The sequence below is a fragment of the Photobacterium aquae genome (assembly GCF_001029445.1).
Classification (GTDB): domain Bacteria; phylum Pseudomonadota; class Gammaproteobacteria; order Enterobacterales; family Vibrionaceae; genus Photobacterium; species Photobacterium aquae.
This window is the reverse complement of sequence record NZ_LDOT01000066.1, coordinates 1-44,177: the sequence shown is the minus strand read 5'-3', so window position 1 is coordinate 44,177 and position 44,177 is coordinate 1. Positions and strand designations below refer to the sequence as shown.

The following is a 44,177-nucleotide window of genomic DNA, read 5'->3' as shown; positions in this document are numbered from 1 at the left end:
AACGCCAACGCCAACGCCAATTCGCCAAGGTGCGATCGACGGGGCCAGCGGTTGTGGGCTGGGCAAGGCCTTGAGCTTGGTGGAGCAGCGTTATTTGCTGCTAGGACGAGATGACGGTCTGAGCCTGTTGGCATTGCTGCCTGCCCAGCGTCTGCGAGCCAAAGGGCAGCTAAGGCTAGCCAAGAGCGAAGGGCTGAAACCTCAGCCATTGCTGATTCCGCATTCCATTCCTGTTGAAGCAAGTATGATAGACTGTGCCGAACAGCATGCATTGTTGTTGAAGCAGCTAGGCATACAGCTTAAAGCGAAAGGGCGTAGCCATTTGGTGATCCTCTCTGTATGTATGCCATTGCGTCAGCAAAACTTGCAGCAGTTGATCCCGGCCTTGCTGGAATACTTGGCGAGTGTTGCCGAGGATGCCGAGGCGCAGGGATGGGATCGTTTGCTAGAGTGGCTTGCCGGCCAAATTACGGTTGAGCTTCCCGCTTACAGCCTTTCCCAAGCGATCCAGTTGGTGACAGAACTGGAGCAGCTATGGGGCCATGAACTTGAACATTACAATACACAACTGCTGCGCCCAGTCGATGTGCGTGCGGCAATAGAAGCATTTGACTATGACTAAGCCTTTACCGACGGCCATTTTTCTTATGGGCCCGACAGCCTCGGGCAAAACCGATTTGGCAATCCGCTTGCGCCAACAATTGCCTGTGGAGTTGATAAGTGTCGATTCCGCCCTTATCTACAAAGGTATGGACATTGGAACGGCAAAGCCAGACGCCGACGAACTGGCTCAGGCTCCCCATCGTCTTATCGATATTCGTGATCCAGCGCAAAGTTATTCAGCTGCGGACTTTCGTGCTGATGCACTGAAAGAAATGGCTGATATAGTGGCAGCAGGGCGTATTCCTTTGCTAGTCGGTGGTACGATGTTGTACTACAAGGCATTGTTGGAAGGTTTGTCGCCATTGCCTCCGGCGGATCCGGCGATCCGCGCCCAGATAGAGCAAGAGGCAGCGGAGAAGGGCTGGCAGGTGCTGCATGAGGAATTGGTAAGGGTTGACCCTGTTTCCGGGGCTCGAATCCATCCTAATGACCCTCAGCGATTGTCACGGGCATTGGAAGTTTTTCGTATTTCGGGTAAAACTTTAACTGAGCTTACGAAAACTCAGGGTGAATCGTTGCCTTATAAGGTTCATCAGTTTGCAATAACTCCCAAGGATAGGGCTGTCTTGCATCAGCGGATCGAGCAGCGTTTTGACAAGATGATCAAAGCTGGTTTTGAACAGGAAGTTCGCGCTTTGTATGAACGAGGGGATCTGTACCCAGATTTACCGTCAATACGTTGTGTAGGGTACCGCCAGATGTGGGAATATTTGGACGGGCAGTGTAGCTTGGATGATGCGGTTTTCCGTGGTATCTGTGCCACCCGTCAATTGGCTAAGCGTCAGATCACATGGCTCAGAAGCTGGAAGGATCTGACGTGGTTAGACAGTAGTGATGTCGATGCATCGTTACAAACCATCACAAACTCAGTTAGATGTGATATTTGATTAGCGTGTATACTCACTACTGTTTTGCGTATTTAATTTTGATTCGTTGCTAACTACAACTACAAACAAATAAGGAAAAGAAAAAATGGCTAAGGGGCAATCTCTGCAAGACCCGTTTTTGAACGCTTTGCGTCGCGAAAGAATCCCTGTTTCAATCTACCTTGTTAACGGTATCAAGCTGCAAGGCCAGATTGAATCTTTTGATCAGTTTGTGATCCTGCTGAAAAATACTGTAAACCAAATGGTTTATAAGCACGCGATTTCTACCGTAGTACCCGCGCGTCCTGTAAATCACCACCATGCCGGTGATCGCCCAGCCTCTGCTGATCGTTCTCAGGAAAAAACCGAAGAATAATATTCTTCGTTAAGGAGTTGATTGCTTGTTTGACCGTTATGAATCCGGTGAGCAGGCAATTCTTGTTCATATCAACTTCACGCAAGAAGGGGAATGGGAAGATCTCAGCGAGTTTGAAATGCTGGTCTCCTCGGCGGGAGTCAATACGCTACGTGTTGTGACAGGTAGTCGTAAAACTCCCCACCCTAAGTATTACGTGGGAGAAGGTAAAGCACAGGAAATTGCCGAAGCAGTTCGGGCATTAGATGCCGAAATTGTCATATTCAACCACTCTCTTTCTCCAGCGCAAGAGCGCAACTTGGAGCAAATCTGTAAGTGCAGGGTGTTAGACCGTACAGGCCTGATCCTTGATATCTTTGCCCAGCGAGCACGAACCCATGAAGGTAAGTTGCAAGTTGAGTTGGCACAGCTACGTCATATCTCGACCCGCCTGATCCGAGGCTGGACCCACCTTGAACGCCAGAAAGGCGGGATAGGCTTGCGTGGTCCGGGTGAGACCCAGTTGGAAACCGACCGTCGTTTGCTGCGCGAGCGGATTAAAACCATTTTGCGTCGATTGGAAAAAGTAGCCAAGCAGCGGGAGCAAGGTCGCCGGGCGCGCAACCGAGCAGAAATCCCGACCATTTCCTTGGTGGGCTACACCAATGCCGGTAAGTCTACTTTGTTCAACCGGGTGACAGAGGCCGGGGTGTATGCGGCCGACCAGCTGTTTGCGACCTTGGATCCGACGCTTCGTAAAATCGACGTGGCGGATGTAGGTACAGCGATTCTTGCTGACACCGTTGGTTTTATTCGCCATTTGCCTCATGATTTGGTGGCGGCGTTTAAGGCAACATTGAAAGAGACTCAAGAAGCCACCTTGTTGTTGCATGTGGTTGATGCTAGCGATGAGCGTTTTCGCGAAAACATCGAAGCGGTAGATGCTGTCCTCGAAGAAATCGAGGCCAACGAAGTACCGTCCTTGCTTGTCATGAATAAGATTGACAACTTGGAAGGGGCTGAGCCTCGTATCGAGCGTGATGGTGATGGTATCCCGCGTCGGGTATGGGTTTCAGCAATGGAAGGGCAGGGTATTGACCTGCTGTTCGAAGCACTGACGGAGCGGTTATCCGGAACGATGGTTAGGCATACTCTGTGTCTGCCGCCTCAGTTCATCGGCCGCTATCGCAGTAAGTTCTATCAGTTGGGCTGTATTTTGCATGAAGAATATGACCCTGACGGCAGCCTCAAAATTGATATCCGATTACCGCTGACAGAGTGGGCTCGGTTACAAAAAAGAGAAAGTACATCGCTTGATGACTTTATCGTTGCTTAATGGACTGCTAGAGTAATAAAAAAAACTGTCGTCATATCATATTGATGGAGTTCTATAATGGCGTGGAATGAGCCTGGTAACAACGGCGGCCGTGATAATGACCCTTGGGGGAATAATAATCGCGGTGGTCGTGATCAAGGTCCGCCGGATCTCGATGAGGTTTTCTCTAAACTGAGTCGCAAATTCGGTGGCGTTTTTGGGAATAAAAAAGGACCTTCAACGGGTGGCAGTGCCGCCGGTGTGGGGGTAGTGGTAGTATTGGCTGCCGCGGTATGGGGGTTTTCGGGCTTCTATACTATCGGTGAAGCTGAGAAGGGTGTCGTGCTGCGTTTTGGTGAGGCGCTGAAGGAGGAGGTTGGTCCGGGTCTTAACTGGAAGCCTACTTTTATTGACGAAGTGATCCCTGTCAACGTGCAGGCAATTCGTTCGCTGCGTAGTTCAGGTTTGATGCTGACCAAAGACGAGAACGTGCTGCAGGTTGAGATGGATGTGCAGTATCGCGTTGCTCAGCCGCAGAAGTATCTGTTCAGCGTGACCAATGCTGATGACAGCCTGCGTCAGGCCACAGACTCGGCGTTACGTGCGGTGATTGGCGACTCCACCATGGATCAGGCTCTGACAACGGGCCGTCAGGTGATCCGTGCCAATACCCAAAAAGCAATTGACGATATCATCCAGAAATACGATATGGGTCTGCAGGTTGTTGACGTCAACTTCCAGTCTGCCCGTCCGCCGGAAGCGGTGAAGGATGCATTCGATGACGCTATCGCCGCGCGAGAGGATGAAGAACGTTTCGTCCGTGAGGCAGAGGCATACAGCAATGATGTTCTACCGAAGGCAACCGGTCGTGCAGAGCGTATCAAGCGTGAGGCAGAAGGTTACTCTGAGCGCGTAGTCAACGGTGCGCTGGGTGAGGTCGCCCAGTTCGAAAAGCTATTGCCTGAGTATTTGGCCGCGAAGGAAGTGACGCGCGATCGTCTCTACCTTGAAACGATGGAACGCGTCTATTCCAATACCAGCAAGGTAATGGTGGACTCCAACTCAAGCGGTAATTTGTTGTACCTTCCTTTGGATAAGCTGGTTAAGCCGACAGAGCAAGGTAAACCACAAAGTGGCACAACTACCGACTACGGCATCGAGCTGGAAAAAGTAGAGACGGCGCCAGTAACAACGGCACCGCGTGCTAATACCGGTCGTCAGGGGAGATATTAATTATGCGTAAGTTAATTATCCCGGTCATTGTGATTGTGATCGCGACATTGCTGATGTCGATGTTCGTGGTGCAAGAAGGCGAGCGTGGGATTGTGGTGCGTTTCGGACGTATTCTGAAAGATGATCCGAAGGTTGATTCAAATACTGTGCAGAACTCGACGGCTGAGATGGAGAATGCGCGGATCTACGAGCCGGGCCTGCATTTCAAAATGCCGGTATTTGACCGTGTACGCATGTTGGATGCACGTATCCAGACTATGGATGATCAGGCCGACCGTTTTGTAACGTCAGAGAAAAAAGACGTAATCATCGATACTTACGTAAAGTGGCGTATCGAAGACTTTGGTCGTTACTACCTGACCACGGGCGGCGGCGATGTGTCGACGGCACAGGCTTTGCTTAAGCGTAAGGTTGTTGACAGCTTGCGTTCTGAAATCGGTTCGCGTGAAATCAAGCAGATTGTTTCTGGGCCGGAACGCGGCACACCGGCGGCAACTGTCGTGAGTGATGACGATGTGGCACCTGCGACAGATATCGTGGCTGAAGTGGCACCGAGCAAGGAAGTGGAAGGCCAGCGTGATCAGATCATGGAAAACGTGCTGAAGGATATTCAGGTCAGTGCGATGAAGGATCTGGGCGTGCGTGTGGTTGACTTCCGTATGAAGAAAATCAACCTGCCAGATGAGATCAGTGAATCGATCTACCGCCGTATGCGTGCAGAGCGTGAGTCGGTAGCTCGTAAGCACCGTTCACAAGGGCGCGAGAAGGCCGAAGTGATTCGCGCCAAGTCCGACTTGGAAGTTGCGAAGATCCTAGCTGATGCTGACCGTGAAGCTCGAGTTTTACGTGGTACGGCGGATGCGAAGACGGCTGAGATTTACTCGTCAGCTTTTGGTAAGGATCCTGAGTTTTATAACTTCTTGCGTTCACTCAAGGCTTACGAAAATAGCTTCAACTCGAAGAACGATATTCTGGTTGTTGACCCGAATACCGAATTCTTCAAGTACATGAAAGAGTCGAATGCTATAGGTACCGCTAACTAAGCAGTATCGGCAAAGCATCAAAGGCAAGACGAGAGTCTTGCCTTTTTTTTGCCTGTTGCTCTCGACTGCATAGGGCGTGGAAGCGGAGTATCGCGAACGGTTTTGGGTATAATGGCGGTACAACAACGGAGGCTCGGAATGAGTAATACAATTTGGCTGGCCTTGGGGCTGGTGTTGGTATTTGAAGGGCTCGGACCATTGCTGGCACCGCGAGGATGGCGTGAGATGGTGAGCCAATTGAGTCAGCAGGATGACAACACCTTACGCCGTATTGGAGGCTGCTTGGTGGTGGCCGGCAGTGTTATCGCCTATATGATGTACACTAGTATGTAAATGCCTCTAGCACAGTTGCGTGACATCGGTGTTGATGGCGTATTGGCTATGGTCAAAAAATGACTGCAACGTGACGTTTAAGGTGCTAGAATCCTTTTTTAACTACAGATAGACGAAGAAAGATGGCAAATAATGTAGTCGTTCTTGGCACCCAATGGGGTGACGAAGGTAAGGGAAAGATCGTTGATCTTTTGACTGAAGATGCAAAGTATGTAGTACGCTACCAAGGTGGCCATAACGCTGGACACACTCTTGTAATTGACGGTGAAAAGACAGTCCTTCACCTGATCCCATCAGGTATCTTGCGTGACAACGTTAAATGCATCATCGGTAACGGTGTTGTACTTTCTCCTGACGCACTGATGAAGGAAATGGGCCCGCTAGAAGAACGTGGTATTCCTGTTCGCGAGCGTCTATTCCTGTCAGAAGCATGTCCGCTAATTCTTCCATACCACGTTGCGCTTGATCAGGCTCGTGAAATTGCTCGCGGTAAGAAAGCGATCGGTACAACAGGTCGTGGTATCGGTCCTGCGTACGAAGACAAAGTTGCTCGTCGCGGTCTGCGCGTTGGCGATCTATTCGATAAAGCTGCATTTGCTGAAAAGCTAAAAGAAGTGATGGCTTACCATAACTTCCAGCTAGAGCATTACTACAATGCAGAGCCTGTAAGCTACGAAGAAGTACTTGAAAACATCATGGCTCAGGCTGATATCCTGACCGCGATGGTTATTGATGTGACCAAAGAGCTTGATGATGCGCGTCTGCGTGGCGACAAGATCATGTTCGAAGGCGCGCAGGGTACACTGCTTGATATCGACCACGGTACTTACCCTTACGTAACGTCTTCTAACACGACTGCTGGTGGTGTTGCTGCCGGTTCTGGTTTTGGTCCTCGTCACCTAGGTTACATTCTGGGTATTGCGAAGGCTTACTGTACTCGCGTTGGTGCAGGTCCTTTCCCAACAGAGCTATACGACGGTCTAGACAAGCAAGATCCTGTCGGTAAGCACCTAGGTACAGTTGGCCACGAGTTTGGTGCGACAACGGGTCGTCTACGTCGTACAGGTTGGTTTGATGCTGTAGCTATGCGCCGTGCCGTACAAATCAACTCTATCTCAGGTTTCTGCCTGACTAAACTTGATGTACTTGATGGCTTGAAAGAGCTGAAAATCTGTACTGGCTACAAAACGCAATCTGGCGAGCTTCTAGAAGTATCACCAATGGCGGCAGATGCTTACGAGAACCTAGAGCTGATTTACGAAACAATGCCTGGTTGGTCTGAGAACACCGTTGGTGTGAAATCTCTAGACGAGCTTCCACAAGCGGCGTTGAACTACATCGCACGTATTGAAGAGCTAACGGGTGTGCCAATTGATATTATCTCTACTGGCCCAGACCGTAACGAGACAATCATCAAAGTTCACCCATACGGTAACTAATCCACTCGCGTCTAACGCCAGTGTTGATGAATAGAAACCAGCCTTCGGGCTGGTTTTTTTGTTTTTATTTCAAAATATTACAAGTGTCATAATCATAATGAATTTTCACTAAAGTCTATTTAGAATCGGCCGATACCCTGTTAATCCTTGACGTTGGAGCCCCATCATGAGCCTTCGAGCCTTGCTGATCACGACATTGCTGGTAGTGACCCCCGCTATGGCCTCTGAGGCTATCGGCGATGCGGTGCCTGTGTATACTGAAAACCAGCTGATCCGAATGTTTGACACCAATAGCCATCTTGAGCGTGTTAGAGCCGATGACTGCCAGTTGGTGCAGGACATTGAAGCGCGGGCGGTTAGGGTCGAGTCACCGGCCTACCAATACCTCTATGGCGATATGCTGGCATGGGGGGTATGCGTCAAGCGTGATGCCGAGCTTGGGATTCACTACATGCAAGAGGCGGCACAGCAAGGGTTACCGGCTGCGCTGGAGCAGCTGGGGCGTTACTATGCCCGAGGGATCCTTGTGCAGCAGGATAGCGAACGAGCGATTCCTTATTTGCGCGAAGCGGCATCGATGGGCAATGTTAATGCCCGGATTTTGTTAGCCGAGTTGTTGTTGAGAGATTACGGCAGCCCGTTGGATTTCGAGGATGCCTATCGCTGGCTATACCATACCGTGTCGGCGAGCAAGGTGACCCACAATAAAATTACCCAGTTGCGGCTGGGGCTAGAAAACCGGATGCCGGCCAATGTGATCGCCCGGGCCAAACGGCGTGATTCTTATTGGTGATAGAAAAAGACATAAAAAAAGAGAAGCCAAAGGCTTCTCTTTTTTGTTATGGCGAATGCGACAAATAATCACAGCACTTTATGGGGGCCAAAACACTCATAGTGTAGCCTGTCTTCGGCTATTCCCAGTGCCAGCAGTTGTTTGGCGATCGACTGCATGAAGCCGACCGGGCCGCAGAAATAATAGTGCATGTCTGGCTCGCTGAGCATCTCGGCGACCGCGTTCAAATCCATCATCCCTTCGAACTGGAAGTCACGGTCAGGTTGGTCGCAGTCTCTTGGCTGGCGATACCAAGTATGGGACGAAATGTGAGGGTGGTGCTCAGCAAGATCGGCAACATACTCGCGGAAAGCATGGTGGCTACCGTTTTCGGCTGCATGTAGCCAGCGGACAGGGGCTTGGTGTTCTGTCAGGCTTTCAAGCATTGACAGGGTTGGAGTCAGGCCGACCCCGGCGGAGATCAGGGCGACGGGAGCTGACGGGGCGAGGTCGAGGAAAAAGTCGCCGGCAGGCGGCACAACATTGATGGTATCGCCGATCTGTACCTGCTGGTGGAGGTAGCCGGAGACAAGCCCACCCTCTTCGCGCTTGACGGAAATCCGGTACTGATCGGCTTGCGGCGCTGAAGATAAGCTGTATTGGCGAATTTCCTGGTTGTCGAATTCCTCCGGATGAAGGTAAACCCCCAGATACTGGCCGGGCCGGAATGGGGCGACGCTGCCACCGTCAACAGGCTTGAGGGTGAAGCTGGTGATGACTTCGCTTTCGGCTTTCTTGTCGGTGATAACAAATTCGCGAAGCCCCTGCCAGCCGCCCTGCTTGGCAGCGTTGTCGCTGTAAATCTCGGCTTCGCGTTTGATGAAGATATTTGCCAGCAGGCCGTAGGCTTCGCCCCATGCGTCGAGGACTTCTTGTCCTGGCGCGAGCAGTTCATCGATAGTGGCGAGCAGGTGCCCGCCGACAATCGCATACTGCTCGGCGGTGATCATAAAGCTGGTGTGTTTGTGGGCGATTTTCTCGACGGCTGGCAGCAGGGCGGCGAGGTTGTCGATGTGGGTGGCATAGGCGCAAATGGCGTTGAACAGGGCTTCGCGCTGGTCGCCGTTGCGCTGGTTGCTCATGTTGAAAATATCTTTGAGCTCGGGATTGTGGTGGAACATTCGTTCGTAAAAATGCGCAGTCAGGGCTGGACCTGTCTGGGCGACAGCGGGTGTGGTGGCTTTGATTATCTCGATTGTTTGTGGGCTGAGCATGACTTTACCTATTATTAGTTGTATTTGTAATGCATGTTATAACTTGTATCTTATCTGTATCTTTTAGTCAATATCCAGATTAAAATGCCAGCAGGAGGAGTTATTGTGCAGCTGACAAGTTTTACCGATTACGGCCTGCGTGCCCTGATTTACCTTGCGACCCTACCACAAGGGGAGCTGGCGAGTATCACCAAGGTGACTGAAGTGTACGGGGTGTCCCGCAACCATATGGTGAAGATTATCAATAAGCTAGGCCAGCTGGGGTATGTCGAGACGGTACGAGGCAAAAATGGCGGGATCCGTTTGGGTAAGCCTGCCGACCAGATAGTGATCGGAGATGTTGTTCGGGCAATAGAGCCGTTGCAAATTGTGAATTGCAGCGAAGAGTTTTGCCACATTACCCCTGCTTGCCGCTTGAAAGGGGTCCTGTTTAGTGCTCGGCAGGCGTTTCTTGCCGAGCTGGATGACCATACCCTTGCGGATATGATAGACAACAACCCGCCGCTGCGAGTGCTGTTGGAGCAGCCAGTGGCCGACTAACCCGCCGATAACTTCAAACCTCCCAGGGGAGCCGAAAATTTCGATCTGGCTCCCGTCTGTTCACCTAGGGCGCGGATATACTTGAAGCATATCCTCGCCAACTTGGATCTAATTATGTCAAAAGGTACTACCGAAATACCGGTCGATCCTTTTCGCGATCGCGAAGCATCAAACTACGAAAACCCGGTTCCTAGCCGAGAAATGCTGCTGGAAGTGATCCGCGGGTTTGATACACCGGTTAGCCGGGATCAGCTATTTGAAATGCTGAACCTGGAAGGGGACGACCAATATGAAGGCCTGCGCCGCCGCCTGAGGGCGATGGAACGCGATGGCCAGCTAATTTTTACCCGTCGTCAGTGCTATGCGTTGCCAGAGCGGTTGGATTTGATCAAGGGCCATGTGATTGGCCACCGTGACGGTTTTGGTTTCTTGCGTCCTGAGGGCAGCCACGCCAAGGAAGATGACCTGCTGTTGCCGCACCACCAGATGCGCGGTGTAATCCACGGTGATTATATTCTTGCTCAGGTTGCTGGTACGGATAAACGTGGCCGCCGCGAAGGCCGCGTGGTTCGCGTATTGAAACATTACGAAGGCCAGATTGTCGGTCGCTATTTCATCGAAGATGGCATGGGCTATGTGGTGCCGGATGATTCCCGTATCGCGCAGGATATTGTGATCCCGCAGGACCAGCGTCAGGGTGCTCGGATGGGGAACGTGGTGGTAGTGGAAATTACCCAGCGTGCGACCCGCCAGTACAACGCGATCGGCAAGATTGTCGAGGTTCTGGGCGAGAACATGGCGCCGGGGATGGAAATCGAGATCGCCCTGCGAACCCACGATATTCCTCACGAGTGGCCTACTGAGGTCGACAAGCAAATTCAAGGTCTTGGCGAAGAGGTTCCGGAAGAAGCCAAGCAAGGCCGGGTTGATCTGCGCAATCTGCCGTTGGTGACTATCGATGGCGAGGATGCCCGTGACTTTGATGACGCCGTTTACTGTGAGCGCAAGAAGTCGGGTGGCTGGCGTTTGTGGGTCGCGATTGCCGACGTCAGTTACTACGTGCGTCCGGGGACGGCGTTAGATAACGAAGCGGTGAAGCGCGGTAACTCCGTGTACTTCCCGTCTCAGGTTATCCCGATGCTGCCGGAAGTGCTGTCCAACGGTTTGTGTTCTCTGAACCCGCAGGTAGATCGTCTGTGTATGGTGTGTGAGATGACCATTTCAGATGCGGGTAAGCTGTCGGGTTACAAGCACTATGAAGCGGTGATGAATTCCCATGCCCGCCTGACCTACACCAAAGTTAGCAAGATGCTTGAAGGTGACGAGGAACTGCGCGAGCGCTATGCGCCGCTGGTGCCGCACCTTGAAGAGCTGTACAGCATGTACAAGGTACTCAAGCAGTCTCGTGAAGAGCGTGGTGCGATTGAGTTTGAAACGGTGGAAACCCAGTTCATTTTCAATGCCGATCGTAAGATTGACCGTATTGTGCCGGCTGAGCGTAACGATGCGCACAAGATTATCGAAGAATGTATGATCTTGGCCAATATCGCCTCTGCGCGTTTTGTGGAAAAAGCCAAAGAGCCGGCTCTGTACCGTGTTCACGATACTCCGGGTGAAGAGCGTCTAACCGGTTTCCGTGATTTCTTGGGTGAGTTGAGCCTGCAGTTGTCGGGAGGCCTTGAGCCGTCACCGAAAGACTATGCCGCATTGGCCAACTTGATCCAGAATCGTCCGGACAAAGAGCTGATCCAGACCATGTTGCTGCGCTCGATGAAGCAGGCCGTGTACCAGGCGGATAATATTGGCCACTTTGGTTTGGCGCTAAGCCAGTACGCGCACTTTACGTCACCGATCCGCCGTTACCCGGATTTGACCCTACACCGAGCAATCAAATATCTGGTTGCCAAGGAAAACGGGACAAACAAGGATCGCTGGACACCGACCGGTGGCTACCATTACTCGTTTGACGACATGGATACGCTGGGCGAGCAGTGCTCGATGACCGAGCGCCGTGCCGATGATGCGACCCGTGATGTGGCCGATTGGCTCAAGTGTGAGTACATGCAGGATCACGTCGGCGACGTGTTTGACGGTGTGATTGCCAATGTGACGGGCTTTGGTTTCTTCGTTCGCCTAAACGAGCTGAATATCGATGGGCTTGTCCATATCTCGAACCTGGCCAATGATTACTATCAGTATGATCCGATCGGCCAGCGCTTGATTGGCGACGCATCGGGTCAGGTTTACCGTCTTGGTGATACGGTGACGGTAAAGGTTGCCTCTATCAACCTGAATGACCGCCAGATTGACTTCGATATCGTTGGCAGCAACCGCAAGCCGAGCCGTGCTGGCAAGACTGGCCGCGACCGCGAGAAGCGTGAGAAGAAGCAGCGGATGCGCAAGGCCGAGGGTCTGCAGCGTCAGAGCCTGAAGGTTTACCGTGTCGAAGGCGGTGAAGCACAGGATGAAGACAACGCCAAGAGCAAGAAAACCCGTCGTTCGGTACGCCAGAAACTCAAGACCGGGGCTATCCCTGCGATAGAGGGCGACAAGGCTCCACACGGTAAGGGCCGCAAAGGCAAGCCGGATGTCGCTGGCGCCGATCCGGCGAAAAAGAAAAAATCGACCAAGTCACGTAAGAAAAAAGCGCGTCCTGGCAAGAAAGAACGTGCAGCAAAGAAGAACTAATCCATGAGTAATGACATGATTTTCGGTATTCATGCCGTACAGGCCGTATTGGCATCAGATCCATCGCGTTTCATTGAGGTGTTTGTCCTCAAGGGGCGTGAGGATGACCGCTTGCTACCTGTGCTCAATGAGCTTCAGGCGCTGGGTATTACGATTCAGCAAGCTGGCCGTAAGGCACTTGATGACAAGGCGAAAGGGGCCTCGCACCAAGGGATTATTGCCCGCGTTCGTCCTGGTAAACAGTACAACGAGAATGATCTTGACGACATTCTTGCCGGCAAGGACAGCCCATTGCTGTTGGTGCTGGACGGTGTGACCGATCCGCACAACCTTGGCGCATGTCTGCGAAATGCCGATGCGGCGGGTGCTGTGGCAGTGATTGTACCTAAAGATCGTTCGGCGCAGCTCAATGCGACAGCGAGCAAGGTGGCATGTGGTGCCGCAGAAGTGGTGCCGTTGGTGCGTGTGACTAACCTGGCCCGTACCTTGCGCCATTTGCAGGAGCAAGGCGTGTGGGTTGTCGGTACGGCAGGCGAGGCGACTCATGATATCTACCAGAGCAAGCTAACCGGCCCGCTGGCGATTGTAATGGGGGCTGAGGGTGAGGGCATGCGCCGCCTGACGCGTGAAACCTGTGACGATCTGATTAAGATCCCGATGTCTGGTTCTGTATCGAGCCTGAACGTTTCCGTTGCGACGGGGATCTGCCTGTTCGAGGCTGTTCGCCAGCGTCAGTAATCAACCTCTCGGCCAGAGTGCTGGTCGAGAATATGAGCGACAACAACCGGTGCGGCACGTAGGTGCGGCACCGGTTTTTTTGTATCTGTCGGTCATGTGTTGCGTGCGGGGCTGTACGGAGGGCGAGGGTGAGTTCAACGCTCTGCAGACGTCTATCTGTCTGAATAGCCGTTGTGTTTTATTTGCTGAGATATCTTCTGCCAGCGAAGAAAATTCGCTTGCTTAAATTGTCCATTCTCTATACTATTCTGCCTCCAAATTCTCGGTTATTTATCTTAGTTCCTTGCTTCTCCTGGATGACCGAGCCAAATAGAGAAGCTGAATAATCCGTAAGGAGCAACCCATGCGTCATTACGAAATCGTATTCATGGTGCACCCAGATCAAAGCGAGCAAGTTGCTGGCATGATCGAGCGCTACACTGGTGCAATCAAAGATTCTGGTGGTCAGATTCACCGTCTAGAAGATTGGGGCCGTCGTCAAATGGCTTACCCAATCAACAAGCTGCACAAAGCACACTACGTTCTAATGAACGTTGAAGCTGAGCAGTCTGTAGTTGACGAGCTAGAGTCTAACTTCCGCTTCAACGATGCTGTGATCCGTAACATGATCATGCGCACTAAAGGCGCTATCACTGAGCCATCTCCAATGATGAAGGCTAAAGAAGAGCGTGCCCCACGTCGTGAAGAGCGTGCAGAAGCACAATCTGAAGGCGAAGCAGCAGCTGAGTAATTTGTAAATGACCAATCGTCTGGAGTTGTCTGGCGTTATCGCCAAGGACCCCAAACGAAGCCAGTCGCTGGCGGGGATCCCTCATTGTCACTTTGTGCTTGAGCACCGTTCCTACCAGCAAGAAGCTGATTTACCACGCCAGGTGTATTGCTACATCAACGTGGTGGTTAGTGGGCAAGGTCAGCAAGTACTCACTCAAGATTTAGCTATCGGAAGCCACATTAAGGTAGGGGGCTTTGTTTCTTACCACACCGGCCGTAATGGCATCGGTAAATTAGTGTTGCACGCCGATCACATTGAAAAAATTTAGTTCAGGAGATAAGCCCATGGCACGTTTCTTCCGTCGTCGTAAGTTCTGCCGTTTCACTGCAGAAGGCGTACAAGAGATTGACTACAAAGATGTAGCAACTCTGAAAAACTACATCACTGAAGCTGGTAAAATCGTACCAAGCCGTATCACTGGTACTCGCGCTAAATACCAGCGCCAGCTAGCTCGCGCTATCAAGCGTTCTCGTTACCTAGCACTTCTACCATACACTGACAAGCATCAGTAATCGGTAGCGGTTTAATTAAGTTTAAGAGGACAAGATAATGCAAGTTATTCTACTTGATAAAATCGGTAACCTAGGTGGCCTAGGCGACCAGGTTAACGTTAAAGCTGGCTACGCTCGTAACTTCCTAATCCCACAGGGCAAGGCAGTTATGGCAACTAAAGCTAACGTTGAAATGTTCGAAGTACGTCGTGCTGAACTAGAAGCAAAAGTTGCTGAGCAACTAGCTGCTTCTGAAGCTCGTGCTGAGAAAGTTAACGCGCTTGAAGCTGTAGTTATCGCTTCTAAAGCTGGTGACGAAGGTAAGCTATTCGGTTCTATCGGTACTCGTGACATCGCTGATGCAATCACTGCAGCTGGCGTTGAAGTAGCGAAGAGCGAAGTTCGCCTACCTGAAGGTGCACTACGTACAACTGGTGAATTCGAGATCAGCATCCAGCTGCACTCTGACGTATTCGCAACTGTTAAACTAAACGTTGTAGCTGAAGCTTAATAACGTTTTGTTTGATATTTAAAACCAGCCTTCGGGCTGGTTTTTTTATACCTGTTATTTGAGCTTGTGCGGCGTGCTATTGGATCTTGAACAGCAGGTTTACCGTCATTGCCGAGTCGCGCTTTTCCAGCCCGTCGGGCACCCAGCTGTTGAGCTTCTGGGTATTGCTGATCCTGATGGCGACATGATCGTTGATTGCCGTGGTCAGGTTGAGCTCCGTCTCCATGGTGCTGTTGCTGTTGCCGGCAATTCCCGTAATACGGGCATTGAGCTCGATATCCTTAGTGGGTTTCCATGTCAGCTTGGTGCTGCCACGGAGGATCGGCTCGTCGACGATTTCCTGCAAAATGATATCGTCGTCGTCAATTTCGTCCAGATTGGGCTCCTGATGGCGATAGCCGGGGCCGGCTTCCACTTCCACCTGCAGGGTTTCACGCCGGATCAGCTGGTAACCGATACCGGTTGCGAGCGTGAAGTCGATAAAATAGGGGCCGTAGCGGTCATCGATATAGCTGATGTTGCCAAGCACATAGGTTCTCTCGTTAACCTTCATGTCACTTTGCAGCTCCAGCGAGCCCTTGCGCTTGTCCTCTTCGCCGTCCTTTTCAGCCAGCAGGAACTTGGCCTCTCCGGTATGTCGGTACTGGTTTTTGACGTAGGTGGCTGCCAGCCGGGTATTGAGCGTCTGCGAGTCGGAATTCCCCCCGAGCGATTGGTAGCCGAGTTCGATTTCGCTGCTCCAAGGCGGCGGAATACGGGTTGGGCGGTCATCATCCTCTGCGTAGGCATGGATGCTGGTGACAAGCAAAAGAATTGGCAGGTAGCGTGCCAAGCGGCCTCCTTGGTGACGGGAGTGGTTGCGGGATCAGCGCGCAAGTATAGCGCATTTCTGTCAGCTTTTGGTCAAGATAGAAGGGGGCTTCTGGGCATTCGCTCTGCAAGGTCTATGATGGGGGGGTTAATTTGCCGAGGAGGCTATATTGAGAGGTGGACTAGGGTATAATGCTCGGCCTAGTTTCCGGCAATGATTTCAATTCCTATGGCAGAGAAAAGCAAACCGAACCCTCATAAAGACGCCAAGATGGATGCCATCAAGATGGCTCCCCACTCACTGGAGGCTGAACAATCAGTCCTCGGCGGCCTGCTGCTCGATAACGAGAAGTGGGATGTGGTGGCAGAGAAAGTGGTTGCCAAAGATTTCTACAGCCGCCCGCACCGGATTATTTTCGAAAGCGTGGCCTTGCTGTTGGAGTCGGGCCAGCCACTGGACTTGATTACATTATCGGAGCACCTTGAGCGCTCTAGCCAGCTCGATGACGTTGGTGGTTTCGCCTATTTGGCTGAATTGGCCAAGAATACCCCGTCGGCGGCGAATATTCTGGCCTATGCTGAGATTGTCCGAGAGCGGGCTCTGATCCGCGATATGATCAGCGTGGCCAACGAAATTGCCGATGCGGGCTATGATCCCCAGGGCCGCGACAGCGAAGAGTTGCTCGATATGGCAGAGAGCAAAGTATTTGCCATTGCCGAGCAGCGCACCTCGCAGAACGAAGGTCCCCAGAGCGTCGAAACCATCTTGGAAAAGACCCTGGAAAAAATCGAGCTGCTCTACCAGTCACCGCAAGACGGGGTGACGGGGGTCTCGAGCGGTTTTACCGACCTCGACAAGAAAACGGCCGGCCTTCAGGGGTCGGATTTGATTATCGTCGCCGCTCGTCCGTCGATGGGTAAGACGACCTTCGCCATGAACCTGTGCGAGAACGCGGCCATGGAGCAGGACAAGCCTGTGCTGATCTTCTCGCTCGAGATGCCCGCGGAACAGATCATGATGCGTATGCTGGCCTCCTTGTCACGGGTTGATCAGACCAAAATCCGTACCGGTCAGTTGGAAGACGAGGATTGGGCGCGTATTTCATCGACGATGGGTCTGCTGATGGAAAAGAAGAGCATGTACATCGATGACAGCTCTGGCCTGACCCCGACCGAGGTGCGCTCCCGTGCCCGCCGTATCGCCCGGGACCATGGCGGTTTGAGCATGATCATGGTGGACTACCTTCAGCTGATGCGGGTACCGGGCTATCAGGATAACCGTACCTTGGAGATCGCGGAAATTTCCCGCTCTCTGAAAGCCCTGGCCAAAGAGCTGAACGTGCCCGTGGTCGCCTTGTCGCAGCTTAACCGCTCGTTGGAGCAACGTGCCGATAAACGTCCGGTGAACTCCGACTTGCGTGAATCGGGCGCGATCGAACAGGATGCTGACTTGATCATGTTCATTTACCGTGACGAGGTTTACCATGAGGACAGTGCCCTCAAAGGGATCGCCGAAATTATTATCGGTAAGCAGCGTAATGGTCCAATCGGTACGGTTCGCCTGACGTTCCAAGGGCAGTTCTCACGCTTTGATAATTATCAGGGCCCAGCTTACGACGACGAGTGATCTAGCAGTAGCTCCGGATAACCGGAAGAAATAAATAGGATTTTCGATGAAAGCGGCAACCGCGTATATCAATACCCAGGCACTGACCCATAATGTCAGTCAGATCCGCGCCCAAGCGCCGAACAGCAAGGTGCTGGCGGTGGTGAAAGCCAATGGCTATGGCCATGGCCTCGGCCATGTCGCCCAGAGCCTGCCCGATGTGGATGGGTTTGGGGTTGCCAGGATCGAGGAAGCCCTGACACTGAGGGCTGATGGGGTGGTCAAGCCGATTTTGTTGCTTGAGGGATTTTATGCCCCCTCTGATCTGCCTGTTTTGGTGACCAACAATATCCATACCGTTGTTCATTCCTTTGAACAGCTCGAAGCGCTTGAGCAGGCCGAGCTGGAAAGCCCTGTGGTGGTTTGGCTGAAGATTGACACCGGGATGCACCGTTTAGGGGTTCGCCCTGAGCAACTGGCAGGGTTTACCGAGCGTCTACATGCCTGTGCTAACGTTGCCAAGCCGCTGCGCTATATTAGCCACTTTGGCTGTGCCGATGATTTGGGCAGCGATGTGACTCACCAGCAAATCAGTACATTTACCGCCCTGACCCAAGGTTGTCGGGGCGAGCGCTCGCTGGCGGCATCTGCCGGTATATTGGCGTGGCCAGATAGCCATATGGAGTGGATTCGCCCAGGCATCATTATGTACGGTGTATCGCCGTTCGTGGAGCCAGATCGCTTGGCGGCCGCCTATGATCTGAAACCGGTGATGACCTTGACCTCTAGCCTTATTGCGGTGCGTGAGGTGAAAAAGGGTGAGTCGGTCGGTTATGGCGGTATTTGGACCAGCGAGCGTGATACCAAGGTCGGCGTTATTGCCATCGGCTATGGTGACGGCTATCCGCGTACGGCCCCGAACGGGACGCCGGTATTGGTCAACGGCCGTATCGTGCCGATGGCCGGCCGGGTTTCGATGGATATGCTGACGGTGGATTTGGGGCCGGATTCGGCCGACAAGGTCGGTGACGAGGCCGTCTTGTGGGGAGAAGGGCTGCCGGCAGAAATCGTGGCCGAGCATATAGGTACCATTGCCTATGAACTCGTCACCAAGCTGACCTCTCGAGTTACGATGGCCTATGTTTAACAAGGGACGAATACAGAGTTGCCTAACATAAAATTATTGAAAGCCGCAGCATTGGTTGCGGCTTTTTCACATCCGATATCTGCATTTGCTGATGGTTGGCCTACTTGGGAGCCGGATTCCGCGGTGGTCCCTTTTATTTTTTCGACCGATGCGATGGGGCTCTCCATTGGTATGGCCGGGGTGCTGAAAGGGGCCGGGCAACCTCAAGCGGCCTTGTTGGGTGCCGGGTTGGTAACCGATAAAGGGACTTGGCTGGGGTATCTCGGAGCCAGTAATTATACCTACAGTCTTGAAAGCCGTTGGTTGTTCGGTGCGGAGTTGTATGCTGCCGAATTTAAGCAATTTGATTACTTTTTGGGTGACGCTACAGGCAATGGTTCATCGGCAGAGGACAAGGTCGTGGCCGATGCAAGCGAGTCGCAGTATCGGTTGTCGATGCGCTATGTGTTGCCGATAGGGGCGGGGGCAAGCCGAGGTGTGTCGGCTGCATTTGTACCTGGACGCAAGTTGACCGGGCATGTACCGTGGCAAAGCGGGGTCAGTACCATTGAGCTGCGGCCATTTTATCAAAGTCGAGAATTTGCCAATTTGCCGATGGGCGAGATTGCGCCTGCCGGATTTAGCGAGGCTTCGTCGGTATGGGGATTAGAGACTCGCTTTGATTGGGATAATCGCAACAATACCCGTAATCCGACCGATGGTAGCCGGAGCCAATTTTCGGTATCGGTTGATCCTGGGGGCAGCGATCGCCCGAGTTGGTGGAAGTGGGAGCTCAACCAGAGTTGGTTTTGGAATGCAGGGCCGCTTGGCGAAGTCTTCGACCAACAAGTTATTGCTTTTAACGTGTACACTGGTGATACCCCGAGCTGGAATCAGACGGATACGGTGAATGGTCATGAGGTTTTTCGTCGACCACCCGCTTATGCGGGGATGCGGCTTGGTGGGCTGTATCGCTTGCGTAGCTTTGCCAGCGGGCGCTATGCTGATCGTTCAGCACTGAGCTATAGCTTGGAGTACCGTATATTGCCAGACTGGCAGCCGCTTAAGGAGTGGCCGGTGTTTGAGTGGTATGATGTTCCTTGGTGGCAGTGGGTTGCGTTTGCCGATGTTGGCCGCGTGGCCGGTGAATATGATTTGGCTGAACTTCACCGCGACATGAAGTGGAGCGCGGGTGGCGCGATCCGTTTTCAGGTAGAAGGGGTTGTGGTTCGCACCGAGATGGCATGGGGTAGCGAAGACAGTATCTTTAGGGTCATGATCAACCAGCCATTTTAATGTCATGAATGCATAATGAGGGCGGGGGACTGAAGTGCCCCGCCTTTTTTGTTTCTGTTATGTGCCTTGCAAGGTCACGATAATTCGGCGGGTTCCGCCGTGGTCTCGATGTTCGCCAAGGTATATTCCCTGCCATGTTCCGAGGGCCAGGCGACCGTGGCTTATTGGCAGGGTTAGGCTGTTACCGAGCAACGATGCCTTGATGTGTGCCGGCATGTCGTCATCCCCTTCATACGTATGACGGTAATAGGAGGCCCGCTCGGGAACGCTGTGGTTAAAATGAGCCTCCATGTCGCTGCGCACAGTTGGGTCGGCATTTTCGTTGATGGTGAGGCTTGCCGAAGTATGCTGGATGAATAGATGAGCCAGTCCTATCTCGATTTGTTTGAGTTCTGGTAATTGTTGTTCGATTTCATCAGTGATCAGATGGAAGCCCCGTGTTCTGGCGCGCAGTGTCAGTTGTTTTTGGTACCACATGGCGAACTCCTAGCGATTAGGATGATTAAAAAAGAGAAATATATAACAGGGTTCACACTTTTAGCTGTATCCATTACTCTTTGCTTTCGTGACCTGACGCAATGACTGTAGGTATACCATCAGGTCATAATTATTCATAAGTTGTAAAATTACAAAAATATAGACGCCCAGTTGGCATGAGCTAAACTAGGGGCAGCACGGTTTAACAACATTCGTAGTGTTGGAAAATCCATTGCTGGATTCTTCTGACAAGGCTAATGGATTAACAACTAAAAATCAGGAATTTCACCATGTTGAAAAACATCAATCCAACCCAAACTGACGCGTGGAAAGCGCTGACTGCGCACTTTGAAGATGCACAGGATTTGCAACTGGGTGAGCTGTTTGCTCAGGACAGCGAGCGTTTCGGTAAGTTTTCTGCCCACTTCGGCGAAGAGATCTTGCTGGATTACTCTAAGAACCTGATCACCGAGGAGACATTGGCTAAGCTGTTCGACCTTGCCGAGCAGACTGAAGTTAAGGCAGCCATCGCTGATCTATTTAGCGGTGAGAAGATCAACAAGACGGAAGATCGCGCGGTACTTCACTCTGCGCTGCGTAATCGTAGCAACACGCCAATCATCGTGGATGGCGAAGATGTGATGCCTGCGGTTAATGCGGTGTTGGAAAAAATGAAGGCGTTTACGGCTCGCATCGTTGATGGTGAGTGGAAAGGCTTTACCGGTAAAGAAATTACAGACGTGGTGAATATCGGTATCGGCGGTTCGGATTTGGGTCCATACATGGTCACTGAGGCGCTGATGCCTTACAAGACTCGCCTGAACATGCATTTCGTATCGAATGTTGATGGTACGCATGTTGCCGAAACTCTTAAGGGCCTTAACCCGGAAACAACCCTGTTCCTGATTGCCTCTAAGACCTTCACGACACAGGAAACCATGACCAATGCCCTTACGGCGCGTGATTGGTTCTTGGCGACAGCATCAGACGAAGCCCATGTCGCCAAGCACTTTGCTGCGTTGTCGACCAATGCAACAGCGGTATCCGAGTTCGGTATTGATACCGACAACATGTTCGAGTTCTGGGATTGGGTAGGTGGCCGTTACTCACTATGCTCGGCTATTGGTCTGTCTATTAGCCTGTCTATCGGTTTTGACAACTTCGTCGCGCTGCTAGATGGTGCTCACGCAATGGACAAGCACTTTGCTGAGGCACCACTTGAGCAGAACCTTCCGGTTATCTTGGCGTTAATTGGTATTTGGTACAACAACTTCCACGGTGCCGAATCTGAAGCAATTCTACCTTACGACCAGTACCTGCACCGTTTCGCTGCTTACTTCCAGCAGGGCAACATGGAATCTAACGGTAAGTGCGTTGACCGTGGCGGTAACCCGATTGATTACCAGACTGGCCCGATTATCTGGGGCGAGCCGGGTACGAACGGCCAGCACGCGTTCTATCAGCTAATCCATCAGGGTACCAAGCTGATCCCTTGTGATTTCATTGCTCCTGCAATCAGCCATAACCCACTGGGTGATCACCATCCTAAACTGATGGCTAACTTCTTTGCTCAGACTGAGGCGTTGGCATTTGGTAAGACCAAAGAGCAGGTTGAAGCTGAATTCCTAGCCGCGGGTAAGACGCTGGAAGAGGTTGCCGAGCTAGTACCGTTCAAGGTATTTGACGGTAATCGCCCAACCAACTCGATTTTGGTGAAGCAAGTAACGCCTGCAGTATTGGGCTCTTTGATTGCACTGTACGAGCACAAGATTTTCACTCAGGGTGTTATCTGGAATATCTACAGTTTCGATCAGTGGGGTGTTGAGCTTGGCAAGCAGTTGGCTAACCAGATCCTACCTGAGCTAAATGGCGCAGAGACTGTAGCTAGCCACGACAGTTCGACCAATGGCTTGATCAACGCGTTTAAACAGTGGCGCCAGTAATAAGCTGCTGATGGGATATAAAAACGCCGCTTTATAGCGGCGTTTTTTTTATATTGTTTAAGTGTCTGTGGGTTAAGACAGCGCAATGACTTCGCTGGCTTGTGGGCCTTTCTGACCATCTATCACGACAAATTCTACACTCTGGCCTTCACGTAGGGTACGTCTTCCCTGAGCTTGAATTGCACTGAAATGTACGAATACGTCTTTGCCATCAGCACTTGAGATAAAGCCAAAGCCTTTTTCATCGTTGAACCACTTTACGGTTCCAGTCAGTTTGTTCATGTTACGATCTTTCCTTTGAATTGTGATGCCCTTGCTTAGCCGTTGGTTAAGCGAATTCATGCGGCACGACACTTGAACTATAGGTGTTTTGATGCCTATGCAGCATACTGAGTCTAGATCGGAAAGATTATAGTTGGTAGTTTTTTGTTCGATATTGATGGTCGGTTCACATAAAAATCAAAGTGATAAGTTTGATAGTGTGAACGAGGCGCAGGATCAAGCCGGATCTATGCCGGCTGTCTGATCATTATTAGGCGGTATTATCCTTCGAAGCAAATCTCGATGTATGCTTTTCCATACTCAGAATCGAAAGGCATGATAATAATGGCGCCTTCGCATTTGTGAGCAATCGTATGGCCTCGACCAGCCACAACGGCCGGGGTTGCCATATCGAAGTCATAGCCTTTGTCGGCTAGGCTGCGTTTTGCCCCGCCTGTTACCATGTTGGTGATTTCACCAACCATATCAGTGACTTCTTCGTTGATGGCGTTCGGGCGCTCTCCCAACATACGCTGCATAATCTCCAGCGCCAGCCCTTCTTCGAATGTGATCGACATTGAGCCTTTTGTCTGAGGGCCGACCATACCGATCAAGCCGGAAACGTCGCCTCGTGCGACTTCGTCGCGTTTGAGTCTGGGCTTTTGCGGTGCCAGTTCCATGGAGGCCATGGTCTTGAGCACATTCAGCAAAGAGGCTAGGAAAGGATTTACGAATTCTGCACGCATAACTAACTATAATTTTGTTGAGTGGAAGTTACTGATTATTGCATTGCTGACAAACACCATGGCTTTCAAGGACATGATGGGTGACAGCAAAGCCGCGTAGCTCGGCTCGGTGGCGAAGCAGTTTGGCGAGCTCTTCATCATGGCACTCTTCTACAGCGCCACATCTATCGCAAATAAGTAGCTGGGAGCAATGATCGGCATGTTCCAGCAAGCAGCAGGCTATATAACTGTTGGTCGACTCGACCTTGTGGACGAAACCTTGGGCTAGGAGGAAATCCAATGCCCGATAAACCGTAGGTGGTTTCGCTTGTGGCTCGGTCTCACGGAGCTGATCAAGCAGATCGTAAGCACTGATGGAACTATGATGTTCGATGATCAGTTCCAGTACCTTGAGACGTTGAGGTGTGAGCCTCACGCCTCGGTGCTCACAGAGTTGTTGTGCTTTAGTCAGCAACTGCCTCTTATTTGCCATATAACCTCAAAATACAAGCGACAAGTATCGCATTCTATCATATCTCCCAACAAAGGTACTGTTGTTAGGAAAAATTGCGCCATATAGGTAGGAAAAAGCGTGTGCTAGGTCACCTATACCATGTACACCTTATAGTTATAAAATCAGCTATATGCTGTACACCTTGACGGTCGCTTATTGTGTTTATTATAACTAACTGTTTTTAAAAGTTTTTTGATCGCGTGCAGCTTTTTGGGCTTTTTTCATGATGAACCGTTCTCTGTTCGAGGAGAGTGTTTTTCCTTTATTATTAATTGCTTAAGCCTATGGTGTTCTTTTTGCGTTTAGTATTTAGGTTGCCATGTTCTTTTTGATGGCTTTGTATTAGTACAGCTTTTTTGTGAAAAGGCACCAAAAATATGAATGTTGTGTTTTTGGAGTACGTATCTTGCGCGTAAAGCATTGAAAAAGAAACTTAAAATAATGATGTGCAGCTTTTTAGCCTATTGTTGTACTAAAGCTAAAAAAGCTGTACGTATTTCAGCGTCTTTAGTTTATGGCTTTGATTTTTAAGTATTTTAATTTGTTTTTGATTGGCCTGCTTGTGTCTTTTTGATTTTTGTGATGGATTTTTTTGAGGTGTTGTCGGCATGCTAGAACACCCGCTATTCTGAAAATTTGGGGATAAAGGCGGTAATAGGGTAGAATCCGGCGTCTAATTTTTAACTGGCGTGCCGTTGGGCAAGCCTATCTGTCTGGCTCAGGCTAGATAGGATGATCAATGCAGCATGTCGATGATGAGGTTTTCGATGACAGAACGTACAGTGGTTGTGAGTGCACCATCCAATAGCGAAACAGAGGCAAAGGCCTACCCTGATTGTCGCTTTTCTATTGCACCAATGCTGGATTGGACTGACCGTCATTGTCGTTACTTCCACCGGTTAATTAGCGAACGTACCCAGTTGTATACCGAGATGGTGACTACGGGCGCGATTATTCACGGTAAAGCCGATTACCTAGCATATAACGAAGAAGAGCATCCGTTAGTCCTTCAGCTGGGGGGCTCAAACCCTGCGGATTTGGCTACCTGTGCAAAATTGGCCCAGGAGCGTGGCTATGACGAGATCAACCTTAATGTAGGTTGCCCGTCAGACCGTGTGCAGAATGGCCGTTTTGGTGCCTGCCTAATGGGTGAGGCTGATTTGGTTGCTCAGGCTGTTGCGGCTATGCGTGAAGTGGTTGATATTCCCGTTTCTGTCAAAACTCGTATTGGTATTGATGATCAGGATTCGTATGAATTTCTTACTGATTTCATCGGTACTGTGAGCGAAAAAGGTGGCTGTCGAGACTTTACGATTCATGCGCGCAAAGCGTGGTTAAGCGGCCTTAGCCCTAAGGAAAACCGTGAAATCCCACCGCTGGATTATCCGCGTGTTTATCAGCTTAAGCGTGATTTTCCTCATTTGACCATGGCACTTAACGGTGGGGTTAAGACCATGGAAGAAATTATTGGCCATCTAGAACATATGGATGGCGTAATGGTTGGTCGTGAAGCCTATCAGAGCCCTTATTTATTGGCAGAGATCGACCAGCGTTTGTTTGGCAGCGACAAGCCGGTGAAAAAGCGCCGCGAAATCGTCGAGGCAATGTATCCATATATCGAGCGTGAATTGGCAAACGGTACTTACCTAAACCATATCAGCCGTCATATGTTGGGCTTGTTCCAGAATATGCCTGGAGCTCGCCAGTGGCGCCGTCATATCAGCGAAAATGCCCACAAGCCTGGTTCGGGGATTGAAGTGCTTGAGCAGGCTCTGGCTAAAATCCCAGCCCATCTTGATGTTTAACTGAGCATACAGTTATTTTGATTTTAAAAGGCCAAGCATTGCTTGGCCTTTTTGCTATTTATTGCTCTCTATTTTGGTGTGTCAGTCATTCTTTCTTTGAACATTACAAGATGGCTTTTTTCGCCAGTAAAGTTGGCGAAAGTGACCATGTTTTTGACGGTGGGAGATCTGGCTTTGCCTTGCATTGTTATAACTCGTTGATTTTTATTGGTTGTTTTATTGTTGAAAAGATGGCTTAAACAATGCATTAGATCGGCTATTACAATTGGGAAGAGGGATTATGATGATCGAATTACTGTTTGTTGCTGCGTTTGCTTTTGTTTTGGTCTTTACCGGGGTCAGCATTGCCGGTGTGTGTTTGGCGGTGGCTGTTGGCTTTGTTGTTATGGCATTGGCGGGCATGGTAGGGATGGTATTGAAGCTATTGCCTTGGTTATTGCTTATTGCCATTGTCGTATGGGCTTACCGACGTAACCAGGGTGGAACGTGTCAGGGACGTTTTAGCCGTCAGCGCCGTTTTCGCGATAGTGATCGGTACTGATGACAGGTGAAGTGGTTATTAACAGCAATAAATCATTGGCAAATAGAATGAAATGCGGTTTTTTTAACCTGCTTTTGGTATAGTCTCCGCCTATTTTGTAATACCAATATAAAGAGCGGAGACTCAACATGAACAAAATTGCGCTTTCTGCAGTGGCAGCAGCTGTTGCCTTGGCGGCCGCAGTTCCGGCCCAGGCGGCTACCTTGCTAGGCGTGAAAGTCGGTGCTGATGCTTGGTTTACTGACGCGAAGATCAATGACAACAAAGTTGACGGCGAGAGCAATACAACTGGCTCTTATTACGTTGCTCTTGAGCATTTTATTCCGCTAGTTCCGAATGCACGCCTTCGTTATACCGACGTCGACAACGGTGCTGTGTCATTCAACCAAACAGATTACACCGCTTATTATGAAATCCTGGATAACGATGCGATTGCTTTGGATCTAGGTTTGACGATGACCCAGTTCAACTCGGGCAAATTCTACGGCCAGTCGTTCAGCGAATGGCAGCCAACTATCTACGGTAATGTAGAAGTGGGTATTCCGATGACACCTGTATCTGTGTTTGGTGATCTAAACGTAGGTGACTACGACGGTACGAGCATTGTTGACGGTCAGGCTGGTGTGAAATGGTCTCTGTCTATGGTTGCTGTTGATCTTAATCTTCGTGCGGGCTACCGCGTGATGGATTACGACTTTGATTTCGTGAACAAGGGCGGTCAGTTTAAGTCTGATGGTTGGTTTGCCGGTGCCGAAATCAACTTTTAAGGTTTGATTGCTCAAATGCCAACAAAAGCCACGCATTGTCGTGGCTTTTTGTTGCCTATTTCTCATCTTTTGTACCATTTTTATAGAAGGTCAGCTTATCGGGAGTGATGTGCGATGACGTTAACCGAATTACAGCGCCTTTATGACTCAAGTGATATTGTGGAGGCGGTTATCGAACCGTCGATTCAGGCTAATGGATGGATCGTTGAGTTTCGTCACCGTCGAGGTGGATTCGTTCCGCTAACAGATGGAGCGGGTAGTGAGAAGTGCTACCGAGATATAGACACTGCAACCGAACGTGCTTTTGAAGTGGGTTTTCATCAAGTCCGGATTGCCGATAATTTTTAGTTTAAAATCAATGTGTAAATTGAAAACCTAACACCGGGTACCGTCCCGGTGTTTTCCTGTTCCCCTTACAAAAAGTTATAAAACATTCTTATCTATTCTTTCTTGTTATTTCCATGAGTGGCTAATCTAACCCTTACGCAATGTATAGGGATCGTCGTGTCATGTTACTAAAGGAACTTTCTGCTTTGGCCAGCCCGTTGAATGACCAGCAAATTGGTCAGCTTCAGCAGGCTGTTGCTGAATTGTCACCGCAACAGTTGGCGTGGATTAGTGGCTATTTTTGGGGGCTGAGTCAGGATCAGGCGCCAGGAGCAGCGACGTTAGGCTCTCCGTCATCACTCGCTTCTGCAGCTCAGCCTGCGGGAAAATTGACCATTATTTATGCCTCGCAGACCGGTAATGCCAAAGGGGTTGCCGAAGTATTGAAGGCCGAGGCCGATGCGGCTGGTATTCAAGCTGAACTATTTGCTGCCGGCGATTACAAAGGCAAGAATCTCGCCAAGGAAACGCACGTTATCATCGTGGCTTCTACCCACGGTGAAGGGGAGGCGCCCGATGACGCGATTGAGCTGCATGAATTTCTCCAGTCTAAAAAGGCGCCTAAGCTCCCTAACCTGCAGTATGCGGTTATTGGTTTGGGGGATTCGAGTTATGAGTTTTTCTGTCAGACCGCAAAAGATTTCGATGAATACTTAGCCAAACTTGGCGCGTCATCCTTTTTGGAGCGCCTTGATTGCGATGTTGATTATGATGCCCCTGCCGCACAGTGGCGAGCCAAGGCGCTCGACACCGTGGCACAAACCCTCAATAGCTGCCCGGCTGAAGTGGTTCAGCTTCCGATCGGCCAAGCGACGACGGTAGTGACGTACAATAAGCAAAATCCCTATTCGGCCACATTATTAACCAGTCAGAAGATTACCGGTCGACATTCCGGGAAGGATGTTCGCCATGTGGAAATTGATCTCGAAGGGTCGGGGATTGCTTATCAACCGGGGGATGCTCTTGGTGTGTGGTATGCCAATGACTCCGCTTTGGCCGATGCAATTGTGGCTAAGGTTGGCCTGAAAGGGGATGAAGTGGTTGAGGTTGATGGTCAGAGCTTAGCGGTGCGTGAGGCATTGGTTGGCCATTATGAGATCACAACGTCAAACCCTCAATTTGTCACGCGTTATGCCGAGCTGTCTGGCAGTAAGAAACTCGCGAAGCTGGCAGAAGACAAAGAAAAATTGCGTGAGTATGCCGCCAATACTCAAGTGGTCGATGTACTTGGGGAGAAGAAAGCCACATTAGATGCCGCTCAGCTGGTTGGCTTGCTACGTCGCTTAACGCCGCGTTTGTACTCCATCGCATCCAGTCAGGAAGAAGTGGGTGAGGAAGTCCACTTGACCGTGGGGCTCGTGGAATACGCCAAAGGCGATGAAATCCGTCAGGGCGGGGCATCAAGTTATCTGGTACAGCGTCTGGAAGAAGGCGCTAAGGTAAAGGTGTATGTTGAAACGAACAATCACTTCAAGTTGCCTGCCGATGACAATGCGCCGGTGATCATGATTGGCCCCGGAACAGGAATTGCGCCATTTCGAGCCTTTGTACAAGAGCGTGACAACCGTGAGGCGAAAGGCAAGAACTGGCTGTTCTTTGGCGATCGTACGTTTACCGAAGATTTTCTCTATCAGGTGGAGTGGCAGAAATACCTGAAGAGCGGGGTTGTGCATCGCTTGGATGTGGCTTTCAGCCGTGATCAGGTGGAGAAAGTGTATGTCCAGCACCGGTTGCTCGAACATGCGGCGGAAGTGTGGCAGTGGTTGCAAGATGGCGCGCATGTGTATGTATGTGGGGATGCCAATCACATGGCCAAGGATGTCCATAATGCTCTGTTGACGATTGCTGAGCAGCAGGGGCAGAAAACCCGCGAGCAGGCCGAGCAATACTTGAATGAACTGCGTAAGAGCAAGCGTTATCAAAAGGATGTGTATTAATGAGCGAACAAAAATTATCGGATAACGAACGTCTCAAGCGAGAAAGTAATTTCTTACGCGGTACGATTGAAACGGATTTGAATGATCGGATCACCGGCGGCTTCACCGCTGATAATTTCCAGCTTATTCGCTTCCATGGCATGTACCAACAAGATGACCGTGATATTCGTGCGGAGCGTGCCAAGCAAAAACTCGAACCGCTCCATAATGTCATGTTGCGCGCCCGTATGCCTGGAGGCGTGATCACCCCGTCACAGTGGCTGGCCATCGATAAGTTTGCCGACGAGCATACGATGTACGGCAGTATTCGTTTGACCACCCGTCAGACGTTCCAGTTTCATGGGGTGCTCAAGCCCAATATCAAGCTAATGCACCAGACGCTTCATCAAATTGGTATCGATTCGATTGCCACTGCCGGTGACGTGAACCGTAACGTGCTTTGCACGACTAACCCGGTTGAATCGGCGCTCCATCAGGAGGCTTATGAGTGGGCGAAGAAGATCAGTGAGCACTTGTTACCGAAAACGCGTGCTTATGCGGAGATTTGGCTGGATGGCGAGAAGCTCGAAACCACGGATGAGGAGCCGATCCTGGGCAGTACCTACTTGCCGCGTAAGTTCAAAACAACTGTGGTGATCCCGCCGCAGAATGATGTGGATGTGCACGCAAATGATTTGAATTTCATCGCAATAGCAGAAGACGGCAAGCTGGTGGGATTTAACGTATTGGTTGGCGGCGGCCTGGCGATGACGCATGGCGACAAGTCGACCTACCCGCGCCGTGCCGACGATTTTGGATTTGTTCCGGTCGACAAAACACTGGATGTCGCGGCAGCGGTTGTCACGACGCAGCGTGATTGGGGTAACCGTTCAAACCGCAAGAATGCCAAGACCAAGTATACCTTGGATCGCGTCGGCAGCGATGTGTTCAAGGCGGAAGTGGAAAAGCGTGCCGGGATTGAGTTTGCCCCTAGTCGTCCGTATGAGTTTACCGACCGGGGCGATAGGTTGGGATGGGTCGAAGGGATTGATGGTAAGCATCATTTGGCACTGTTTATTGAAAATGGACGCTTGCTGGACTACCCCGGTAAGCCGCTGAAAACTGGCGTGGCGGAAATTGCCAAGGTTCACCGGGGAGACTTCCGGATGACGGCCAACCAAAATCTGATTGTGGCTGGTGTCCCTGCCGAGGAAAAGGCGAACATTGAAAAGATCGCGCGTGAGCACGGGCTGATTGATGATGGGATCAGCGAGCAGCGGAAAAATTCAATGGCCTGTGTGTCATTGCCAACTTGTCCGCTGGCTATGGCAGAAGCCGAGCGTTTCTTACCGGAGTTTGTGACGGATGTGGAGCAGGTGTTGGAAAAGCACGGCCTGCCGGAGGAAGAGAATATTATCCTGCGTGTGACCGGCTGCCCTAATGGATGTGGACGGGCCATGCTGGCCGAGGTTGGGTTGGTAGGCAAAGCACCCGGTCGTTATAACTTGCATTTGGGCGGGAACCGTAATGGAACGCGCATTCCTAAAATGTACCGGGAGAATATTACCGTCGAGCAGATTCTTGCGGAGATGGACAGCTTGGTCGGGCGTTGGGCTAGCGAGCGTCAGGAGGGCGAAGGTTTTGGGGATTTCGTGGTACGGGTTGGTGTGATTGCGCCGGTTGAAGTGTCGAAGAGGGATTTCTATGCCTGATGTTAACTTTTCTAATTTGCTGAACGAAAACAAGGTAGAGCAGATTCTGCAGTTGGCACAGGTCAATGCCGAGTTAGAGGGGATGTCCCCGCAGCAGCGTATTCGTTGGGCTCTGGAGTCTTTGCCGGGGGAGTTTGCTCTGGCGTCGAGTTTCGGTATTCAGTCTGCGGTTATGCTGCATATGGTGACAAAGGAAAAGCCGGATATCCCTGTGATTTTAACCGATACCGGTTACCTGTTTGCCGAGACATACCAATTCATTGATCATTTGACCGACAGGCTTCATTTGAATTTGCATGTGTACCGTTCGGCGTTGACGCCACAGTGGCAGGAGTCTCGTTATGGTCGGCTCTGGGAGCAAGGGTTGGAGGGGATCAGCCGTTATAACCGCCTTAACAAGGTTGAGCCGATGCGACGCGCATTGGATGAGCTCAATGTTCAGAGCTGGTTTTCTGGGCTGAGGCGCGAGCAGTCGCAGAGTCGGGCCTCATTGCCAGTGCTAGCAATCCAGAATGGTGTATTCAAGTTCTTGCCACTCATTGACTGGGACAACGACGATATCGAGCGTTATCTTGAGCATTATTCACTGCCTTATCATCCGTTGCGGGAGCAAGGGTATCTGTCGGTGGGAGATACCCATACGACACGCAAATGGGAGCCGGGTATGAGTGAAGAAGAAACGCGGTTTTTTGGCCTCAAGCGAGAGTGCGGGTTGCATGAGGATGATAGAGAAGCCGATGGTTCGGGGATTTAGTTTCTAATACCGTTATTTAAAAGCCTTACCTGATTGTTCTGGTAAGGCTTTTTGACATCTGGTTGACAGAAGTTCGGCCCGGTAGCGGTATCTTGCGGGGCTAAATATCCTGTCATCCTATTGTGCGGTTTTCCAAATGCTACCTAGGCTATCGAGCAGGCCGGCGCTAGCGCCTTGATCACCGAGGAATTGCAAAACCACAGGTATGAATTGCGTCACCATGCTGGCGTCCATTCCCAGCGCACTGAAGATTTGGTTGATAGTGTCCATATTGCCCAGCAGGGCTCCGACACCGGGGGGGAGTTGATCGGTTAGGCCTTCGGCGCCGGGGATCATATTTGCCAGTTCGGCAGCTTGATCACCTGAAAGTTGACTGGCGGCCACAGACAGCAGAGCTCCCGCCCCTCCGGCAGCTTGTTCCGGTGAGATCCCCAGCTGGCTGCTGAGTAGGGATGTCAGAGGGTTGTTGCTAATGGCTTCGGTTGCCGCTTCTTTTTCGTCACCACCGAATAGGTCGGACAGGCTGAAAGCGAATGCTGGTGGTGTGGTGGCTAGTAGGGCGATAGTGGTACAGGTGATAAGGCGATGCCTGAATCCGTGGTATGTCATGGTTATCCTCCCTTGGTGGGTATGTGCTTGGATAACTTAATCTTAGTTAGGAATGCGGCAGGCGTACCAAAATAAAACGCAAGGTATCGCAACGTGACGAATCAGGGATAGGATGGGGTATGATAAGGTTTGCGGAAAAAGAAACGGTGCCTGGGCACCGTCTCTGGATTCCCTGTGAATTACAGGATGTCTAGTAGTTCTACTTCGAACACAAGAGCAGCGTACGGAGGAATAGCGGCACCTGCGCCACGCTCGCCGTAAGCAAGATCTTGTGGGATGTATAGTTTCCACTTTGAGCCTGCTGGCATTAGCTGAAGGGCTTCAACCCAGCCTTTGATTACGCCGGTTACTGGGAATTCTGCTGGCTGGCCGCGTTTTACAGAGCTGTCGAATACAGTGCCGTCAATGAGCTCGCCGTGGTAGTGAACTCGAACAGTCTTGTCTGCAGTTGGGATTTCGCCGTTGCCTGCAACCAGTACTTCGTACTGTAGGCCTGATTCAGTCACTGTTACTTCTGGACGTAGTGCGTTATCTTGTAGGAACGCTTCGCCATCGGCTGCTGCTGCTTTTGCTTGTTCCTGACGAGCTTCTTCTGCGCGCATGTGTAGGTCACGAAGTGCGTTGTTGATGTCATCAACTTCGATTTCTGGCATTTCGCCAGCCAGTGAAGCTGCGATACCTTTAGCGATAGCTGCAACGTTTAGGCCTTCTAGACCGCTTTGAGCTAGCTGCTGGCCCATTTGTAGGCCGATACCGTAACTTGCTTTTGTTTCAACTGTATCTAGTTTAACGTCAGACATAGTGACTTCTCTTTGGTAGAGTGAATAAGGCAAGCAGGATAACAGTTTCCCCCCCTGAGGGTAAACCATTGTGACAAGCTGTTAATTAACAGTGTTAATGCTAAGTACCGGAGTGTTGTTTATGGGACAGGCAAAACGCCGTTCAAAGAATAAGAGTGAATTCTCATGGCCCCGTATCTCCTTTGATAAGGAGGCATTGTTGCGATTGAAGGCAAAGGCGCGAGAAAGCCTAGCTCAGGGGAAGGGGCATTGGCAGGCGCTGCCTAAATTGCACCGTAGGGCGTTGTCAATATTGGTGCCCGTGGTAGCGGTGTTGCTGATTATGCCGACGAGCCTGCCTGTACCGGATGGTGCAAATGAAACGGTGCGTAGGGATTTGGTGCTAGATCTCTCCGAGGATAAGCCGGATCTACGGAATGCCTATGAGAAACGGCCAGAACCGCTTTCACCGGTTCGTCGTCAAGTTGAGTCAGTTACCAATGAGCCCGTTGTTGATGAGCCTGTTGCAAAACCGGTCGCGCGACAGGCTAGTGACAAGTGGATGTCATACAAGGTCAAGCAGGGGGATACCCTTGCGCAGGTATTCAGGGAAAACGCATTGCCTGAGTCGGATTTGTACGCGGTTGTTGAAATCGAAGGGGCCGACAAGCCGCTTAGCCATGTTAAGGCCGGTCAGTTAGTGCGATACAAACTGTCGTCTGATGGGGCATTGGCTGGTTTGCAAGTAGAAGGGCGCGATGGCGAGCCTGTGTTGTTTCTCCGTAACCAAAATGGCAAGTTTGTTCGTCATTACGACTAAGGCTTGCTGTTATGGCGGAAGTATTTCGTCGTTGCTAGAAAAGGCCGCACTGCGGCCTTTTTTGTATCTGTCAGTCGTGTCTGTGCTTTTTTGCTAGTCGCATGTCGATATGCGGAATGCCGTCTTCGAGGTATTCCTCTGAGGTCGGGATAAAGCCGTAACCGGCGTAGTATTTTTGGAGGTGTGACTGGGCGCCGATCTCTATGGTGTTGTCCGGCCAGAGCTGCTCGGCACAGCTCAACCCTTCTCGGATCAGATCATGGCCGATGCCAGTACCTCGCGCGGGCATGGTGGTCAGTACCCTGCCGATACTGACATTGGGATAGGTCGCACCGGGAGGCAGCAGGCGGAGATAGGCGACAAGCTGGTTATTCAGATAGCCGAGGAGGTGATGCGTGCCCAGGGTACGGTCGTGTTCGTCCAGCTCTGGGTATGGGCAGTTCTGTTCGACGACAAAAACATCAACTCTGATTTTGAGTAGTTCGTAGAGCTGGTCGGTTGTCAGTTGGTTAAACGGCAAGCACTGCCATTGTATTGCTGGCGCAGTTGGCATGTTTATTCTCTCGTGTTGTTGGCAGGGTACCTGCCCAGATTACCGTTGGCGACAACGGGAGGCATTAACTATTGTAAATATCTTTTCTTCCCCCGCTATTGGAGGGTTATTCGGTAGCTCCCACGCGCTGCTTGATTCGGCTAAGGCTGGTGGGAGTAATGCCGAGGTAAGAAGCTATCTGGTAATCGGCAAGGCGGGGCAGCAGCTCTGCAAAATGTTCGGTGAACAACTGGTAACGCGCTTCAGGGGTATGTATTAGCATAAAACGTTCTTTTTGCTCCTTGTAACGGAGTTGGCGTTCGATAAGCCGAATATAAAGCGGGTTGTTCTCATTTCGCCATTGGTGGATGAGGAACATGGGGATTGCGAGCAATTGGCTTGCCGATAGGGTTTCGAGAAGAAAAGGGGAGGGCTCGTTTCCAATTAGACTCTCGAAGCCAATCATTACATCCTGATCCCAATAGAACTCTTTGCTAAATTGTTTACCCTCTGCGGTGAGGTAGCATGCATGGCAGATCCCATTGAGCAGAAAGAAGCCATGGCTGGGAATTATCCCCTGATGGAGAAGGACGTGGCGTGTCGGAAGATCAAGAAGCTCGGCATTGATTAGCGTATTTTCGATATCTTTTTTTGAGGCGCCGAGGTGGTGGAGAAAGAGCTCTAGAGGCGTGTTCATGGGATGTGCTGTATTTATGTCTGTTGTGCAGCCATCATAGCAAAAAAATACCGCGGCATTGCCGCGGTATGGTGAGATTTGAGCGTGATAGGCTTACTTTTGATTTTGTAGGTCGATTTGGTAGATGGCAAAACCGATCTTGTCGGTGTCGACCTGCTTCATCGGGTATTGGCCTTTGGTTTTGATAAACTCGGCTGCTTTTTCGCCCTGTGAGGTTTCGAAGGTGATGTTCAGCTTCTTGTCGCTCTTGAGCGGAGTGAAGTGCCAGTTGTTATCGGCACTCGGTACAACTTGTCCCTGCTCTTTGCTGACGCGGCTGATGTAGTCGGCCAGTACAGTGCGGTTTTCGTCAGGCGATGCAAAGGCAATGAACTTCTCGCCGGTACCCGGGAACTTGGCACTGTATGCGCGGTAGTTGTTGGTTGCAATCAAGAACGGTTGCTTAGGGTCAACAGGTTTGCCGTTGAATGTCAGATCCTTGATTCGCTCTGCGTTTTTGTTGATCAGCTTGCAGTCACCGTCAAAACGAGCGGGTTGCGAAATATCGATGTTGTAGTTTACGCCATCAATAACATCGAAGTTGTAGGTACGGAAACCGTCCCAGTTAATAAGTCCCTGCTGAGCTGTGCTGTTTAGGTCAATTTGGTTGAACTGGCCGGCTGAGCATTCCAGCCATTCTTTCAGTTCTTTGCCGGTTACTTTCATTGCAACCAGTGTATTTGGGTAGAGGTAAAGGTCTGCTGCGTTACGGAAGGTCAGCTGGCCCGATTCCACCTCGGTGAAGTTTGTTGGATCGTTACCTCGGCCGCCGGCTTTGAACGGTGCTGCGGCAGACAGTACCGGGATGCCGTCAAGATCAGGATCGCCTTGGATAAAGCGCTCTACATAGTCTTTCTGGGCCAGGTTGACAATCTGTACCGTCGGATCATCTTGAACCAGAGCGAGGAAGCTGTACATGATGTCGCTCGCCTTGCCGATTGGCTGGTTAACGAATTCACGGGTGCCTTTATGATCTTCTTTAACCGCGTTGACCAGATTGCTATCGGCCTCTACAAGCGGTTTTTTGTTGATAGGGTCGAAAATCGGTCGTGCTTCTGTCTGTGCGGAGGTAACCGCCCAGCTGTCGCCTTTCTTCTCAAGTACCAAATCCATCACGCCAAGGTGATCGCCCCAGCGGCCTGGCATTACGGCCGGGATTCCGTTGATGGTCCCTTTCTCAATATCGCTGTTAGGCAGGTTGGCAAATGACTTGCTCGGGAATACGGCGTGTGAGTGGCCAAAGGCAATCGCATCGATACCGTCAACCTCTGTGAGGTAGTAGACAGAGTTTTCTGCCATTGCCTTGTATGGGTCCGCTGATACGCCTGAATGCGGGATCGCCACAATGATATCGGCGCCTTCGGCTTTCATTTGTGGCACGTATTTTTCAGCAGACGCTTTGATGTCTGCAGCTTTCACTTTGCCTTCGAGGTTCTGTTTATCCCACACCATGATTTGAGGCGGGACAAAGCCGATATAGCCGACTTTGACTTCGTGGCTGTTACCGTCGGTATCAACAAACTGATGGGATTTGATGATGTACGGCTGGAACAGTGGTTTTCCTGTTTCTAGATCGTAGACGTTGGCATTGACGTATGGGAATTCAGCTCCGGCAATGGCTTTGTTCAGGAAGTCCAGACCATAGTTGAATTCGTGGTTGCCGATGTTACCTACTTCGTAGTCAAGCTGGTTCATTGCTTTGTAAACAGGATGGACGTCACCGTTTTTCAGGCCTTTGGCTGCCATGTAGTCGCCCATCGGGCTTCCTTGGATCAGGTCACCGTTATCGACAAGGATGCTATTGGTTACTTCAGCACGAGCTTGCTTGACCAGTGTAGCGGTGCGAACCAGCCCGGTTTTCTGGGTTGGCTTATCCTTGTAGTAGTCATAGTCCATGACATTGGTGTGAATATCTGATGTTTCAAGGATACGTAGTTTGATGGTATCGGCTGCGGCAGGACCAGCCATAGCAAGCATACCGCCAAGAATTGCGAGAGATAACGGTTTTGCTGAGAGTTTCATTATGTTCTCCGAGATAACAGAAACAGGAAGCGTGAAAATTGTAACAGCTTAAGTGAAAGCCGCTCTGCTCATAACACCACTATTGTGCGTTGAGTCTCAAATTGCATCTCATGTTTAATGTGATGCATAAGGAATGTGTTGGAAGGCGAGGAGTGAGGGAGCGGATTCGAATAGGCGAAAAAGTGATAGCTTAGTTGAAAACGAACTAACAAAGCTTGATAAAGCAGGATATTAGCTGTTGAAACTTTGCTGTTATCTGTCTCAAGGTCAATCTATCCTTGAAATAACAAATTTGGAATAAAAAATGAAATTTTAGAATTTCAGGTCATATCTACGCCCAACTATAGTGCTTCTATAAATATTATTCGGGAGCTTTGGTGTGATGGATTACTTGCCTATATTTGCGGACTTGCGTCGCCGACCTTGCCTTGTTGTTGGCGGCGGTGAGGTTGCCTGGCGTAAAGCCCGTATGCTAATGAAAGCGGGGGCTGATGTGCGGGTTATTGCTCCCTTATTATCCCATGAGTTTCAGACTGCATTCGACAATGGCCAGATGACTTATCTGGGCGCAGAGTTTTCCCCTAAAGATCTTCAGGGGATATTTCTGGCTATCGCGGCAACCGATCAAAAGTCGGTCAATGCGTTGGTGTACCAGTCGGCCAATCAGCGTCAGGTATTGGTTAATGTTGTTGATGATACCCAGCGTTGCAGTTTCATTGTTCCTTCCATCGTAGATCGCTCTCCTATTATTGTTGCTATTTCATCTTCAGGTAAGGCGCCTGTACTGGCGCGCTTGCTCCGAGAAAAGATTGAAACGATTCTGCCGCAGCATCTCGGTACGATGGCGAGTGTTGCCGGCCTGTTTCGTCTGCGTCTATCCCAAAAAATTAAGTCTCTTTCAGCTCGTCGCCAATTTTGGGAGCAGGCCTTCAATGGGAGGTTTGCCTCTTTGGTCGCAGCCGGACGTATTGATGATGCCAAACGGCAGCTAGAGCTGCAGACGCAAAACACAAAGGCAGAAGGCGAAGTGGCTTTGGTCGGAGCCGGCCCTGGGGATTCCGGGTTGCTGACGTTGAGAGCATTGCAGCTGATGCAGCAGGCCGATGTGGTTCTTTACGATTATTTGGTGTCGGATGCCGTGATGGAGCTCGTCAGGCGTGATGCCGAACAGGTCTGTGTCGGCAAACGAGCTGGTCATCATAGCGTTCCTCAAGAACAAACCAATCAACTGCTGGTGGATTATGCCCGTCAGGGCAAACGGGTGGTGCGGCTAAAGGGGGGAGACCCTTTTATCTTTGGCCGAGGAGCCGAAGAGCTAGAGGTTCTTGCTGATGCCGGGATCCCGTTTGAAGTGGTACCCGGTATTACTGCGGCCGCCGGAGCGACCGCTTATGCCGGGATCCCGCTGACTCACCGAGATTATGCTCAGACAGCTATGTTTATCACCGGGCATCTTAAACCGGGGAGCGGGGCGCTGGATTGGAGCACGCTAGCACGGAGCAAACAGACTCTGGTGATATATATGGGGCTGATGAAGTCTCAGGATATCCAGCAAGAATTGATTCATCATGGCAGAAGACCCGATACCCCCGTGGCGATCATTGAACGGGGAACCCAGTCTGATCAACGTATCTACAAAGGGCAATTGTCTGAATTGGCACAATTGGCTCAGCATGCTGCTTCCCCGTCTTTGATTGTGGTAGGGGAAGTGGTCAACCTTTCAGAAAAACTGCAGTGGTTCAAAAAGCAGGAGCAGCCATTGCTTAACGGTGAAGGGCAGCATTCAACTGTGGTGAAGCTGGCATAAATATGGAGAGAGTAATGGACCCGAAACGATTGACCCATCTAAAGCAGCTGGAAGCGGAAAGTATCCATATTATCCGTGAAGTCGCTGCGGAATTTGATAACCCGGTGATGATGTATTCCATCGGCAAAGATTCATCGGTCATGCTGCATCTGGCGCGCAAGGCGTTTTATCCAGGGAAGATCCCATTTCCGTTATTGCATGTCGATACGGGGTGGAAGTTCCGCGACATGATTAGTTTTCGGGATCGCACGGCAGAAAAATATGGCTTCGAGTTGCTGGTACACCAAAACCAAGAAGGATTGGCGATGGGGGTAGGCCCTTTTACCCATGGATCGTCAAAGCATACCGATATCATGAAGACGCAGGCGTTGAAGCAGGCATTGGACAAGTATGGTTTTGATGCGGCGTTTGGTGGTGCGCGGCGTGACGAGGAGAAATCGCGTGCCAAGGAGCGCGTTTATTCTTTTCGCGATCAGAACCATACATGGGACCCGAAAAATCAGCGGCCGGAGCTTTGGAAAACCTACAACGGACAGATCAACAAAGGCGAGAGTATTCGCGTATTTCCGCTTTCCAATTGGACCGAACTGGATATTTGGCAATACATCTATTTGGAAGGGATAGATATCGTGCCCCTATATCTTTCTGCCGTCCGTCCAGTGGTTGATCGTGACGGCATGCTGATCATGGTTGATGACGAGCGGATGGAGCTGCGTCCAGATGAAAACATTGAGCAAAAGAGCGTCCGCTTTAGAACACTGGGGTGTTATCCGTTGACGGGGGCCATTGAATCAACGGCCGCGACATTGCCTGAAATTATAGAGGAAATGCTGGTGGCGACATCGAGTGAGCGGCAGGGGCGAGCAATCGACCACGATCAGTCGGGATCGATGGAATTGAAGAAGCGTCAGGGATATTTCTAGGGAGAGAAACATGAACAGTGCTATTGAACAGCAGGTGGCAGAGCTCGGTATCGATGCCTATCTCGATCAGCATCAGAACAAATCTTTGCTGCGCTTTCTGACGTGCGGCTCGGTGGATGATGGCAAGAGTACTTTGATTGGACGCTTGTTGCATGACTCTCAGCAAATTTATGAAGATCAGCTTGCGGCTATCCATGCAGATAGCCAAAAGGTCGGTACTACGGGTGATAAGCCTGACTTGGCGCTGTTGGTTGATGGGCTTCAGGCTGAGCGAGAGCAGGGAATAACTATCGATGTGGCTTATCGGTATTTTTCAACCCAAAAGCGTAAGTTTATTATCGCCGATACACCGGGCCACGAGCAGTATACCCGGAACATGGCTACTGGAGCTTCTACCTGTGATGTCGCCGTCATTTTGATTGATGCGCGCAAAGGAGTGCTAGATCAGACCCGTCGTCATTCGTATATCGCAAGCCTGCTGGGGATTCGCCATTTTATTGTGGCTGTAAACAAGATGGATTTGGTGGATTTTGAGCAGCAGCGATTTGAAGAGATCCGGGATGAATACTTGTCGTTTGCAGAAAAGCTGAATCCATCATTGGATATTCACTTGGTCCCTCTGTCTGCCCTTGAAGGGGACAATGTCGTAGATCTCAGTGATCAGACACCATGGTATCAGGGGGCTTCTTTGTTGGAGCTTCTGGAGACGGTAGAGATTGGTAGTCGCAGGGTATTGGGGGAGTTCAGATTCCCCGTCCAGTATGTTAGTCGTCCCAATTTGGATTTTCGAGGATTTGCCGGGACGGTTGCCGCAGGGAGTATCAAGGTTGGTGATGAAATTAAGGCTCTGCCATCGGGCAAGCTGTCAAAGGTCGAGCGGATTGTGACTTTCGATGGGGACTTGCTAGAAGGCTTTGCCGGACAGGCAGTAACTATCACGTTGGCGGATGAGATTGATATTAGTCGAGGTGATACGTTGGTTGCTGCGCAAAGCCAAGTCCCTCTGAGCCACCATTTATTGGCCGATGTTGTTTGGATGGCCGAATCCCCATTAGAAACGGGCCAGCACTATGATATCAAAATTGCAGGTAAGAAAACGGTAGGTATTGTTGAGGCAATCCGTCATCAAGTAGACATCAATACAATTCAGCACTTCGACACTGAGCAATTGCCGCTTAACGGTATCGGGCTGTGTGAGTTGAGGTTGACGGAGGCCGTTGCGGTTGATGCGTATCAGGATTGCCCCGATACGGGGGGCTTTATCGTTATCGATCGCTTGACGAATGTTACTGTGGGGGCCGGGATGATCAGAGAGGCTGTAAAGAGCAAGACGCAGAATACATCGGCTACTTTCAGTGCATTTGAAATTGAGTTGAATACCTTGGTTCGCAAGCATTTCCCACATTGGGATGCGAAAGATATCAGCCTGTAGTAAGGGGCTTTCGAATGGGATGGGAACAAGGGATCGTTCTATCAATGTTGGTTGGGATTGTGTTTTGCCTGCTGGCAACGCGTATCAAACCGGCATACTTGTTTGCGGGAGCGGCATTTATTGGTTTTCAGTGTGGCTTGATTGATCTGGTGGCACTGGCCGGTAACTTCACCAATTCATCATTGCTGACCTTGGTATTGCTCATCCTTGTTTCTATTGCCCTGGAAAAAACGCGATTGGTGAGTTGGGTGGGCAAGCAGATATCCCATGGAGGGCAATCCTCTGTGATAGCCAAGCTGGGGTTATCGACGGCGTTTTTGTCATCGTTCACTAACAATACGGCCGTAGTGGTGTCGTTGATTGGTGCTATTAAGCGCAATCAACGGCATGCGCCATCCCGATTGCTGATCCCGTTGTCGTATACCGCTATTTTGGGGGGAACCTTGACCCTCATTGGTACATCGACAAATTTGATCATTAATAGCTTTGTCGAAGATGCCGGGTTGCCGAGTTTGGGCTTCTTTGCTCCGACAGCGATTGGTTTGGCTGTCTTAGTGGTAGGCCTCGCCATTTTAATCCCTCTGAGTTATTTGCTCCCGGTATATGACGATCAGGTGCAGGATGAACTTTCGTATTTTCTCGAGGCCCGTGTAAAGGCGAACTCTGCTCTGGTGGGGAAAACGGTGGCTGAAAATGGACTGCGAGCCTTGAGACGTTTGTTTCTGGCGGAAATTATTCGAGATGGTCAGCAGTTTGCTCCGGTGTGCCCTGATACCCGGATTGAGGCTGGCGACATCCTTTTATTTTGTGGCGATATAGAGAGTGTCGCAACATTACAGGAAATAGAAGGCGTAGAGTTTTTTGGTCAGCATCATATGAACGGTCAATCGATGGTTGAGGCTATCGTAAGCCATTCTGCAGGAATACGGGGAAGCACACTGAAGGACGTCAGGTTTAGGGAGCATTTTGATGCCGTTGTTGTTGCTATCCGTCGTGGTCATGAGAGATTGGCTGGTGGTTTGGGAAATATAGAATTACATGCCGGTGATACGTTGGTGGTTGTGCCGGGGAAAACGTTCTATGAGAAAAAGCAGCAGCTCAATCGTGAGTTTGTTCTGGTTAATGGATTGGATTCCAGTGCGAAGCTTGATAGCAAAAAGAGTTGTTGGGTTTTGTTAGGGTTTGCATCCGTTATTGGGGCTGCATTAATTGGCGTGTTACCGATTATTAAAGGTCTTGCCTTGTATCTTGTCGGTTTGATCGCGTTGGGGGTTATTTCATTTGCCGAGCTTCGGCGGCGCTTTCCCATCGATATCATCGTGATCGTAGGCTCCGCGTTATCGTTGGCCCAATTGATGATCTCAAGTGGTCTGTCTGCACGAATGGGGGCGTTGCTGATATCAGGGTTTGAATCGGAGGGGATGTATGGTGCATTGATTGCCGTGTATTTACTGACCTTGGTTCTGACGGAATTGGTCACGAATAATGCAGCAGCAGCTCTAGCCTTCCCGATAGCCTATAGTTTGGCTCTAAGCTACGGCGTTGATCCTATGCCTTTTATCATGGCGATATTATTTGGTGCCAGTGCCAGTTTTATATCGCCTTATGGCTATCAGACCAATCTCTTGGTGTATAGCGTTGGCAACTACAAGCTGACCGACTACTTACGAGTTGGATTGCCAATATCGTGCGTCTATTCTGCCGTGGTGTTGGTGTTGATCCCTTATTTGTTTCCCTTTACGTAACTAAATCAAACGGAGTTGATGGTAAGTATCATGGTTGATGTGCGGCAAGATGAGAATATTGTTTGGCACCAATATCAGGTTGATAAGAATTTTAGGGCTAATCAAAAACAGCAGCAGCCCTGTGTTTTGTGGTTCACGGGATTGAGTGGTTCGGGTAAGTCGACAATAGCTGGGGCATTGGAGTCGAGGCTGGTGGCGTTGGGGTATCATACTTATCTTCTTGATGGGGATAACGTTCGGCATGGCCTGTGTAAAGATTTGGGGTTTTCATCAGAAGATAGAAGGGAGAATATTCGGCGCATTGGAGAGGTAGCACATTTGATGCTTGATGCAGGGCTTATCGTTTTGGCTGCATTTGTATCTCCGTATCGAACTGAGCGCTTGCAGGTAAAGGAAAAATTTGGTGCTAACGAATATATTGAAGTATTTGTTGATACGTCGCTGGCTGAGTGTGAAAAGCGCGATCCAAAAGGGCTCTATAGGAAAGCTCGAAATGGTCAACTAAAGGGCCTTACTGGTATTGATTCAGGCTATGAAGTACCGCTGCAGCCTGACATTCATCTTTTTTCTGATGCTTACGCCATAGAAGATATAGTAGAGCAATGTATGACTGTTCTACTTGAGCGGAAGATTATTAATTAATGGTGATATTTTATTTTGGTATATTGATATCTCCTTTCTCCCATAAATTCATCTCGTAATAGTTGGTTTTTAAATGAAAGTATCAGCCCTGATTGATATTAAGGCTGCTTGGTGTGTCTATTTTGTATCTTTTACCGTTTACGTGTCCTTTTTATCAGCAACTGGTGAAAAGTGCCTGTATTTGAGCTTGTGTTCTGTCAGGGTAAGCCTATAATGCGTCCCATACCAACGAGAACGGTTCGACATTGATGATAAGTTCTTTTGGTTGTGTCGATAAACTTTCTTGAGAAATGCGTTGACACTAAAAGGTGATGTGGGTATTATCCGCAGCCTTGTCGCGATAAGCGTCGCGATTGTTCTTTAACAATTTGACCATGCAATCTGTGTGGGCACTCGTGAAAAGATTTAGTCAAAAGATTTAAATCAGTGAACTGAGTGACCAAATCGGTAGCAATAC

43 protein-coding genes and 1 pseudogene are annotated in these 44,177 nt (G+C 50.4%); 33 read left to right on the top strand and 11 right to left on the bottom strand.

What is annotated here, in order from left to right:
* The 9 genes and pseudogenes from ABT56_RS22665 to motX all read left to right on the top strand — a co-directional run.
* Nucleotides 1-622: pseudogene (locus tag ABT56_RS22665) on the top strand (DNA mismatch repair endonuclease MutL); the annotation flags it as partial.
* On the top strand, nt 615-1,550 hold the full coding sequence (miaA, locus tag ABT56_RS22660; protein ID WP_047881186.1) for a tRNA (adenosine(37)-N6)-dimethylallyltransferase MiaA: 936 nt from the start codon (nt 615-617) through the stop codon (nt 1,548-1,550). The pseudogene ABT56_RS22665 and the gene miaA, both read left to right, overlap by 8 nt.
* An 85-nt stretch (nt 1,551-1,635) precedes the next feature.
* Nucleotides 1,636-1,905 (top strand): RNA chaperone Hfq, encoded by a 270-nt coding sequence (gene hfq / locus ABT56_RS22655; RefSeq protein ID WP_047881185.1) that lies wholly within the window; start codon nt 1,636-1,638, stop codon nt 1,903-1,905.
* A gap of 25 nt (nt 1,906-1,930) precedes the next feature.
* Nucleotides 1,931-3,220 carry a ribosome rescue GTPase HflX gene (hflX, locus tag ABT56_RS22650; RefSeq protein WP_047881184.1) on the top strand — a complete coding sequence of 430 codons (1,290 nt, stop codon included), beginning with the start codon at nt 1,931-1,933 and terminating at the stop codon, nt 3,218-3,220.
* Nucleotides 3,221-3,277: 57 nt separating this feature from the next.
* Nucleotides 3,278-4,432 (top strand): FtsH protease activity modulator HflK, encoded by a 1,155-nt coding sequence (hflK, locus tag ABT56_RS22645; protein ID WP_047881183.1) that lies wholly within the window; start codon nt 3,278-3,280, stop codon nt 4,430-4,432.
* A 2-nt stretch (nt 4,433-4,434) separates the two neighbouring features.
* Nucleotides 4,435-5,475 (top strand): protease modulator HflC, encoded by a 1,041-nt coding sequence (gene hflC, locus ABT56_RS22640; RefSeq protein WP_047881182.1) that lies wholly within the window; start codon nt 4,435-4,437, stop codon nt 5,473-5,475.
* A gap of 138 nt (nt 5,476-5,613) precedes the next feature.
* Complete coding sequence (locus tag ABT56_RS22635; RefSeq protein ID WP_047881181.1) at nt 5,614-5,808, top strand: DUF2065 domain-containing protein; 195 nt, start codon at nt 5,614-5,616, stop codon at nt 5,806-5,808.
* A 122-nt stretch (nt 5,809-5,930) separates the two neighbouring features.
* Nucleotides 5,931-7,247, top strand: coding sequence for an adenylosuccinate synthase (locus tag ABT56_RS22630; protein WP_047881180.1), 1,317 nt, complete (start codon nt 5,931-5,933; stop codon nt 7,245-7,247).
* Nucleotides 7,248-7,413: 166 nt separating this feature from the next.
* Complete coding sequence (gene motX / locus ABT56_RS22625) at nt 7,414-8,040, top strand: flagellar protein MotX (RefSeq protein WP_047881179.1); 627 nt, start codon at nt 7,414-7,416, stop codon at nt 8,038-8,040.
* Between the two features lie 68 nt (nt 8,041-8,108).
* On the opposite strand, the gene hmpA is transcribed toward motX, so the two are convergent.
* On the bottom strand, nt 8,109-9,293 hold the full coding sequence (hmpA, locus tag ABT56_RS22620; RefSeq protein ID WP_047881178.1) for an NO-inducible flavohemoprotein: 1,185 nt from the start codon (nt 9,291-9,293) through the stop codon (nt 8,109-8,111).
* A 105-nt stretch (nt 9,294-9,398) separates the two neighbouring features.
* On the opposite strand from hmpA, the gene nsrR reads away from it, so the two are divergent.
* The 7 genes from nsrR to rplI all read left to right on the top strand — a co-directional run bounded on the left by nsrR (nt 9,399) and on the right by rplI (nt 15,033).
* Nucleotides 9,399-9,833, top strand: a complete 435-nt coding sequence (gene nsrR, locus ABT56_RS22615; RefSeq protein WP_047881177.1) for a nitric oxide-sensing transcriptional repressor NsrR — start codon at nt 9,399-9,401, stop codon at nt 9,831-9,833.
* Nucleotides 9,834-9,947: 114 nt separating this feature from the next.
* Nucleotides 9,948-12,521 carry a ribonuclease R gene (gene rnr, locus ABT56_RS22610; protein ID WP_047881176.1) on the top strand — a complete coding sequence of 858 codons (2,574 nt, stop codon included), beginning with the start codon at nt 9,948-9,950 and terminating at the stop codon, nt 12,519-12,521.
* Between the two features lie 3 nt (nt 12,522-12,524).
* Complete coding sequence (gene rlmB, locus ABT56_RS22605; RefSeq protein ID WP_047881175.1) at nt 12,525-13,259, top strand: 23S rRNA (guanosine(2251)-2'-O)-methyltransferase RlmB; 735 nt, start codon at nt 12,525-12,527, stop codon at nt 13,257-13,259.
* Between the two features lie 343 nt (nt 13,260-13,602).
* Nucleotides 13,603-13,989, top strand: a complete 387-nt coding sequence (gene rpsF / locus ABT56_RS22600) for a 30S ribosomal protein S6 (protein WP_047881174.1) — start codon at nt 13,603-13,605, stop codon at nt 13,987-13,989.
* 7 nt (nt 13,990-13,996) lie between these two features.
* Nucleotides 13,997-14,299 (top strand): primosomal replication protein N, encoded by a 303-nt coding sequence (priB, locus tag ABT56_RS22595; protein ID WP_047881173.1) that lies wholly within the window; start codon nt 13,997-13,999, stop codon nt 14,297-14,299.
* Between the two features lie 16 nt (nt 14,300-14,315).
* Complete coding sequence (gene rpsR, locus ABT56_RS22590; RefSeq protein ID WP_002539422.1) at nt 14,316-14,543, top strand: 30S ribosomal protein S18; 228 nt, start codon at nt 14,316-14,318, stop codon at nt 14,541-14,543.
* Between the two features lie 37 nt (nt 14,544-14,580).
* On the top strand, nt 14,581-15,033 hold the full coding sequence (rplI, locus tag ABT56_RS22585) for a 50S ribosomal protein L9 (RefSeq protein ID WP_047881172.1): 453 nt from the start codon (nt 14,581-14,583) through the stop codon (nt 15,031-15,033).
* A 76-nt stretch (nt 15,034-15,109) separates the two neighbouring features.
* Here the strand turns inward: rplI and ABT56_RS22580 are convergent, their stop codons facing one another.
* Nucleotides 15,110-15,841, bottom strand: a complete 732-nt coding sequence (locus ABT56_RS22580) for a DUF481 domain-containing protein (protein ID WP_240478385.1) — start codon at nt 15,839-15,841, stop codon at nt 15,110-15,112.
* A gap of 231 nt (nt 15,842-16,072) precedes the next feature.
* On the opposite strand from ABT56_RS22580, the gene ABT56_RS22575 reads away from it, so the two are divergent.
* The 3 genes from ABT56_RS22575 to ABT56_RS22565 are packed head-to-tail and all read left to right on the top strand — an operon-like array spanning nt 16,073 to nt 19,871.
* Nucleotides 16,073-17,470 (top strand): replicative DNA helicase, encoded by a 1,398-nt coding sequence (locus tag ABT56_RS22575; RefSeq protein WP_047881171.1) that lies wholly within the window; start codon nt 16,073-16,075, stop codon nt 17,468-17,470.
* 46 nt (nt 17,471-17,516) lie between these two features.
* The gene (gene alr, locus ABT56_RS22570) at nt 17,517-18,596 is read left to right on the top strand and encodes an alanine racemase (protein WP_047881170.1); all 1,080 of its coding nucleotides are present in this window, start codon (nt 17,517-17,519) and stop codon (nt 18,594-18,596) included.
* Nucleotides 18,597-18,614: 18 nt separating this feature from the next.
* Nucleotides 18,615-19,871, top strand: a complete 1,257-nt coding sequence (locus ABT56_RS22565) for a BamA/TamA family outer membrane protein (protein ID WP_047881169.1) — start codon at nt 18,615-18,617, stop codon at nt 19,869-19,871.
* Nucleotides 19,872-19,928: 57 nt separating this feature from the next.
* On the opposite strand, the gene ABT56_RS22560 is transcribed toward ABT56_RS22565, so the two are convergent.
* Nucleotides 19,929-20,348 (bottom strand): secondary thiamine-phosphate synthase enzyme YjbQ, encoded by a 420-nt coding sequence (locus ABT56_RS22560; protein ID WP_047881168.1) that lies wholly within the window; start codon nt 20,346-20,348, stop codon nt 19,929-19,931.
* Nucleotides 20,349-20,638: 290 nt separating this feature from the next.
* Between ABT56_RS22560 and pgi the strand changes: the two genes are divergently transcribed.
* A complete protein-coding gene (gene pgi / locus ABT56_RS22555) occupies nt 20,639-22,291 on the top strand; it encodes a glucose-6-phosphate isomerase (RefSeq protein ID WP_047881167.1) in 1,653 nt (550 codons plus the stop codon).
* A 72-nt stretch (nt 22,292-22,363) separates the two neighbouring features.
* Here the strand turns inward: pgi and ABT56_RS22550 are convergent, their stop codons facing one another.
* The 3 genes from ABT56_RS22550 to zur form a co-directional block, all read right to left on the bottom strand.
* On the bottom strand, nt 22,364-22,573 hold the full coding sequence (locus tag ABT56_RS22550; protein ID WP_047881166.1) for a cold-shock protein: 210 nt from the start codon (nt 22,571-22,573) through the stop codon (nt 22,364-22,366).
* A gap of 260 nt (nt 22,574-22,833) precedes the next feature.
* Nucleotides 22,834-23,298 carry a chemotaxis protein CheX gene (locus ABT56_RS22545; protein WP_047881165.1) on the bottom strand — a complete coding sequence of 155 codons (465 nt, stop codon included), beginning with the start codon at nt 23,296-23,298 and terminating at the stop codon, nt 22,834-22,836.
* Between the two features lie 28 nt (nt 23,299-23,326).
* Entirely contained in the window at nt 23,327-23,770 is a 444-nt protein-coding gene (gene zur / locus ABT56_RS22540) for a zinc uptake transcriptional repressor Zur (protein ID WP_047881164.1), read from the bottom strand.
* A 788-nt stretch (nt 23,771-24,558) separates the two neighbouring features.
* Between zur and dusA the strand changes: the two genes are divergently transcribed.
* From dusA to ABT56_RS22505, 7 genes are all read left to right on the top strand, one after another.
* Entirely contained in the window at nt 24,559-25,596 is a 1,038-nt protein-coding gene (gene dusA, locus ABT56_RS22535; protein ID WP_047881163.1) for a tRNA dihydrouridine(20/20a) synthase DusA, read from the top strand.
* 280 nt (nt 25,597-25,876) lie between these two features.
* Complete coding sequence (gene pspG / locus ABT56_RS22530) at nt 25,877-26,137, top strand: envelope stress response protein PspG (protein ID WP_338048482.1); 261 nt, start codon at nt 25,877-25,879, stop codon at nt 26,135-26,137.
* Nucleotides 26,138-26,265: 128 nt separating this feature from the next.
* Nucleotides 26,266-26,904 (top strand): TIGR04219 family outer membrane beta-barrel protein, encoded by a 639-nt coding sequence (locus tag ABT56_RS22525; protein WP_047881162.1) that lies wholly within the window; start codon nt 26,266-26,268, stop codon nt 26,902-26,904.
* A gap of 114 nt (nt 26,905-27,018) precedes the next feature.
* A complete protein-coding gene (locus ABT56_RS22520; protein WP_047881161.1) occupies nt 27,019-27,252 on the top strand; it encodes a hypothetical protein in 234 nt (77 codons plus the stop codon).
* 161 nt (nt 27,253-27,413) lie between these two features.
* Complete coding sequence (locus ABT56_RS22515) at nt 27,414-29,228, top strand: assimilatory sulfite reductase (NADPH) flavoprotein subunit (protein ID WP_047881160.1); 1,815 nt, start codon at nt 27,414-27,416, stop codon at nt 29,226-29,228.
* Nucleotides 29,228-30,919, top strand: coding sequence for an assimilatory sulfite reductase (NADPH) hemoprotein subunit (cysI, locus tag ABT56_RS22510; RefSeq protein WP_047881159.1), 1,692 nt, complete (start codon nt 29,228-29,230; stop codon nt 30,917-30,919). The genes ABT56_RS22515 and cysI overlap by 1 nt, the downstream gene beginning before the upstream one ends.
* Nucleotides 30,912-31,673: a phosphoadenylyl-sulfate reductase gene (locus ABT56_RS22505; RefSeq protein WP_047881158.1), complete on the top strand. Its 762-nt coding sequence runs from the start codon at nt 30,912-30,914 to the stop codon at nt 31,671-31,673. Before cysI ends, ABT56_RS22505 begins: the two co-directional genes overlap by 8 nt.
* Nucleotides 31,674-31,790: 117 nt before the next feature.
* On the opposite strand, the gene ABT56_RS22500 is transcribed toward ABT56_RS22505, so the two are convergent.
* Together ABT56_RS22500 and ABT56_RS22495 are read right to left on the bottom strand one after the other, a co-directional pair.
* Nucleotides 31,791-32,282, bottom strand: a complete 492-nt coding sequence (locus ABT56_RS22500) for a DUF2780 domain-containing protein (protein WP_084722481.1) — start codon at nt 32,280-32,282, stop codon at nt 31,791-31,793.
* Between the two features lie 179 nt (nt 32,283-32,461).
* Nucleotides 32,462-33,082: a BamJ family beta-barrel-assembly machinery protein gene (locus ABT56_RS22495; RefSeq protein ID WP_047881157.1), complete on the bottom strand. Its 621-nt coding sequence runs from the start codon at nt 33,080-33,082 to the stop codon at nt 32,462-32,464.
* Nucleotides 33,083-33,281: 199 nt separating this feature from the next.
* On the opposite strand from ABT56_RS22495, the gene ABT56_RS22490 reads away from it, so the two are divergent.
* Nucleotides 33,282-33,881, top strand: a complete 600-nt coding sequence (locus tag ABT56_RS22490) for a LysM-like peptidoglycan-binding domain-containing protein (protein ID WP_169753959.1) — start codon at nt 33,282-33,284, stop codon at nt 33,879-33,881.
* Nucleotides 33,882-33,951: 70 nt separating this feature from the next.
* Here ABT56_RS22490 and ABT56_RS22485 read toward each other — a convergent pair whose 3' ends face one another.
* The 3 genes from ABT56_RS22485 to ABT56_RS22475 all read right to left on the bottom strand — a co-directional run bounded on the left by ABT56_RS22485 (nt 33,952) and on the right by ABT56_RS22475 (nt 37,171).
* A complete protein-coding gene (locus ABT56_RS22485) occupies nt 33,952-34,434 on the bottom strand; it encodes a GNAT family N-acetyltransferase (protein WP_157037951.1) in 483 nt (160 codons plus the stop codon).
* A 106-nt stretch (nt 34,435-34,540) separates the two neighbouring features.
* Entirely contained in the window at nt 34,541-35,110 is a 570-nt protein-coding gene (locus tag ABT56_RS22480; protein ID WP_047881155.1) for a Crp/Fnr family transcriptional regulator, read from the bottom strand.
* A gap of 93 nt (nt 35,111-35,203) precedes the next feature.
* The gene (locus ABT56_RS22475) at nt 35,204-37,171 is read right to left on the bottom strand and encodes a bifunctional 2',3'-cyclic-nucleotide 2'-phosphodiesterase/3'-nucleotidase (protein ID WP_047881154.1); all 1,968 of its coding nucleotides are present in this window, start codon (nt 37,169-37,171) and stop codon (nt 35,204-35,206) included.
* A gap of 382 nt (nt 37,172-37,553) precedes the next feature.
* On the opposite strand from ABT56_RS22475, the gene cysG reads away from it, so the two are divergent.
* The 5 genes from cysG to cysC are packed head-to-tail and all read left to right on the top strand — an operon-like array spanning nt 37,554 to nt 43,720.
* Nucleotides 37,554-38,978 (top strand): siroheme synthase CysG, encoded by a 1,425-nt coding sequence (cysG, locus tag ABT56_RS22470; protein ID WP_047881153.1) that lies wholly within the window; start codon nt 37,554-37,556, stop codon nt 38,976-38,978.
* 14 nt (nt 38,979-38,992) lie between these two features.
* Entirely contained in the window at nt 38,993-39,901 is a 909-nt protein-coding gene (cysD, locus tag ABT56_RS22465; protein WP_047881152.1) for a sulfate adenylyltransferase subunit CysD, read from the top strand.
* Between the two features lie 10 nt (nt 39,902-39,911).
* Complete coding sequence (cysN, locus tag ABT56_RS22460) at nt 39,912-41,333, top strand: sulfate adenylyltransferase subunit CysN (RefSeq protein ID WP_047881151.1); 1,422 nt, start codon at nt 39,912-39,914, stop codon at nt 41,331-41,333.
* Nucleotides 41,334-41,347: 14 nt separating this feature from the next.
* Nucleotides 41,348-43,078 carry an SLC13 family permease gene (locus tag ABT56_RS22455; protein WP_047881150.1) on the top strand — a complete coding sequence of 577 codons (1,731 nt, stop codon included), beginning with the start codon at nt 41,348-41,350 and terminating at the stop codon, nt 43,076-43,078.
* A 30-nt stretch (nt 43,079-43,108) separates the two neighbouring features.
* Nucleotides 43,109-43,720 carry an adenylyl-sulfate kinase gene (cysC, locus tag ABT56_RS22450; RefSeq protein WP_240478383.1) on the top strand — a complete coding sequence of 204 codons (612 nt, stop codon included), beginning with the start codon at nt 43,109-43,111 and terminating at the stop codon, nt 43,718-43,720.
* Nucleotides 43,721-44,177: the final 457 nt, after the last annotated feature.

Bases quoted from the DNA above. Each gene is read 5' to 3' on its own strand.
- rpsF (WP_047881174.1), top strand. From the start codon at position 13,603: ATGCGTCATTACGAAATCGTATTCATGGTGCACCCAGATCAAAGCGAG.
- hflC (WP_047881182.1), top strand. From the start codon at position 4,435: ATGCGTAAGTTAATTATCCCGGTCATTGTGATTGTGATCGCGACATTG.
- cysI (WP_047881159.1), top strand. From the start codon at position 29,228: ATGAGCGAACAAAAATTATCGGATAACGAACGTCTCAAGCGAGAAAGT.
- cysN (WP_047881151.1), top strand. From the start codon at position 39,912: ATGAACAGTGCTATTGAACAGCAGGTGGCAGAGCTCGGTATCGATGCC.
- ABT56_RS22455 (WP_047881150.1), top strand. From the start codon at position 41,348: ATGGGATGGGAACAAGGGATCGTTCTATCAATGTTGGTTGGGATTGTG.
- ABT56_RS22495 (WP_047881157.1), bottom strand. From the start codon at position 33,082: ATGTCTGACGTTAAACTAGATACAGTTGAAACAAAAGCAAGTTACGGT.
- pgi (WP_047881167.1), top strand. From the start codon at position 20,639: ATGTTGAAAAACATCAATCCAACCCAAACTGACGCGTGGAAAGCGCTG.
- ABT56_RS22560 (WP_047881168.1), bottom strand. From the start codon at position 20,348: ATGTGGTACCAAAAACAACTGACACTGCGCGCCAGAACACGGGGCTTC.
- cysC (WP_240478383.1), top strand. From the start codon at position 43,109: ATGGTTGATGTGCGGCAAGATGAGAATATTGTTTGGCACCAATATCAG.
- ABT56_RS22550 (WP_047881166.1), bottom strand. From the start codon at position 22,573: ATGAACAAACTGACTGGAACCGTAAAGTGGTTCAACGATGAAAAAGGC.
- cysG (WP_047881153.1), top strand. From the start codon at position 37,554: ATGGATTACTTGCCTATATTTGCGGACTTGCGTCGCCGACCTTGCCTT.
- ABT56_RS22485 (WP_157037951.1), bottom strand. From the start codon at position 34,434: ATGCCAACTGCGCCAGCAATACAATGGCAGTGCTTGCCGTTTAACCAA.
- ABT56_RS22515 (WP_047881160.1), top strand. From the start codon at position 27,414: ATGTTACTAAAGGAACTTTCTGCTTTGGCCAGCCCGTTGAATGACCAG.
- rlmB (WP_047881175.1), top strand. From the start codon at position 12,525: ATGAGTAATGACATGATTTTCGGTATTCATGCCGTACAGGCCGTATTG.
- ABT56_RS22505 (WP_047881158.1), top strand. From the start codon at position 30,912: ATGCCTGATGTTAACTTTTCTAATTTGCTGAACGAAAACAAGGTAGAG.
- priB (WP_047881173.1), top strand. From the start codon at position 13,997: ATGACCAATCGTCTGGAGTTGTCTGGCGTTATCGCCAAGGACCCCAAA.
- hflK (WP_047881183.1), top strand. From the start codon at position 3,278: ATGGCGTGGAATGAGCCTGGTAACAACGGCGGCCGTGATAATGACCCT.
- hmpA (WP_047881178.1), bottom strand. From the start codon at position 9,293: ATGCTCAGCCCACAAACAATCGAGATAATCAAAGCCACCACACCCGCT.
- ABT56_RS22575 (WP_047881171.1), top strand. From the start codon at position 16,073: ATGGCAGAGAAAAGCAAACCGAACCCTCATAAAGACGCCAAGATGGAT.
- ABT56_RS22480 (WP_047881155.1), bottom strand. From the start codon at position 35,110: ATGAACACGCCTCTAGAGCTCTTTCTCCACCACCTCGGCGCCTCAAAA.
- motX (WP_047881179.1), top strand. From the start codon at position 7,414: ATGAGCCTTCGAGCCTTGCTGATCACGACATTGCTGGTAGTGACCCCC.
- ABT56_RS22630 (WP_047881180.1), top strand. From the start codon at position 5,931: ATGGCAAATAATGTAGTCGTTCTTGGCACCCAATGGGGTGACGAAGGT.
- pspG (WP_338048482.1), top strand. From the start codon at position 25,877: ATGATGATCGAATTACTGTTTGTTGCTGCGTTTGCTTTTGTTTTGGTC.
- rplI (WP_047881172.1), top strand. From the start codon at position 14,581: ATGCAAGTTATTCTACTTGATAAAATCGGTAACCTAGGTGGCCTAGGC.
- ABT56_RS22475 (WP_047881154.1), bottom strand. From the start codon at position 37,171: ATGAAACTCTCAGCAAAACCGTTATCTCTCGCAATTCTTGGCGGTATG.
- ABT56_RS22525 (WP_047881162.1), top strand. From the start codon at position 26,266: ATGAACAAAATTGCGCTTTCTGCAGTGGCAGCAGCTGTTGCCTTGGCG.
- zur (WP_047881164.1), bottom strand. From the start codon at position 23,770: ATGGCAAATAAGAGGCAGTTGCTGACTAAAGCACAACAACTCTGTGAG.
- rnr (WP_047881176.1), top strand. From the start codon at position 9,948: ATGTCAAAAGGTACTACCGAAATACCGGTCGATCCTTTTCGCGATCGC.
- ABT56_RS22520 (WP_047881161.1), top strand. From the start codon at position 27,019: ATGACGTTAACCGAATTACAGCGCCTTTATGACTCAAGTGATATTGTG.
- rpsR (WP_002539422.1), top strand. From the start codon at position 14,316: ATGGCACGTTTCTTCCGTCGTCGTAAGTTCTGCCGTTTCACTGCAGAA.
- cysD (WP_047881152.1), top strand. From the start codon at position 38,993: ATGGACCCGAAACGATTGACCCATCTAAAGCAGCTGGAAGCGGAAAGT.
- ABT56_RS22545 (WP_047881165.1), bottom strand. From the start codon at position 23,298: ATGCGTGCAGAATTCGTAAATCCTTTCCTAGCCTCTTTGCTGAATGTG.
- ABT56_RS22500 (WP_084722481.1), bottom strand. From the start codon at position 32,282: ATGACATACCACGGATTCAGGCATCGCCTTATCACCTGTACCACTATC.
- alr (WP_047881170.1), top strand. From the start codon at position 17,517: ATGAAAGCGGCAACCGCGTATATCAATACCCAGGCACTGACCCATAAT.
- miaA (WP_047881186.1), top strand. From the start codon at position 615: ATGACTAAGCCTTTACCGACGGCCATTTTTCTTATGGGCCCGACAGCC.
- dusA (WP_047881163.1), top strand. From the start codon at position 24,559: ATGACAGAACGTACAGTGGTTGTGAGTGCACCATCCAATAGCGAAACA.
- hfq (WP_047881185.1), top strand. From the start codon at position 1,636: ATGGCTAAGGGGCAATCTCTGCAAGACCCGTTTTTGAACGCTTTGCGT.
- ABT56_RS22635 (WP_047881181.1), top strand. From the start codon at position 5,614: ATGAGTAATACAATTTGGCTGGCCTTGGGGCTGGTGTTGGTATTTGAA.